This window comes from Patulibacter ginsengiterrae (assembly GCF_056269115.1).
In genome coordinates, this window is the sequence record NZ_JBWDOG010000023.1 from 1 (window position 1) to 56530 (window position 56530).

The 56530-nt window shown below is 72.8% G+C and carries 49 protein-coding genes, 1 tRNA gene, 1 other RNA gene and 1 pseudogene (1 of these 52 cut by a window edge); 16 read left to right on the plus strand and 36 right to left on the minus strand.

The genetic code is table 11. The features are described from left to right. Both dnaX and ACVUH9_RS20450 read right to left on the minus strand, forming a co-directional pair. Positions 1–1901, minus strand: a 1901-nt coding sequence (gene dnaX, locus ACVUH9_RS20445) for a DNA polymerase III subunit gamma/tau (RefSeq protein ID WP_475760350.1), incomplete at its 3' end; no start/stop codon positions are given. A 73-nt stretch (positions 1902–1974) separates the two neighbouring features. Then, positions 1975–2667, minus strand: coding sequence for a YceH family protein (locus tag ACVUH9_RS20450; RefSeq protein ID WP_475760352.1), 693 nt, complete (start codon positions 2665–2667; stop codon positions 1975–1977). Positions 2668–3166: 499 nt separating this feature from the next. Between ACVUH9_RS20450 and ACVUH9_RS20455 the strand changes: the two genes are divergently transcribed. Together ACVUH9_RS20455 and ACVUH9_RS20460 are read left to right on the plus strand one after the other, a co-directional pair. Beyond that, on the plus strand, positions 3167–4897 hold the full coding sequence (locus ACVUH9_RS20455; RefSeq protein WP_475760354.1) for a hypothetical protein: 1731 nt from the start codon (positions 3167–3169) through the stop codon (positions 4895–4897). Positions 4898–5162: 265 nt separating this feature from the next. Beyond that, the gene (locus tag ACVUH9_RS20460; protein ID WP_475760356.1) at positions 5163–5420 is read left to right on the plus strand and encodes a hypothetical protein; all 258 of its coding nucleotides are present in this window, start codon (positions 5163–5165) and stop codon (positions 5418–5420) included. On the opposite strand, the gene ACVUH9_RS20465 is transcribed toward ACVUH9_RS20460, so the two are convergent. Further along, positions 5374–5835, minus strand: coding sequence for an Lrp/AsnC family transcriptional regulator (locus tag ACVUH9_RS20465; RefSeq protein ID WP_475760440.1), 462 nt, complete (start codon positions 5833–5835; stop codon positions 5374–5376). The genes ACVUH9_RS20460 and ACVUH9_RS20465 overlap by 47 nt on opposite strands. A gap of 239 nt (positions 5836–6074) precedes the next feature. Between ACVUH9_RS20465 and ACVUH9_RS20470 the strand changes: the two genes are divergently transcribed. Genes ACVUH9_RS20470 through ACVUH9_RS20480 form a run of 3 tightly spaced genes read left to right on the plus strand, consistent with a single transcriptional unit; the run spans position 6075 to position 9680 of the window. Further along, the gene (locus ACVUH9_RS20470) at positions 6075–7202 is read left to right on the plus strand and encodes a thiamine pyrophosphate-dependent dehydrogenase E1 component subunit alpha (RefSeq protein WP_475760358.1); all 1128 of its coding nucleotides are present in this window, start codon (positions 6075–6077) and stop codon (positions 7200–7202) included. Next, positions 7199–8164: an alpha-ketoacid dehydrogenase subunit beta gene (locus ACVUH9_RS20475; RefSeq protein WP_475760360.1), complete on the plus strand. Its 966-nt coding sequence runs from the start codon at positions 7199–7201 to the stop codon at positions 8162–8164. Before ACVUH9_RS20470 ends, ACVUH9_RS20475 begins: the two co-directional genes overlap by 4 nt. Then, positions 8145–9680 carry a dihydrolipoamide acetyltransferase family protein gene (locus tag ACVUH9_RS20480; protein WP_475760362.1) on the plus strand — a complete coding sequence of 512 codons (1536 nt, stop codon included), beginning with the start codon at positions 8145–8147 and terminating at the stop codon, positions 9678–9680. The genes ACVUH9_RS20475 and ACVUH9_RS20480 overlap by 20 nt, the downstream gene beginning before the upstream one ends. Before the next feature lie 90 nt (positions 9681–9770). Here ACVUH9_RS20480 and ACVUH9_RS20485 read toward each other — a convergent pair whose 3' ends face one another. Beyond that, positions 9771–10292 carry a winged helix-turn-helix transcriptional regulator gene (locus ACVUH9_RS20485; RefSeq protein ID WP_475760364.1) on the minus strand — a complete coding sequence of 174 codons (522 nt, stop codon included), beginning with the start codon at positions 10290–10292 and terminating at the stop codon, positions 9771–9773. Positions 10293–10382: 90 nt separating this feature from the next. On the opposite strand from ACVUH9_RS20485, the gene ACVUH9_RS20490 reads away from it, so the two are divergent. Beyond that, the gene (locus tag ACVUH9_RS20490; protein ID WP_475760366.1) at positions 10383–11834 is read left to right on the plus strand and encodes an MFS transporter; all 1452 of its coding nucleotides are present in this window, start codon (positions 10383–10385) and stop codon (positions 11832–11834) included. On the opposite strand, the gene ACVUH9_RS20495 is transcribed toward ACVUH9_RS20490, so the two are convergent. The 5 genes from ACVUH9_RS20495 to ACVUH9_RS20515 form a co-directional block, all read right to left on the minus strand. Then, entirely contained in the window at positions 11831–12922 is a 1092-nt protein-coding gene (locus ACVUH9_RS20495) for an isocitrate/isopropylmalate dehydrogenase family protein (RefSeq protein WP_475760368.1), read from the minus strand. The two genes, ACVUH9_RS20490 and ACVUH9_RS20495, sit on opposite strands and share 4 nt — an antisense overlap. Beyond that, the gene (locus tag ACVUH9_RS20500) at positions 12919–14301 is read right to left on the minus strand and encodes an aldehyde dehydrogenase family protein (RefSeq protein WP_475760370.1); all 1383 of its coding nucleotides are present in this window, start codon (positions 14299–14301) and stop codon (positions 12919–12921) included. The genes ACVUH9_RS20495 and ACVUH9_RS20500 overlap by 4 nt, the downstream gene beginning before the upstream one ends. Before the next feature lie 76 nt (positions 14302–14377). Continuing rightward, positions 14378–15169, minus strand: a complete 792-nt coding sequence (locus tag ACVUH9_RS20505) for an SDR family oxidoreductase (RefSeq protein ID WP_475760372.1) — start codon at positions 15167–15169, stop codon at positions 14378–14380. 226 nt (positions 15170–15395) lie between these two features. Further along, positions 15396–16079 (minus strand): GntR family transcriptional regulator, encoded by a 684-nt coding sequence (locus tag ACVUH9_RS20510; RefSeq protein ID WP_475760374.1) that lies wholly within the window; start codon positions 16077–16079, stop codon positions 15396–15398. Continuing rightward, entirely contained in the window at positions 16076–17638 is a 1563-nt protein-coding gene (locus tag ACVUH9_RS20515; protein ID WP_475760376.1) for an amidase, read from the minus strand. Before ACVUH9_RS20515 ends, ACVUH9_RS20510 begins: the two co-directional genes overlap by 4 nt. Before the next feature lie 25 nt (positions 17639–17663). Here ACVUH9_RS20515 and ACVUH9_RS20520 point away from each other — a divergent pair, with 25 nt between their 5' ends. After that, the gene (locus tag ACVUH9_RS20520) at positions 17664–19100 is read left to right on the plus strand and encodes an aldehyde dehydrogenase family protein (RefSeq protein ID WP_475760377.1); all 1437 of its coding nucleotides are present in this window, start codon (positions 17664–17666) and stop codon (positions 19098–19100) included. A gap of 69 nt (positions 19101–19169) precedes the next feature. Here ACVUH9_RS20520 and ACVUH9_RS20525 read toward each other — a convergent pair whose 3' ends face one another. The 10 genes from ACVUH9_RS20525 to ACVUH9_RS20570 form a co-directional block, all read right to left on the minus strand. Beyond that, positions 19170–20696: a GMC family oxidoreductase gene (locus ACVUH9_RS20525; RefSeq protein ID WP_475760379.1), complete on the minus strand. Its 1527-nt coding sequence runs from the start codon at positions 20694–20696 to the stop codon at positions 19170–19172. 1 nt (position 20697) lies between these two features. Next, complete coding sequence (locus ACVUH9_RS20530) at positions 20698–21915, minus strand: M20 family metallopeptidase (RefSeq protein ID WP_475760381.1); 1218 nt, start codon at positions 21913–21915, stop codon at positions 20698–20700. Beyond that, positions 21912–23684 (minus strand): dipeptide ABC transporter ATP-binding protein, encoded by a 1773-nt coding sequence (locus ACVUH9_RS20535; protein ID WP_475760383.1) that lies wholly within the window; start codon positions 23682–23684, stop codon positions 21912–21914. Before ACVUH9_RS20535 ends, ACVUH9_RS20530 begins: the two co-directional genes overlap by 4 nt. Before the next feature lie 29 nt (positions 23685–23713). Beyond that, on the minus strand, positions 23714–24544 hold the full coding sequence (locus tag ACVUH9_RS20540) for an ABC transporter permease (RefSeq protein ID WP_475760442.1): 831 nt from the start codon (positions 24542–24544) through the stop codon (positions 23714–23716). A gap of 94 nt (positions 24545–24638) precedes the next feature. Continuing rightward, on the minus strand, positions 24639–25586 hold the full coding sequence (locus ACVUH9_RS20545; RefSeq protein ID WP_475760385.1) for an ABC transporter permease: 948 nt from the start codon (positions 25584–25586) through the stop codon (positions 24639–24641). A 34-nt stretch (positions 25587–25620) separates the two neighbouring features. Then, complete coding sequence (locus ACVUH9_RS20550) at positions 25621–27150, minus strand: ABC transporter substrate-binding protein (protein WP_475760388.1); 1530 nt, start codon at positions 27148–27150, stop codon at positions 25621–25623. A 549-nt stretch (positions 27151–27699) separates the two neighbouring features. Beyond that, the gene (locus ACVUH9_RS20555) at positions 27700–28404 is read right to left on the minus strand and encodes a GntR family transcriptional regulator (protein WP_475760390.1); all 705 of its coding nucleotides are present in this window, start codon (positions 28402–28404) and stop codon (positions 27700–27702) included. Positions 28405–28527: 123 nt separating this feature from the next. Beyond that, positions 28528–29274, minus strand: coding sequence for a glutathione S-transferase (locus tag ACVUH9_RS20560; RefSeq protein ID WP_475760392.1), 747 nt, complete (start codon positions 29272–29274; stop codon positions 28528–28530). A gap of 47 nt (positions 29275–29321) precedes the next feature. After that, positions 29322–29418, minus strand: an RNA gene (gene ffs / locus ACVUH9_RS20565) — signal recognition particle sRNA small type. A 93-nt stretch (positions 29419–29511) separates the two neighbouring features. Continuing rightward, positions 29512–29859: a hypothetical protein gene (locus ACVUH9_RS20570; RefSeq protein WP_475760394.1), complete on the minus strand. Its 348-nt coding sequence runs from the start codon at positions 29857–29859 to the stop codon at positions 29512–29514. 95 nt (positions 29860–29954) lie between these two features. Between ACVUH9_RS20570 and ACVUH9_RS20575 the strand changes: the two genes are divergently transcribed. Next, positions 29955–30028, plus strand: a tRNA-Val gene (locus ACVUH9_RS20575). 410 nt (positions 30029–30438) lie between these two features. Here ACVUH9_RS20575 and ACVUH9_RS20580 read toward each other — a convergent pair. The 3 genes from ACVUH9_RS20580 to ACVUH9_RS20590 all read right to left on the minus strand — a co-directional run bounded on the left by ACVUH9_RS20580 (position 30439) and on the right by ACVUH9_RS20590 (position 33335). Then, positions 30439–31026, minus strand: coding sequence for a hypothetical protein (locus ACVUH9_RS20580; RefSeq protein ID WP_475760395.1), 588 nt, complete (start codon positions 31024–31026; stop codon positions 30439–30441). 140 nt (positions 31027–31166) lie between these two features. Then, complete coding sequence (locus tag ACVUH9_RS20585; RefSeq protein ID WP_475760397.1) at positions 31167–32513, minus strand: amidase; 1347 nt, start codon at positions 32511–32513, stop codon at positions 31167–31169. A gap of 93 nt (positions 32514–32606) precedes the next feature. After that, a complete protein-coding gene (locus tag ACVUH9_RS20590; RefSeq protein WP_475760399.1) occupies positions 32607–33335 on the minus strand; it encodes an NAD(P)-dependent oxidoreductase in 729 nt (242 codons plus the stop codon). 98 nt (positions 33336–33433) lie between these two features. Between ACVUH9_RS20590 and ACVUH9_RS20595 the strand changes: the two genes are divergently transcribed. After that, on the plus strand, positions 33434–34108 hold the full coding sequence (locus tag ACVUH9_RS20595; RefSeq protein WP_475760401.1) for a TetR/AcrR family transcriptional regulator: 675 nt from the start codon (positions 33434–33436) through the stop codon (positions 34106–34108). A gap of 72 nt (positions 34109–34180) precedes the next feature. Here ACVUH9_RS20595 and ACVUH9_RS20600 read toward each other — a convergent pair whose 3' ends face one another. The 3 genes from ACVUH9_RS20600 to ACVUH9_RS20610 all read right to left on the minus strand — a co-directional run bounded on the left by ACVUH9_RS20600 (position 34181) and on the right by ACVUH9_RS20610 (position 35991). After that, complete coding sequence (locus tag ACVUH9_RS20600; protein ID WP_475760403.1) at positions 34181–34852, minus strand: DNA alkylation repair protein; 672 nt, start codon at positions 34850–34852, stop codon at positions 34181–34183. A 135-nt stretch (positions 34853–34987) separates the two neighbouring features. Then, positions 34988–35353, minus strand: coding sequence for a cupin domain-containing protein (locus ACVUH9_RS20605; RefSeq protein ID WP_475760405.1), 366 nt, complete (start codon positions 35351–35353; stop codon positions 34988–34990). A 164-nt stretch (positions 35354–35517) separates the two neighbouring features. Then, positions 35518–35991 carry a hypothetical protein gene (locus ACVUH9_RS20610; RefSeq protein WP_475760407.1) on the minus strand — a complete coding sequence of 158 codons (474 nt, stop codon included), beginning with the start codon at positions 35989–35991 and terminating at the stop codon, positions 35518–35520. A gap of 418 nt (positions 35992–36409) precedes the next feature. Here ACVUH9_RS20610 and ACVUH9_RS20615 point away from each other — a divergent pair, with 418 nt between their 5' ends. Further along, positions 36410–36685, plus strand: coding sequence for a hypothetical protein (locus ACVUH9_RS20615; protein ID WP_475760409.1), 276 nt, complete (start codon positions 36410–36412; stop codon positions 36683–36685). Between the two features lie 170 nt (positions 36686–36855). Here ACVUH9_RS20615 and ACVUH9_RS20620 read toward each other — a convergent pair whose 3' ends face one another. The 3 genes from ACVUH9_RS20620 to ACVUH9_RS20630 all read right to left on the minus strand — a co-directional run bounded on the left by ACVUH9_RS20620 (position 36856) and on the right by ACVUH9_RS20630 (position 44413). Next, complete coding sequence (locus tag ACVUH9_RS20620) at positions 36856–39855, minus strand: hypothetical protein (RefSeq protein WP_475760411.1); 3000 nt, start codon at positions 39853–39855, stop codon at positions 36856–36858. 504 nt (positions 39856–40359) lie between these two features. Beyond that, the gene (locus ACVUH9_RS20625; protein WP_475760413.1) at positions 40360–43248 is read right to left on the minus strand and encodes a hypothetical protein; all 2889 of its coding nucleotides are present in this window, start codon (positions 43246–43248) and stop codon (positions 40360–40362) included. 160 nt (positions 43249–43408) lie between these two features. Continuing rightward, on the minus strand, positions 43409–44413 hold the full coding sequence (locus ACVUH9_RS20630; RefSeq protein ID WP_475760415.1) for a GGDEF domain-containing response regulator: 1005 nt from the start codon (positions 44411–44413) through the stop codon (positions 43409–43411). 652 nt (positions 44414–45065) lie between these two features. Here ACVUH9_RS20630 and ACVUH9_RS20635 point away from each other — a divergent pair. Continuing rightward, positions 45066–45947, plus strand: coding sequence for a LysR family transcriptional regulator (locus ACVUH9_RS20635; RefSeq protein WP_475760417.1), 882 nt, complete (start codon positions 45066–45068; stop codon positions 45945–45947). Positions 45948–46019: 72 nt separating this feature from the next. On the opposite strand, the gene fabR is transcribed toward ACVUH9_RS20635, so the two are convergent. After that, the gene (gene fabR / locus ACVUH9_RS20640) at positions 46020–46667 is read right to left on the minus strand and encodes an HTH-type transcriptional repressor FabR (protein ID WP_475760419.1); all 648 of its coding nucleotides are present in this window, start codon (positions 46665–46667) and stop codon (positions 46020–46022) included. A 106-nt stretch (positions 46668–46773) separates the two neighbouring features. Here fabR and ACVUH9_RS20645 point away from each other — a divergent pair, with 106 nt between their 5' ends. The 5 genes from ACVUH9_RS20645 (at position 46774) to ACVUH9_RS20665 (ending at position 50880) form a co-directional block, all read left to right on the plus strand. Next, positions 46774–47967 carry a ferredoxin reductase gene (locus ACVUH9_RS20645; RefSeq protein ID WP_475760421.1) on the plus strand — a complete coding sequence of 398 codons (1194 nt, stop codon included), beginning with the start codon at positions 46774–46776 and terminating at the stop codon, positions 47965–47967. A 391-nt stretch (positions 47968–48358) separates the two neighbouring features. Further along, on the plus strand, positions 48359–49516 hold the full coding sequence (locus ACVUH9_RS20650) for a fatty acid desaturase family protein (protein WP_475760444.1): 1158 nt from the start codon (positions 48359–48361) through the stop codon (positions 49514–49516). Positions 49517–49740: 224 nt separating this feature from the next. Next, entirely contained in the window at positions 49741–49989 is a 249-nt protein-coding gene (locus ACVUH9_RS20655; protein ID WP_475760422.1) for a hypothetical protein, read from the plus strand. 47 nt (positions 49990–50036) lie between these two features. After that, positions 50037–50450: a hypothetical protein gene (locus ACVUH9_RS20660; RefSeq protein WP_475760423.1), complete on the plus strand. Its 414-nt coding sequence runs from the start codon at positions 50037–50039 to the stop codon at positions 50448–50450. A 31-nt stretch (positions 50451–50481) separates the two neighbouring features. Continuing rightward, positions 50482–50880, plus strand: a complete 399-nt coding sequence (locus ACVUH9_RS20665) for an NUDIX hydrolase (RefSeq protein ID WP_475760425.1) — start codon at positions 50482–50484, stop codon at positions 50878–50880. Between the two features lie 90 nt (positions 50881–50970). Here the strand turns inward: ACVUH9_RS20665 and ACVUH9_RS20670 are convergent, their stop codons facing one another. From ACVUH9_RS20670 to ACVUH9_RS20700, 7 genes and pseudogenes are all read right to left on the minus strand, one after another. Beyond that, positions 50971–51399 (minus strand): GatB/YqeY domain-containing protein, encoded by a 429-nt coding sequence (locus ACVUH9_RS20670; protein ID WP_475760427.1) that lies wholly within the window; start codon positions 51397–51399, stop codon positions 50971–50973. 162 nt (positions 51400–51561) lie between these two features. Beyond that, entirely contained in the window at positions 51562–51891 is a 330-nt protein-coding gene (locus tag ACVUH9_RS20675) for an antibiotic biosynthesis monooxygenase family protein (protein WP_475760429.1), read from the minus strand. A gap of 116 nt (positions 51892–52007) precedes the next feature. Beyond that, positions 52008–52805 (minus strand): hypothetical protein, encoded by a 798-nt coding sequence (locus tag ACVUH9_RS20680; protein WP_475760431.1) that lies wholly within the window; start codon positions 52803–52805, stop codon positions 52008–52010. A 39-nt stretch (positions 52806–52844) separates the two neighbouring features. Further along, entirely contained in the window at positions 52845–53684 is an 840-nt protein-coding gene (locus ACVUH9_RS20685) for a hypothetical protein (protein WP_475760433.1), read from the minus strand. Positions 53685–53700: 16 nt separating this feature from the next. Then, complete coding sequence (locus tag ACVUH9_RS20690) at positions 53701–54939, minus strand: ABC transporter permease (protein WP_475760435.1); 1239 nt, start codon at positions 54937–54939, stop codon at positions 53701–53703. A gap of 167 nt (positions 54940–55106) precedes the next feature. Then, a pseudogene (locus ACVUH9_RS20695) lies at positions 55107–55778 on the minus strand (ABC transporter ATP-binding protein); the annotation flags it as partial. A gap of 116 nt (positions 55779–55894) precedes the next feature. Next, positions 55895–56530, minus strand: partial view of a hypothetical protein gene (locus tag ACVUH9_RS20700; RefSeq protein WP_475760438.1) — the 3' end only. The gene runs 1161 nt beyond the window's last position; the window shows 636 of its 1797 coding nt (coding positions 1162–1797); its start codon lies off the right edge, out of view; the stop codon is at positions 55895–55897.

The following is a 56530-nucleotide window of genomic DNA, read 5'->3' on the forward strand; positions in this document are numbered from 1 at the left end:
GCCGGGGCCGGGGCCGCGGCCGGGGCCGGGGCCGGGGCCGGCGGAGCGGGCACCGCCGCCAGCGGGGCGGGCACGGGCGCGACCGGGGTCGTCCGAGCAGGGGCCGACGCAGGGGCCGCGAACGTCCCGGGCTCCGCCGGCGCGGCGGCGTCGCCGTTCGGTGTGAAGGCCGGTGCCTCCGACGCGGGCACGGACGTCCTGCCGTCGGACGCGAGGTCCGGGGCGGGCGACGGCGGCGCGAGGACGGCCGCGGACGGCCCGCCGTACGACGGCGACGTCTCGATGCTCGGCGGACCGGGCATCGGACCGGGGCCGGGGCTCGGCGGACCGGGGATCGGGGCGGGCGGACCCGGCATCGGGTCCGGGCCCGGGCTCGGCGGGCCCGGCGTCGGGCCGGGGCTCGGCGGCCACGGGGCCGGCGACGGCGGCACGGGATCCGGTCCGGGACCGGGGACCGGGCTCGGCGGCTGGGGTTCGGGCGTCGGCGGACCCGGCTGGGGATCCGGCGTCGGGGTCGGCGGAACCGGGTCGGGCGCGGGCGTCGGCGCGGGGAATCCGGCCGTCGGCGACGCGGGCGCCGGCGACGCCGGAGCGGGAGCACTCGTCGTCGCCGTGGGCGCGGCCGGTGCCGGGACCGATGCCGTCGCCGGAGGCGTCTGGGCCGGAGCAGCGGCCTGCGTCGGAGCAGCGGCCGGTGCCGGGACGACCGCTGCCGGAGCCTGCACCCCACCCTGTTCGAGCCGGGCGATCCGGGCGGCAAGCGCCTTCGCCTGCGGGTCGATCTGGGGCAGCGCGGCCCGGACCAGCAGCAGCTCGAGCTGGGTCCGTGGATCGGCGCCGTCGCGGACGGCCGAGAGCGCCGCGGCGACCAGGTCGAGGACCCGGATCACCGTCGCGCCGGGAAGCTGCTGGGCCTGCTCGACCGTTCGCACGTCGCGATCGGGACTGATCCGCAGCTCGTCGGGCAGGCCACCGGTCATCCGCACCAGCAGCAGCGCGCGGGCATGGCTCTCGATGTCGCGGGTGACCTGGACGAGGTCGCGGCCTTGGGCCGACAGCTCGGCGGCGACCGTGATCGCGGCGGCCGCGTCGCCGGCGGCGATCGCGTCGAGGGCCCGGAACAGCAGCTCGGCGTCGGCCACGCCGAGCACCGAGAGCACGTCGTCGGTGGTGATGTTCTCGCCGGCGTAGGTGACGAGCTGCTCGAGGGTCCCGAGCGCGTCGCGGAACGAGCCGGTCGCGTGGCGAGCGACGAGCGCGATCGCCTCCGGACCGACGCTGATCTGCTCCTGGTCGGCGACCCGGCCGAGGACCCGCGCCAGCTGCTCGGGGGTCGGACGGTGGAAGTCGAAGCGGTGGCAGCGGTCGACGACGGTCGGCAGGACCTTGTTCGCCTCGGTCGTCGCCAGCACGAAGATCGTCCGCGGCGGCGGCTCCTCGAGCGTCTTCAGGAAGGCGTTCCAGGCCGCCGACGAGAGCATGTGCGCCTCGTCGAGGATGTAGACCTTGTGGCGACCGCCGACGGGGGCGAAGGCGACCGAGTCGCGCAGGTCGCGGATGTCGTCGACCGAGTTGTTGGACGCGGCGTCCATCTCGACGACGTCGATCGAGGTCGCCTCGGCGATCGACCGGCACGGCTCGCAGCGACCGCAGGGAGCGACCGTCGGACCCGGCCGGCGCTCGGCCGGCGGCAGGCTCGGGTCACCCTGGCAGTTCAGGCAGGCGGCGAGGATCTTGGCCATCGACGTCTTGCCCGTACCGCGCGAACCGACGAACAGGTAGGCGTGGTGGACCTTGTCCTGCTCGATCGCGTTGCGGAGCGTGCGGACGACGTGCTCCTGCCCGACGACGTCGTCGAACGAGCGGGGTCGATGGCGGCGATAGAGAGACGGCGCGGACACCGGAGTCGAGTCTACGCGGGCGGCCGGCCGCGGCGGTGGTTCCTCTCCCGTGCCCCGGGGTGCTATCGGGCGCCTAGGCGCCCAGCTCTTCGCGGAGACCCGCCAGCTCGGCCCGCAGCGCGGCGATCTCCGCCTCCAGCCGCTCGACCCGGTCGTCCGCCTCGAGCCGCGCGACCCGGTCGGCGAGACCGTCGTCGGGCAGCGGGGCCGACGACGACGCACCGGCCACGTCGTGCCCGACCGCGGCTCCCACCGGCGGCCCGGCCACCGCCGTCCCGGACTCGAGCTCGTCGCCGCCCATGATCTGCTGGACCCGCCCCTCCTTCTGGCCCGGCCGCCGCTCCAGGCGGACGACCAAGCGGCGGGTCACGAGCCGGTCGATCGTGGTCTCCAGCTCGTCGGTGCTGGCGAACGGGTGCAACCGCTCGGTCCGCTGCCGCAGCTCCCCTGGCGTCTGCGGACCGCGCAGCATCAGGACGGCGAGCACGGCCTGCTCGTCGGGACGGATCTGCAGCGTGTCGCCGAGCAGGTGGCGGTACTTGGCCGCGCGGGTGCCGCCGGCGGCGCGCGTCCAGCGGCGACGGGCCAGCTCCTCCAGCGCCCCGCGGATCGTGGTGTCGTCGAAGTCGACGATCGGATCGCGGTTCGTCGACTGGTTGCAGCCCGCGCGCAACGCGTTGAGGGTCAGCGGGTACGTGTCGGGCGTCGTGCGCTGCTTCTCGAGCAGCACGCCGAGGACCCGAATCTGAGCGGCATCCGGCTTCACGCCCGCCAGCCTAGCGCGAGAAGACGATTCATCTTGCCGGTCGTCTCCCTTCCGGCCCGCCGCCCCCGATGACGCGCCCCGGATCGCCGCCGCCGACCGCGATCGCAGACCTCTCGGGCCGCCCGAAGGGCACCGACCGGGACACCAGTCGCACACTCGTCGGATCGTCCGAAGGGCCTCCAATCGGAACGGCAATCGCACACTCGTCGGATCGTCCGAAGGGCCTCCATTCGGAACGGCAATCGCACACTCGTCGGATCGTCCGAAGGGCCTCCAATCGGAACCGCAGTCGCACACTCTTCGGGTCGTCCGAAGAGTGTCCGACGGGTCTCCGCGAGCGGCGCGTCGACCGGCCCTCACCGGCCCGTGTCCCCGTCGACGCGACTCCCGTCGTCCCGCCCCGGCCGCGGCTCGGGTGCGCCGCCGCGGGGGCGCCGCCGACCGGATCGCCCGCGTTGGCCGACGGCGACGCGTGTCGCTCCGGTAGCGTCGCCCGGCGATGACGAGCGACCGCGGGCGCACCAGCGTGGGACGGATCGCGGCGCATCTCGCGGCCGCCTGCGGGATCGGCGTCCTGATCTGGTTGCTCTTCGGGGGCACCGCGTTCGTCAACTACGACAGCGCCTGGTCGCTGAACTGGATGCGGGACCTGCTCGCGGGCGGCCATCGCCCCGACCTGCAGCGGCTGTACTCGCCGACGCCGCATCCGCTCAGCGACCTGCTGTCCGGCCTCCTCGTCCCACTGAGCGATGCCGCCGGTGCCCACGGCGCCGTCGGGACCGGCGCCGAGACGGCGTTGGTCGTGCTCGCGCTGTTCTGGCTCGGCGCGCTCGGGGTCGTCACCTTCCGGCTCGGCGAGGCGTGGTTCGGTGTCGGGGCCGGGATCGTCGCCGCGGTGCTCGTCCTGACCCGCGAGCCGGTGCTCTCCTACGGCCTCCGGACCTACCTCGACCTTCCCTACGCCGTCTTCCTGCTGCTGGCACTGCTGTCCGAGACGCGGCGTGCCCGCAACGGCGCGCGCACGCTCGTGTGGCTCACGCTCGCCGGGCTGCTGCGGCCCGAGGCCTGGCTGCTGGCCGGGGCCTACGTGATCTACCTGGCGGTGGTCGACGTCCGCCGGCCCGCCCCCGCCCACGGGGCCCACGACGGGAGCCACGACGGGGGCTCGAGCAACGGTCGCGCGTTCGAGTCCGACCTGGCGCCGACGCCGCGCGAGCGGGTCGCCGTCTGGTGGGGCCGGCTCGACCGACGGCGCTTCGCGGGCCTGGTCGCGATCGCCGCGATCGCCCCGCTCGGCTGGCTCGTCGAGGGCCTGGTCCTGAGCGGGGACGCGCTCCAGGCGCTGACCGGCACCCAGCAGAACGCCGCCGACCTCGACCGCGTCACCGGACTCGGCTCGGCGATCACCGTGATGCCGCGACGGCTGGGCGAGATCGTGCGCGAGCCGGTGCTGCTGGCCGCGCTCGGCGGCGGCATCCTCTCGCTGCTGCTGCTGCGCCGCCGGGTCGTGCTCGGGGCGGCGGCCGGCGTCGCCGCCGCGCTCGGCTTCCTGGTCCTGGCCGCGACCGGCCTGCCGCTGCTGACCCGCTACCTCGTCTTCCCCGGCACGCTGCTGATCCTGTTCGCGGCCGGCGGCTTGCTCGGCTGGCGGCGGCTGGCGGCCGACGACCGCTGGCGGCGTCCGTGGCAGGCGTTCGCCGCGGTCTGCGTGCTGGCGTTCGTCGTCTTCCTGCCCGGTCAGGTCCACCGGCTCGACCGACTCCAGAGCGCGCTCGCGCTCCAGCAGCGGGTGATCGGCGACCTGCGCGTCGTGACCGGCGAGGCCGTGCGGCCGGCGTTGCGGGCGATGGAGTGCTCGCAGGCCGGCCCCTCGGTCTTCGTCGAGGAAGACGAGAACCTCCAGGCCGCCGTGCGGGAGGTCCATCCCGACGTCGCCCTCCCCAACCACCGCGCCGTGCCCCAGGTCCTGCTCTGGCTCGGGCACGACGGTGGACCGGACGGTGCCCTCCCCGAGGTCGCGGCGCTGAGCCCCGGCAGCGTGCCGGGCGTGACCCTGCTGCCGACCTCGACCGAGGTCGCGCGCGGCTTCATCCTCGACAAGGCCGACAAGGGCAAGGGCCTGCCGGCCCCGCCGCGTGGGAGCGTGCCGGCCGGGGCGCACGGCAGCTGGGCGGCGTTCGGCGACGACGCCCGCTGCGCCGCCGCGCTGCGGTCGCGGCTCGACCGCTGACCGCGGCCGCGAACCAGGTGCGCACCGATCGCCCGCGGCGGGCTCGCTCCGCTAGGCTGGCTCGCGATGGCGCTCCTCCGGACGACGCACCCGTCCGCCGCCCGCATCCGCGGGTGGTTCGGTGCTGCCGTCATCCGGTCGATTACCACCTGAGCCTGCGCGCGACCCGTCCCGCGCAGGCCCGTCGTCCCCGTGCGGACGACTGGTGGCGCGTGCAGGTGCGGCACGTCACGGGTCGATCGGTGCGGGGAATCCAAGGACCCCGATGCTGCACCATCTCGAGCTCACGCTCTCCCCCACCGACCCGACCGTGCTCGAGCGGATCCTCACGCTCTGCCGCTCCCGTCGGTGCGCCGTCACCGCTCTCCGCTTCGTCAGCGACGACGACCTCCAGCGGGCCTGGTTGACCGTCGACGCCGCGCCCCAGCGGGCGAGGCTGCTGACCGCCCGGATCGACAGCCTGATCGGCGTGCTGGCTACGGCGTCGGCCGCGTCGGCCGATCCGGTCGCGACCACACGCTGAGCACCATCAGGGTCTTGGTGCCCGTCACCTGCCCACTGCGCCGGAGCTGATCGACGGCGCGGCGCAGGTGCGCCATGTCCCGCACCCGCATGTGCACCAGCGCATCCGGATCGCCGGCGGTGGTGAAGATCTGGAGGACCTCGGGGAGGTTGCGGGCGGCATCCTCGATCTCCTCCATCCGCGAATTGCCCATCACGCGGATCTCGGTGAACGCCTCCAGCGTCCAACCGAGCTTCTCGTAGTCGATCAGGACCGTGTAGCCGGTGATCACCCCGAGCCGCTCCAGCCGATCGACCCGGCGTTTGGTCGCCGCCGAGGAGAGGCCGACCTCGGCCCCGAGCTGCGCCAGGGTCCGCCGCGAGTTGCGCAGGAGCAGGCCGAGGAGATCGTGGTCGGTCGAGTCCAGTTCGGGCAGCACGGTCACACCGGGAACCTAGCGAAGGAGCCCGAAGCGACGCAACGGATCACCGCGTTCTCGTGAAACCGCTGCGATCCGTTGCGCGTGTACTGCATTTCCCCGGCCTTCCCGTTGCGTGCGGCCCGTCACAGCGCTTGACTCACGGTACAGCCCCGGATCTTCAGTGCGGCAGGCCCGGATCCCGACCCGGATTCGCGGTCCCGCTCGCCGCTCCTCCCCCCACGAAGGACTTCGAGATGGCCACCGCAACCACCGCCCCCACCACCGCACGTCGCCCCCGGACCCGCGGCACCCGTGCCGCGAGCAGCACCGAGCCGGCCGACCTTCCCGAGCTTGCGTCGCCGGCGATGCCGGCCCTGACCACCGCCGACCGGACGGCGCTCTACCGGTTCCTCGTCCAGATGCGGGCGATCGAAGAGCGGGGCGTGACCCTCTACAAGCAGGGCAAGGTCCCCGGCTCGTTCTACGACGGCCGCGGCCAGGAGGCGATCAGCGTCGGCGCCGCGTTCGCGCTCGGCCCCGACGACGTGATCTGCTCGCCGCTGATCCGCGACCTCGGCGCGCACCTCGTCCGCGGGACCGACGTGACCGAGATCCTCCGCCACTACATGGGCCGCGAGAACGGCCTCAGCCGCGGGCGCGAGGGCAACGTCCACTTCGGCGACCGCTCGCGCGGGATCGTCGGGATGGTCTCGATGCTGCCCGACATGATGGTCGTCTCCGTCGGCCTGGCGATGGCCTTCCGGATGCGCCGCGAGCAGCGCGTCGCCCTCAGCTTCTTCGGCGACGGCGCGACCTCGCGCGGGGACTGGCACGAGGCGATGAACTGGGCCGGCCTCCGCCGCGAGCCGGTCGTCTTCGTCTGCGAGGCCAACGGGCTCGCCTACTCGACCCCGTCGGACCACCAGTTCGTGGTCCCGCCGGCCGAGCGCGCCGCCGCCTACGGCGTCGCCTCGACCGTCGTCGACGGCAACGACGTCGAGGCCGTCCACGCCGCGGTCCACGCCGCCCGCCAGCGGGCGCTGGCCGGCGACGGCGCGACCCTGATCGAGGCCCGCACGATGCGGATGCACGGGCACGGCGCCCACGACGACATGCGCTACGTCGACCCCGAGCTGGTCGCCAAGTGGGCCAAGCGCGATCCGCTCGACCGCTACGAGGCGATCGTCAGCGAGCAGGGCGTCGACACGACGGCCGTCCGCGACGCCGTCGCCGCCGAGCTGGAGCAGGCCGTGGCCGCCGCGCTGGCCAGCCCGCTGCCCGCCCTCGAGACCGCCACCTCCGACGTCTTCTGCACCGGCGAGCCGGCCGCGCTCGGCGCCGGCGACGCCCCCTGGAGCGCCTTCCACGAGGTGACCGCATGACCACGATGACCTACCTCCAGGCGATCTCCGACGGGCTGCGCGAGGAGATGCGCAACGACGAGCGGGTCTTCGTGCTCGGCGAGGACGTCGGCGCCTTCGGCGGCGCGTTCAAGGTCACGGCCGGCTTCATCGAGGAGTTCGGCGCCGACCGCGTGCAGGACACCCCGATCGCCGAGTCGGCGATCATCGGCAGCTCGGTCGGGGCGGCCCTCGCCGGGCTGCGACCGGTCGCGGAGATGCAGTTCTCCGACTTCGTCGCCTGCGGCTTCGACCAGCTGGTCAACGTCGCCGGCAAGATGCACTACCGGACCGGCCTCGCCGTGCCGCTGGTGCTGCGGCTGCCGACCGGCGGCGGCTTCGCGGGCGGGCCGTTCCACTCGCAGAACCCAGAGGCGTGGTTCATGCACGCCCCGGGCCTGAAGGTCGTCGCCCCGAGCACCCCGGCCGACGCCAAGGGGATGCTGACCACCGCCCTGCGCGACCCGAACCCGGTCTGCTTCCTCGAGCACAAGAACCTCTACCGGCGGATCAAGGGCGAGGTCCCCGAGGGCACGCACCTCGAGCCGTTCACGGCGCGGGTCGCCCGTGAGGGCGCCGAGCTGACGATCGTCGCCTACGGGCAGATGGTCCACGCCGCGCTGGCCGCCGCCGACCGGTTCGAGGACGGCCAGGTCGAGGTGCTCGACCTCCGTTCGCTGGTGCCCCTGGACGAGGACGCGATCCTCGCCAGCGTCCGCAAGACGAGCAAGGTCCTGATCATCGACGAGGCCAACGAGACCTGCGCCGCCGGCGCCCAGGTCGCCGCGCTGGTCGCCGACCAGGCCTTCTCCGACCTCGACGGGCCGGTCCGCCGGCTCGCCACTCCCGACGTGCCGATCCCCTTCAGCCCGACGTTGGAGCAGTCCGTCCTGCCCAACCCCGACCGGATCGCGGAGGCCGCTCGTGAGCTCCTCGCCTACTGACCTGGCGCCGGCGGGCGCCGGCACGACCGGCACGCTGGTCGACATCCTGATGCCGGCGATGGGCACCTCCGTCGTCGAGGGCACGATCGTCGACTGGCGGGTCGAGGTCGGCGGCACGATCGCCGCCGACGAGACGATCTGCGAGATCTCGACCGACAAGGTCGACAGCGAGTGCCCGGCACCCGCGAGCGGCGTGCTCGCCGAGATCCTGGTGCCGACCGGCGAGACCGTCGAGGTCGGGACCGTCCTCGGGCGGATCGCGACCGGGGACGGCGGATCGGCCACGGCCGGTGGGGCGCCTGCCGCCGGGGACGACGCCGTCGGCTCCGGCAGCGAGGCCGGCGCGAGCGACGGTGGCGCGGCGGCCGGCAGCGGTGCCGCCGGCACGACCACCGCAGCCGCCACGGCCGGCGACGGGCACGCCGCCCCGGCCCCGCCGAGCGACACCGGCAACGGCAACGGCAACGGAGCCGGTCCGTCGGCCAGCCGCCGCGAGATCCTGCGGTCCTCGTCGCCGGTTGCCGTCCGGATCGCCGAGGAGCACGGGCTCGACGTGACCCGCCTCAGCGGCAGCGGCCGCAACGGCCGCGTGACCAAGCGCGACGTGCTGCGAGCGGTCGAGGTCGGCGAGCAGGAGGCGGCGCGCGCCGGCGACGACGCGCCGATGCACATCGAGTCGCCCTACCGACACGACCCGGACCTGCTCGTCGCGGGCGCACCTGCCGCCGCAGCCGCCGGCCCCGCCCCGGCCGCCTCCCCCGGCCGGCCGGCCGCCGGGCCGACGCCCTCGGCCGGATCGCCGACGGCCGCGCCCGCCGCCCCGCCGACCGTCCCCGACGAGCTCGGCGGCGTCGCGACGCCGCTGACCCGGATGCGGACGAGCATCGGCACGGCGATGCGGCGGTCCCTGGACACCGCGGCGCACGCGACGACGATCGTCGAGTGCGACATGAGCCGGATCGAGCGGCGGCGCCGCGAGCTGGGCGTGACGGCCCTGCCGCTGCTCGCCCGCCACGCGATCGACACGCTCAAGCAGTTCCCCGCGCTGAACGCGACCTTCGACGGCGAGACCCTGCTCCGCTACGAGCGGGTCCACCTGGGGATCGCGGTCTCGCTCGGCGAGGACGGCCTGATCGTGCCGGTGATCCACGACGCGCAGGACCTGAGCCCGGAGGGCATCGCCCGCCGGATCAAGGACGTCGCCGTCCGCGCCCGCCAGAAGCAGCTGGCGCCCGACGAGGTCCGTGGCGGCACCTTCACGATCACCAACCCCGGCGCCTCGGGCGCGCTGATCGCGACCCCCGTGATCAACGTCCCGCAGGTGGCGATCCTCGACCTCGAGGCGATCGTCCGCCGCCCGGTCGTGGTCACCGACGCCGACGGCCAGGAGAGCATCGCGATCCGGCCGATGGTCAACCTCTGCATGAGCTGGGACCACCGCGTGCTCGACGGGGTCTACGCGGCGCAGTTCCTGACCGCGCTGCGGCAGCGGATCGAGGGCGGCTCCGGGGACTGAACGTCCGGGAGGCCACCGTCCGGTGGCCGTCGTCGGGCCGTACGGGCCCGGGCGCGGCGGGAGGCCGTGACCGGGCTCGCCGGCCGGCCTCTACTCGGCCGCCGGCCCGTTGGCCGCCGCCCGCTCGCGCTGGCGCCGCACCAGCAGATCGTCCTCGCGGGCCCCGGGACCGGGGAGCGCCGTGACGTCGTGGGCGTCGAGCGGCTCCCCGCAGTGGTCGCAGACGACGACCGGATGGGTGATCTCGCCGCAGCGCTCGTGGCGCAGCAGGATCGGGGGGCCGTCGGGCAGGCCGGTGTGCTTGTTCCCCCACTCCATCAGCGCCGCCACCAGCGGGTAGAGCTCGAGCCCGGCCGGGGTCAGCCGGTACTGGAAGCGCGTCCGGTTGGCGGTCTCCTCGTACGCTCGGCGGGCGAGGATCCCGTCGGCCTCCAGCCCCCGCAGGCGGTCGGTGAGGACGTTGCGGGCGATGCCGGTCATCCGCTGGTAGTCCTCGAAGGTCCGCGCCTCGAAGTAGGCGGCGCGCAGGATCGTGAAGACCCAGCGGTTGCCGAGGATCGCGCCGGCTCGGGAGATCGCGCAGTTGCTGGTGGCGAGCTCGTCGTGGCGCACGCACCAAGTCTAGCGCCGCATCAGTTGCGAATCGCAACCTAGAGGGGTACCGTGCGTTGCGATTCGCAACCCAACCTCACGGAGGGCGACATGAGTCGCCGCACCCTTGCGCTGTTCGCGATCTGCGGCGGCGCGTTCCTCGCGTTCCTCGACGCGACGATCGTCAACGTCTCCTTCCCCGACATCCGGCGCTCGTTCGACGGCGCGACCAACGCCCAGCTGAGCTGGATCCTCGACGGCTACTTCATCGTCTTCGCCGCCTTCCTGATCCCCGCCGGCGGGATCGCCGACCGGCTCGGCCGCCGCCGGATGTTCCTGCTCGGGACCGCCGCCTTCGTCCTCACCAGCGCGCTCTGCGCGATCGCCCCGACCTGGCAGACGCTGGTCGCGGCCCGGATCGCCCAGGGGCTCGCCGCCGCGGTCGTCGCGCCGGTCTCGCTGGCCCTGCTGCTGCCGCTGTTCCCGGTCGAGCGGCGGGCGGCCGGGATCGGCCTCTGGGGCGCCGCCGCCGCGCTGGCCGCCGCCTGCGGACCGCCGCTCGGCGGCGTCCTGATCGAGATCGCCGACTGGCGCTGGATCTTCCTCGTCAACCTCCCGCTCGGCGCGCTGGTGCTCGTCGCCGCCGCCCGCGGCCTCGACGAGAGCCGCGACGAGCACGCGACCGGCCTCCCCGATCTGCTCGCCTCGCTGCTCGCCGCCGCCGGGCTCGGCCTGCTGGCGCTGGCGATCATCGAGGGCGACGGCTGGGGCTGGGCCGCGCCGCGCACGCTCGCCGCGTTCGTGCTCGCCGCGCTGCTGCTCGCGCTCGTCGCCCGCCGCTGCGTCACCCACCCGCGGCCGTTGGTCGACCCGGCGCTGCTGCGGATCCCGTCGTTCCGCTGGGCGAACCTCGGGACGTTGCTGTTCGCGATGGCGTTCTTCTCGACGATCCTCGGCAACATCCTCTTCCTGACCGGGGTCTGGCGCTACTCGGTGCTCGACGCCGGCCTCGCGACCGTGCCCGGGCCGCTGCTGAGCGCGCTCGTCGCCGGCCCGGCCGGCAAGCTCGCCGACCGCTTCGGCCACCGTGCGGTGATCGTCCCGGGGACGATCGTCTACGCCCTCGGCCTGCTGATCCTGCGGGAGGCCGGGCTGACGCCCGACTACGTCGGCACCTGGCTCCCCGGGCAGGTGCTGACCGGGATCGGGATCGGCCTCGCGTTCCCGGCGCTCGGCGCCGCCGCGGCGGCGGACATCCCCGCCAGCCGGTTCGGGGTCGCGAGCGCGGTGACCAGCGCCTTCCGCCAGTTCGGGGCCGTGCTCGGGACGGCGATCCTGGTCGCGATCATCGGCGAGCCCCAGACGCTGGCGGCGGCCGACGTCGCCGCCGGCCACGCCTACGTCTTCGGGATCGTCGGCACGTTGCTGGCCGGCGCGACGGCGCTGGCGCTGCGCCGGCCGGCCGCGAACGCGGTCGTGGCGCCGGACGGCCCCCTGGCCGCAGCGGCCGGCCGCGAGCAGCGGGGCCCGATCCTCGTCGCCGAGGATCGGGGCGCCGACTAGGCCGGAACCGCGTCGGCCAGCGCGTCGGCGACCGCGGCGGCGGCCTCGACGGTCGTCGCCGTCCCGCCCAGGTCGCGGGTGCGGAGGCCGTCGCCGATCGCGTCGGCGACCGCCTGCTCGAGCGCCGCCGCCCCATTCGGGCAGCCGTTCTCGCGCAGCAGCATCGCGCCGGAGAGGACCGCCGCCAGCGGGTTCGCGATCCCCTGGCCGGCGATGTCGGGCGCCGAGCCGTGGACCGGCTCGAAGAACCCGGGCACGTCCTTGCCCGGGGCGACGTTGGCGCTCGGCGCCATCCCGAGGCCGCCGGCGAACGGCGCCCCGAGGTCGGAGAGGATGTCGCCGAAGAGGTTGCTGCAGAGCACCACCCCCATCGACTCGGGCCGCGCGACCATCCGCGTGGCCAGGGCGTCGACGTACATCTTCTCCAGCGGCACGTCGGCGAACTCGCTCTCGCCGAGGCCGAAGACGACCTCGTCCCAGAGCCCGTAGCCGTGGCGGGCGACGTTGCTCTTGGTCGCCAGGGTCAGCGTCTGGCCGCGCTCGGCGGCCAGCCGGAACCCGTAGCGCGCGATCCGCTCGATCGCCCGTCGCGAGTGGACGGAGACCTCGGTGGCGACCTCCTCCGGGGTTCCCTGGTGGACGCGACCGCCGATCCCCGAGTACTCGCCCTCGGTGTTCTCGCGGACGACCAGGAAGTCGACCTCGACGTCGTCGTCCGCCGGGGTCCGCAGGCCCTTCCAGCTGACCACCGGTCGCAGGTTGGCGTAGAGCTCGAGGCCCTTGCGCAGCGGCAGCACCAGCGACCAGACGGAGACGTCCGGGTCGACCTCGGGATGGCCGACCGCCCCGAACAGGATCGCGTCGTGGCGCCGGACGATCTCGAGCGCGTCCTCGGGCATCGCCGCGCCGGTCCGGAGCAGCCGGTCGCCGCCCCAGTCCAGCGCGGTCGCCTCGACGCTGGCGCCGTCGCGGCCGGCCGCCTCCACGATCACCGGCAGCGCGGCGTCGATCACCTCGGGGCCGATCCCGTCACCGCGCACGGCGGCGATCCGGATCGTCCGGGAGGCGCCCTGCTCGGCGCTGCTCACAGGGCCACGCACACGTTCTTGACCTGGGTGTAGGCGTACATCGCGTCCATTCCCTTCCCGCGGCCGTAGCCCGAGCGCTTCATCCCGCCGAAGGGGATCTCCACGCCGCCGGCGACGCCGTAGCTGTTGACGAAGACCTGACCGACCTGGATCGCGCCCGCGACGCGGTGGGCGCGCGAGAGGTCGCGGGTCCAGACGCCCGCGACCAGCCCGTAGGGCGAGTCGTTGGCCAGCTCGATCGCCTGCTCGTCGCTGGTGAACGGGGTCGCCGCGAGGACCGGCCCGAAGACCTCCTCGCGGAACAGCTCCATCGCCGGCGTGACGCCGGTGACGAGCGTCGCCTGGAGGTACCAGCCGTCCTCGAAGCCGGCGGGACGGGCGCCGCCGCGGGCGACCGTCGCGCCCTCGCCGCGGGCGGTCTCGAGCATCCCCAGCGCGCGGTCGAGCTGGCGCTCGGCGACGACCGGACCGAGGTCGGGATCGTCGCTGCCGGGGCCGATCCGGAGCGCCTCGAGCGCGTCGCCGACCCGCCCGACGACCTCGTCGTGGACGTCGGCGTGGACGAGCAGGCGGCTGCCGGCCGAGCAGCTCTGACCGGCGTTCTGGATCAGCGCCTTGACCACCGCGGGGACGACCCGGTCGAGGTCGGCGTCGGCGAAGACCACGTTCGGCGACTTGCCGCCCAGCTCCAGCTCGACCGGGACCAGCCGGTCGGCGCAGGCGTGGGCGACGGTCGAGCCGACCGCGGCCGAGCCGACGAAGGTCACGTGGGCGACGTCGGGGTGGGCGACCAGCGCGGCGCCGACCGCGCCGTGGCCGGTCGCGATCCCGACCATGCCCTCGGGGATGCCGGCCTCGACGGCCAGCTCAGCCCAGCGGATCGGCGTCTGCGAGGCCAGCTCCGACGGCTTGACGACGACGGCGTTGCCGCCGGCCAGGGCCGGGGCGGCGACCCGCGTGATCATCTGGAGCGGGTAGTTCCAGGGGATGATCTGCGCGCAGACGCCCCACGGCTCGCGCACGGTGTAGTCGATCACGTCGGGGCCGAGCGGGATCGAGCGACCCTCGAGCTTGTCGCAGGCACCGGCGTAGAACTCGAGGTAGCGGACGGTCACGGCGACGTCGCCGCGGGCCTGCGCGATCGGCTTGCCGGTGTCCCGGCACTCGAGCGCGGCCAGCTGCTCGCCGTCGCGCTCGACCAGCCGCGCCAGGCGCAGCAGCGCGGCGGCGCGGTTGACGGGGAACCGCCACTCGTGCGAGCTGCGCTGCGCGTCGCGGGCGGCGCGGACGACCGCGTCGACCTGCTCGGTGGTCATCTCGACGACCTCGGCGAACGGCTCGCGGGTCGCCGGGTCGATGGCGGGGAAGGTGGTGCTCATGAGGTCTGGTCCCCCGGCTGATCGGCGGTGGCGGTGGTGATGGCGTGGGCGCCGCGGGTGATCGTCCGTCGGCGGCTCACAGGTCCCGTCCCCCGTCCACGTTGAGCGCGATGCCGGTCACGAAGCGGGCGTCGTCGGAGGCGAGGTAGGCGACGGCCGCCGCCACGTCCTCGGCGTCGATCGCGCTGCCGAGCGGGATCGTCGCCGCCATCCGCTCCATCAGCACGTCCTCGTCGGCGAGCTTGAACTCCTGCAGCATCGGCGTCTTGACCGCGACCGGGTTGATCGCGTTGACGCGGATCTTGTCGGCGGCCAGCTCGAGCGCGAGCGCACGGGTCAGCCCGAGCACGCCCATCTTGGCGGCGGCGTAGGCGGAGAGGCCGGGCCGCGGGTGGACGGCCGAGGTCGAGGCGGTGACGACGATCGAGCCGCCGCCACGCTCGCGCATCGCCGGGGCGACCGCCTGGGCGCCGAGGAAGAACGCGGTCAGGTTGACGGCGATCAGCGCGTCCCACTCGCCGCGGGCGATCTCGGCCAGCGGCTTGGCGGCCTGGGCCATGCCGGCGTTGTTGTGGAAGACATCGACGCCGCCGAAGGCGGTCACGGTCTGCTCGACCAGCCGGGCGAGGTCGTCGCTCTCGGTCACGTCGGCCTGCACGGCCAGGGCATGCTCGCCGATCGTCGCGGCCGTCTCGCGGGCGGAGGCCGCGTCGCGGTCGGAGGCGACGACCCGCGCGCCCTCGCTGGCGAGCCGGTAGGCGGTCGCGCGGCCGATGCCGGAGCCGGCACCGGTGACGATCGCGACCCGACCCTCGAGCCGGCGGCAGGCGTCACGGGGGAACGGGGTGGTTTCAGTTTCGGTCGCCATCAGGTCCTTCGTCGTTCGAGGTGCGTGGTCGCCGCAGCCGTGCCGCCGGTTCGGGCCGGAGCCGGGTCGCCCGTGCTCGCGGAGCCGTCCGGCGGCTGTGTCGGTCCCACGCGTCCGACCGGATCCGTCTAGTTGGATCCTGGATACAAACTGTGGACGAGTATCACTCTTCGTCGCGCCCTCGTCAACCCCCGACCGGCGGAATGCGCCGAGCGTCGCGACAGTCCTAGCTCGCCGACGTCGCCGCCGACAGCCGTTCGATCGTCGTCCGGATGTGGCTGCGGGCCAGCCGCTCCGCCTCGACCGGGTCGTGGGCGGCGATCGCCTCGACGATCGCCTCGTGGTCGGCCACGGCGGCCTTGCCGCGCTCCTCGGGGACCAGCAGGGCCGGGGTGAAGACCTGGGAGGTCATGCGCACCAGCGGCAGCTCCGCCTGCACGAAGCGGTTGCCCGACAGCTCCATCACCATCATGTGGAACTCGACGTTGGCCAGCGTGTAAGCGCTCGCGTCCCACGGCTCGACCGTCGCCTGCTGGAGCACGATCTGTGCCCGCAGCCGGGCGATCCCGTCGGCGTCGGCGCGCTCCGCGGCGAGCCGGGCGGCGACGCCGTCGACCGCCTCCCGCAGGTTGAAGCCCTCGAGCAGCAGCCCCGGATCGACCTCGATCACGCGCACCCCGCGGCCCCGGTCGGTCTGCAGCAGGCCGTCGCGCTCGAGCACCCGCAGCGCCTCGCGCAGCGGCGTCCGGCTGATCTCCAGCTCCTCCGCGAGCTGCTCCTGCAGCAGCTTGGTGCCCGGCGGGTAGGCGCCGGCGTAGATCCGCTCGCGGAGGACCTGGGCGACCTCGTCGACCAGGCGGATCCGTCCGCGCCACCGCGGGCCCGACTCGGTGCCGGCCGGCGGGGTCACGCCGTGCCCCCGACCGGCGTCGCGGACGGGAGCGTGTGGCCCGCCTGCTCGAGCGCGTGAGCCGCCCGCAGCAGCGTGCCGTCGTCGTGCTTGCGCCCGACGAGCATCATCCCGACCGGCAGGCCGTCGAGCGGCCCGACCGGCACGCTCAGGGCCGGGTGGCCGGTGTGGTTGAAGGCGCAGGTGTTGGAGATCAGCGCCGGGTCGAGCGCCAGCTCGATCGCCGCCAGCGACTCCGGGTCGGGGGCGGGCAGCTCCGGCGCGGTGATCGCGGTCGTCGGCAGCACCAGCACGTCGTAGTCGGCGAGCGTCCGGTCGTAGGCCCGGCGCATCTCGACCGCGAGGTTCTGGGCCTTGGCGTAGTAGGCGCCGCCGTACTCGTCCCAGAGGTAGCCGCCGATCACCATCGCGTACTTGACGCTGGCGAACAGCTGGTCGGCCTGGCTCCGGCGGGCGCGCCCCATGCTCTCCGCCAGCGACGCGTCCATGAAGCCCTTGCCGGGCATGCCGACGCCGTTGCCGCCGACCATCGCCTCGGAGCCGCCCTGGAGCAGGATCGAGGTGTGGATGTCCATCGAGTAGCGGTGCTCGGGGACGGAGATCTCCTCGACCGTCGCGCCGAGCTCGGCGAACCGGAGGGCGGCGGCCCGGACGATCTCGTCGACGGCGGGATCGCCGATCCCCGGCTGTCCGAAGCCCTCGCGGACCAGCCCGACGCGGAGGCCGGCGAGGTCGGTGCCGGTCAGCCCCTCGCGGGTCCGCGGGGGCTCGACCTCCGTCCGCTGCCGCGGGTCGAGGCCGTCGTCGAAGCCGCCGATCGCGTCGAGCAGCAGCGCGACGTCCTCCGCCGTCCGACCGATCGGGCCGAGGTAGTCGATGCTGACGTCGATCGGGATGCACCCGGTGTAGGGGATCAGGCCGTAGGTCGGCTTCAGCCCGTAGACGCCGCAGAGCGAGGCGGGGATCCGGATCGATCCGCCCTGGTCGGCACCGATCCCGATGTCGACCGCCCCGCTGGCGACCAGCGCCGCCACGCCGCTGGAGGAGCCGCCGGCCGAGCGCCGGGGGTCGTGCGGGTTGCGGACCTGGCCACTGACGGCCGAGACGCTCGCCCCGGACAGGCACATGTCCTCGGTCGCGGCGATCCCGACGAGCTCGCCACCGGCGTCGAGCACGCGGGTGACGACGGTCGCGTCGAAGTCCGCGACGTGCCCTTGCAGCAGCGCCGATCCGGCGGTCATCGGCATCCCGGAGACGGGCACGATGTCCTTCAGCACGATCCGCTTGCCGTGCAGCGGGCCACTGGCGGCGCCGGGGATCGAGAACCGCCAGGCCCAGGCGTTGTAGGGGTCCTCGGCCGGCGTCGCCGCGCGGCCCGCGGTCCGCGGGTACGTGACGGGCAGGCGGGTGGTCGGGGCCGCGGCGTCGATCCGCTCGCAGGCGCGCAGCGCCCCGGCGCCGAGATCGCGGAGGAACTCGAGCTCCTCGTCGGCGAGCGTGAGGCCGTGACGATCGGCCACGCGGCGCAGGCGATCAACGGTCGGCCGGTAGAGCGTCATGGGTGGGTTGTATCCTGGACCCAGGATGCACGTCAAGCGCGAGTTCCCCCACGCCGACCGCACAGAGCTCTACATCGGCGGGCGGTGGACGCCATCCGCGGGCGGCGCGTCGCTCGACGTCGTCGACCCCGCGCGCGAGCAGACCGTCGCCACGATCCCCGACGGGACCGCCGCCGACGTCGAGCGCGCCGTCCGGGCCGCTGTCGAGGCCCGCGAGCCGTGGGCCGCCGTCCCGGTGGAGGAGCGTGCGCAGCTGCTCGAGCGGATCGGGGCCGGCCTGACCGAGCGGGCCGAGGAGATCGCCCAGACGATCACCGGCGAGATGGGCTCGCCGATCACGCTCAGCCGCACGCTCCAGGCCGTCCTGCCCGCCGGGACCTTCGCCCGTGCCGCCCAGACCCTGCGCGAGCACGAGCCCGAGCACGTCCTCGACCGGGCGCTGCTCGTCCACGAGCCGATCGGCGTGGTCGCCGCGATCACGCCCTGGAACTTCCCGCTCCACCAGGTCGCGCTGAAGGTCGCCTACGCGCTCGCCGCCGGCTGCCCGGTCGTGCTCAAGCCGTCGGAGGTCGCCCCGCTCGACGCGTTCGTGCTGGCCGAGGTCGCCCACGCCGTCGGCCTGCCGGCCGGCGTCCTCAACCTGGTGACCGGCACCGGTCCGACGGTCGGCGAGGCGCTGGCCGGCCACGGCGACGTCGACATGGTCAGCCTGACCGGCTCGACCCGCGCCGGTCGCGCCGTCCTCGGGGCCGCCGCCGGCACGATCAAGCGGGTCGCGCTCGAGCTCGGCGGCAAGTCGGCCAACCTGATCCTCGACGACGCCGACCTGCCCGCCGCGGTCCGTCACGGTGTCGCCAGCGCGTTCCTCAACACCGGCCAGCGCTGCGACGGCCTGACCCGCCTGCTCGTCCCGCGCACCCGCCTGGCCGAGGCCGAGGAGGTCGCCGCCGCCGCGGTCGCGACCTACGTCGTCGGCGATCCGCAGGACCCCGAGACCACCCTCGGTCCGCTCGCCAACGGCCGTCAGCGCGACCAGGTCGTCCGGATCGTCGACCAGGCCGTCCGCGACGGTGCCCGCCCGATCGTGCTCGACGAGCGCCCGCGCGAGGGCCCCGGCTTCTACGTCTCCCCCGCGGCGTTCTCGGTCGAGGATCAGCGCACGGCGATCGCCCGCGAGGAGATCTTCGGCCCGGTCGTCGTCCTGATCCCCCACGACGGCGACGACCATGCCGTCCGGATCGCCAACGACACCGAGTACGGACTCAACAACGGGGTCTGGTCGAGCGACCCGGAGCGGGCCGAGCGGGTCGCCCGCCGCCTCCGCTCCGGCCAGGTCGAGATCAACGGCGCCGCGCCGAACCCGCTCGCCCCGTTCGGCGGCTACAAGCAGTCCGGCCTCGGTCGCGAGGCGGGCAGCTACGGGCTCGCCGAGTTCTTCGAGGTCAAGGCGATCCAACGCTGAGCGGGCGGGCCGGGGAGGGACGGGCGTGGCCTCCCGCCGCGCCCGTCCCTCCCCGAGCCGCTCCCCGACTCAGTCCGCCAGCAGGAAGTCCGCGGCCCGCTCGCCGACCATCACGCACGGCGCGTGGGTGTTGGCCGACGGGACCGCGGGCATGATCGAGGCGTCGGCGACCCGCAGGCCCTCGACCCCCCGCACCCGCAGCCGCGGGTCGACGACGGCCAGGTCGTCGACGCCCATCCGGCAGCTGCCGGTCTGGTGGTGGTACGTGCCGACCGCGGAGCGGACGTACGCCCGCAGCTGCTCGTCGTCGTCGGCGACCGCCGGGCCCGGCGCGTGCTCCGCCGCCCGCCAGCCGTCGAGGTCCGGCTGGGCGCCGATCTCGCGCGTCATCCGGACCGCCTCGACCAGCACCTCGAGGTCCGCCGGATCCGACAGCACGCGCGGATCGATCGCGGGATGGTCGCGGGCGTCGGTCGTCCGCAGCCACAGCCGTCCCCGGCTGCGCGGGGTGATCAGGCCGGCCATGCAGCTGTAGCCGTCGGCCGGCGTCTCGTAGCCGTCGACGACGAACGGGAACAGGATCATCAGCGGCTGGATGTCCGGGCGGTCGAGCCCTGGGTCGCTCTTGGCGAAGTAGTGCACCTCCGCGCCCTGCGACGTGAACGACCCCAGCGGACGCGTCGACCGCCAGACGACCGGCACCAGCAGGTGGTCGTGGAGGTTCTCCCCCACGCCCGGGAGGTCGGCGACGACGTCGATCCCGAGCGCCCGCAGATCGTCGGCCGGACCGATCCCCGACAGCAGCAGCAGCTGCGGCGAGCCGATCGCGCCGCCGCTCAGGACGACGTCGCCCGAGGCGCGCGCGACCTGCTGCTCGTCGCTGCCCTCACGGGTGTACGCGACCCCGACGCAGCGGGTGCCCTCGAAGACCAGCCGCTGGACGCAGGCGCCCGTCAGGACGGTCAGGCGAGGATCGTCGAGGATCGGACCGACGTAGCCGTTCCAGCTGCTGACCCGCTCACCGTCCCGCGCGAAGTGCTCGGTGTAGGCGACGCCGAGCACCTGCTCGCCGTTGGTGTCCTCGTTCCGCGGCAACCCGGTGCGGACCGCCGCCTCGAGGAACGCGGTCGAGACCGGGTGCGGATCGTCGTTGCGGCTGATCGTCATCGGCCCGCCGGCCCCGTGCTGCGCGGACGGACCGGACGGGTGGTCCTCGGCCCGGAGGTAGGCGGCGAGCACGTCGTCCCAGCCCCAGCCCTCGCAGCCGTCGGCCGCCCAGGCGTCGTAGTCGGCCGGCACGCCGCGGGCGTAGATCATCGAGTTCAGCGAGCCGCTGCCGCCCGCCACGCGACCGCGTGGCCACGGCAGCCGGCGCCCGTCGGCGTGCTCCTGCGGCTCGGTCCGGTAGCCGTAGTCGACCGCGGTCTCCCACAGCCGGGCGTGGCCGCCGACGGCGCGGACGTCGGGGTGGTCGTCGAGCCCACCGGTCTCGAGCAGCAGCACCCGGCGCCCGGCGTCGACCAGCCGCCGGGCGACGACGGAGCCGGAGACCCCGGCGCCGACGACGATGTGGTCGAAGCTCGCGTCCTCGGTCATCTCAGTTGCCCTGCGACTCGAGGAACCGTCGCGCCGCCGCGGCGTAGACGCGGGCGTAGCGCCCGAGGTCGGCGACGTCGACGTACTCGTCGACCTGGTGGGCGATCCACTTGTCGCCGGGGCCGTAGACGACGTTCGGGATCCCGGCGTCGCGCCAGAGCACGGTGCCGTCGGTCGCGCCGGGCACCCCGCCGTAGACGGGGGTGACCCCGCAGACCTCGTGGTGGCCGGCCACGACGGCCGCGACGACGGGGTGCGCAGGATCGATCTCGACCGACGGCCGGTTGTCGATCACGTCGACCGCGACCGCGACGCCGAGCGGCGCCCCGGCCTCGCGGGCCAGCTCGCCGATCCGGCCGATCAGCGCGTCGTGGTCGACGCCCGGGATCGCCCGCACGTCGAGGTAGACCTCGGTCGTGGCGGGGATCACGTTGACCTGCTCGACGGTGCCGCCGCCGACGACCGTCGGGGTCAGGGTCACCGGGCCGAGGTGCTCGTGGGGCGGGTGCGACTCGAGCAGCTCCCGCTGGTACTCGGGCAGAGCGGCGATCAGGCCGGCGGCGGCGGTGATCGGGTTGCGGCCCTTCTGCGGCATCGCGCCGTGGGCCATCTTGCCCTGGAACTCGAGCCGGATCCGGATCGAGCCGCGCGCGGCGACGCAGACCTCGTCGCCCTCGGGCTCGCAGACGATGCAGGCGTCGACCGTCGCGGCCAGCTCGGTCTGCGCGAAGTGCTTGGCGCCGAGCATCATGCCCTCCTCGTCGCAGAGCACGATCAGCACGACCCGGCCGGGGAACGGCCCGGCGAGCTGGAGCCCACGGACGCCGTAGATCATCGACGCGACGCCGGCCTTCATATCGGCGGTCCCGCGACCGTAGAGGCGGCCGTCGCGGATCTCGCCACCGTACGGATCGACGCTCCACTCACCGCGGTCGCCCTCGGTGACGACATCGGTGTGACCCTCGAAGCCGAGCGTCGGCCCGGGGCCGCCCCCGCCCTCGATCACGGCGATCACGTTCGGGCGGCCGGGCACGACCTCGACGATCTGCGGCTCCCAGCCGAACGCGCGCATCTGGTCCGCGACCAGCGCGGCGGCGACGGACTCGTCGCTCCCGGTCTCCGGCTCGTGGACGCTGCGGATCCGGACCAGCTCCTGGGTGAAGGCGGTCAGGGCCTCGTCGTCGATCACGGTGCTCTCGGTGGACGTCGTCTCGGTCATTGATCCAGCACTTCCTCTTCGGCCCCTGCTCGGGCGCCGGCCTGCGCCGTCAGCACCCGCTCCAATGTCGGCGCGGCGGCCAGCAGCCGCTGCGTGTACTCCTCCTGCGGGTGGTCGTAGACCGTGTCGGTCGGACCGGTCTCCACGACGCTCCCGTTGCGCATGACGGCGACCGTGTCGCAGACGTGCCGGATCACCGACAGGTCGTGCGAGACGAAGATCAGCGTCAGGCCGTACTGCTCGACCAGGTCGGTGATCAGGTCGAGGATCTGGGCCCGGACGGACACGTCCAGCGCGCTGACCGCCTCGTCGGCGACCAGCACGCTCGGCCGGACCGACAGCGCCCGCGCGATCGAGATCCGCTGCCGCTGACCGCCGGAGAACTGGTGGGGGAAGCGCGCCGCCGCGTCCTTGGGCAGCCGCACCGCCTCCAGCAGCTCCTCGACGCGGGCGCGCCGCTCCGCCTCCGGGACGCCCTGGGCGACCAGCGGCTCGGCGACGATGTCGCGCACCCGCATCCGCGGGTTCAGCGAGCCCATCGGGTCCTGGAAGACGACCTGCAGCTCCCGCCGCAGGAACCGCAGGTGGCGCTCCTTGCGGCCGGCGATCTCGGTCCCCCCGAAGGTGATCGAGCCCTCCGTCGGGTGGTCGAGCCCGGAGATCAGGCGGATCAGCGTCGACTTGCCGGAGCCGGACTCGCCGACGATCCCGAACCGCTGGCCGGCGTGGATGTCGAGGTCGATCCCGCCGAGCGCCTTGATCGCGGTCGAGGCCTGGCGCAGCGAGGTCCGCGAGCGGTGGTACTCGCGGGTGACGCCGCGGACGCGGATCAGCGGACCGTCCTCGTCCGCCGTCGCCTCGGAAGCGACGGCCTGCTCGCCCGCAGCCGCCCGCTCGGCGTCCGCGGCGACCCGCACGCTGCTGGTGCCGGCGCCCTGCAACCGCGCGGTCCGGCCGCTCGCCTCCAGGTCGGAGGCGGCCAGCAGGCCCTGCGTGTACTCGTGGTCGGGATTGGTGAAGACCTTGTCGACCGGTCCCGACTCGACGATCTCGCCGTTGTGGAGGACCAGCACCCGCTCGCAGATGCTGGCGACGACGGCGAGGTCGTGCGTGATGAAGAGCAGGGCCGACTGGCGGGCGGCGACGCCCTCCCGGATCAGCTGGAGCATCTGCTCCTGGACGGTCACGTCGAGCGCGGTCGTCGGCTCGTCGCAGATCAGCACCGAAGGGTCGTTGGCCAGGGCCATCGCCAGCATCACGCGCTGGCGCTGACCGCCGCTGAGCTGGTGCGGATAGGCGCGGGCGGCCGCGCCGGGGTTCGGCAGACGCACCCGGTCGAGCATCTCGACGGCGCCGTCGGCCGCGGCCCGCTTGCTCGGCTGGGTCCCGTGCAGCAGCATCGTCTCGGCGACCTGGTGGCCGACCCGCATCAGCGGGTTCAGGGCCGTCATCGGCTCCTGGAAGACCATGCTCATCCGCTGGCCGCGGAGGCCGGCCATCCGCTTCTCGCTGGCGTCCAGCAGGTTGCCGTCGACGCCGCCGAGCCGGATCGAGCCGGTCGCCTCGAGGCCGTCCGGCAGCAGTCCCATCGCCGAGAGCACGGTCAGCGACTTGCCGGAGCCGGACTCGCCGATGATCCCCAGGCGCTCGCCGGAGCCGAGCGTGAAGCCGACGTCGTGCAGCAGCGTCTGGCGCGGCGTCGCGACCCGCAGGCCGCGGACCTCGAGCACCGCCGAGGCCGAGGAGGCCGCGTCAGCAGCCTGTCCCATGGGACCGGGGGTCGGGCGATCGGAAGCGTTCATCGGCGGCTGTCCAGTCGAGGATCGAAGCGGTCGCGGAGGCCGTCGCCGAGCATGTTGAAGCCGAGCACGGCGACCGCGATCGCCAGGCCGGGCCAGACCGACAGCAGCGGGGTGCTGCTGAGGGTCTCCTGCGACTCCTGCAGCATCCGGCCCCACGAGGGGTTCGGCGGCTTGGTCCCGAACCCGAGGAACGACAGCGCCGCCTCGGCCAGGACCGCGATGCCGAACGCGACCGAGGACTGCACGATCAGCAGCGGGGCGATGTTCGGCAGCACGTGGTGGCGGGCGATCGCCAACCGGCTGCGGCCGGCCGAGCGCGCGGCCAGCACGTACTCGCTGCTCATCACCTGCATCGTTCCCGAGCGCGCGATCCGGGCGAACGCCGGCACGGTCGCCAGGCCGATCGCGAGCATCGCGGTCAGGGTGCTGGCGCCGAAGACGGCGCCGAACATGATCGCCAGCAGCAGCGCCGGGAAGGCGAGCCAGAGGTCGTTGGCGCGCATGATCAGGTCGTCGGCCCAGCGCGACGACATCCCGGCCAGGATCCCGAGCGGGGTGCCGACCAGGGCGGCGACCCCGACCGCGACGACGCCGACGAAGAGCGTGGTCCGCGCGCCCCACATCAGCTGGCTGAAGACGTCGCGACCGAACTTGTCGGTCCCGAGCACGTGCGAGCCCGTGGGGCCGAGCAGGCGCGCGTTGGCGTCGATGTCGGTCGGGTCGTAGGGGGTCCAGACGAACGAGATCAGCGCGATCAGGACGATGAACCCGACGAGCACCATGCCCACGATCAGGCTCGGCGTCAGCGGCCGCTTCGTCTCGGTCATCCCGGGGATCTCGGCCCCATGCGGGCCCGCGAGCGGGCCGGCCATTCCGGTGCTCATCGGAGCCCCTCCAGGTCGATGCGGGTGATCGCGTGGGTCATGAGGACCTCCGCAGGCGCGGGTCGATCGCCGTGTAGAGCAGGTCGACGACGTAGTTGATGATCAGGACCGCCGCGACGAGCACCATCACGACGCCCTGCACGGTCAGCAGGTCGCGGTTGGAGACGCTGTCCAGCAGCAGGCTGCCGAGTCCGGGGATCACGTAGACGCGCTCGATCACGACTGCGCCGATCAGCAGCGCGGCGAGCTCGAGCCCGAGGATCGTGATCACGGGGATCGCCGCGTTGCGGAGCCCGTGGCGGACGAGCGCCTGCGACCGCGTCAGGCCCTTGGCGCGCGCGGTCCGCAGGAAGTCCTCCCCGAGCACCTCGAGCACCGACGAGCGGACGTAGCGGGTCAGGATCGCGCCCTCGACCAGGCCGAGCGAGATCGCCGGCAGCGCGAGCTGGCGGAGGAACTGCCCGAAGTCCTCGTCTGGCGGGGTCCAGCCGCTGGAGGGCAGCCACCCGAGCTTCACGGAGAACAGCGCCACCAGCAGGATCCCGGCGAGGAAGGCGGGGATCGCCGCCCCCACCTGGCTGGCGCCGGAGAGGAACAGGCCGCTGGTGTGCCGGTGGCGCGCGGCGGCCAGGCTGCCGAGCGGCAACGCCACCAGCAGCGAGACCAGCATCGACGCGAACACGAGGATCAGGGTGATCTGGATCCGGTCGCTGATCTGCGGGGTGATCGGCTCCTTCGTGACGTACGACGTCCCGAAGTCGCCGGTCGGCAGACCCGCCGCCCAGTCGGTGTACTGGGTGATCAGGGGTCGGTCGGTCCCGAACTCGGTCTTGATCTGCTGGACCGCCTCGGGGGTCGCGTTGGTGCCCAGGGACACCTCGGCGGCATCCCCGGGCAGCACCGCCATGAAGAGGAACACGAGGATCGACGCGACGACCAGGCTGATCACCAGCAGCCCGGTCCGTCGCAGCAACGTCATCGCCATCAGCCGTTCCCCCGTCCCTCTTCGGTGCGCACCGCTAGCTGTCCGAGCGCTTGATCGTCGTCAGGTCGAACGACTCGCTGATCCGGTTCTTCGGCAGCCCGGTGATGTCCGGCGCGGCGACCTCGATGCTCGGCATCACGTAGAGCCACTCGGCCGCGGCGTCCTCGGCGAGCTTGCGGGCGACCTGCTTCATGTCGGCGACCTGCTCCTCCTCGGTGCCGGCGTCGGCCTTCGCGAGCAGGTCCTGGACCTGCTTGTTGTCGTAGCCCCAGTAGTAGTCGGGGTTGCCGAAGGTGACGATGTCGCGCGGCTCGACGTGCTCGATCAGCGACATGTCGTAGTCGTGCTTGGTGAAGACCTCGGCCAGCCAGCGGGCGGGGAACTCCAGCACGTCGATGTTGGCCGTGATGCCGACCTTCGCCAGCTGCGACTTGACGACCTGGGCCGGCGCGATCGCGTAGGGCAGGTTCGGCACGCGGAAGCGGACGTTCAGCTTCGGCTTGCCGGCCGCGGCCAGCAGCTGCTTGGCCTTCTCCGGGTTGTACGGGGTGACGCCGGTCAGGTCCTCGTACCACGGGTCGGTCGGCGGCACCATGCTGCCGATGACCGGGCCGTAGCCGGCCCAGGCGGCCTTGACGACGGCCTTGCGGTCGATCGCGGACCGGACCGCCTGGCGGATCCGGACGTCCTTCATCGGCCCGCTGGCGTTGTTCAGCGCCATCGTGAGCTCGCCGTTGGTGGTGCCGACGCTGACCTGGAAGCGGTTCTTGTCGTCGAACTGGCCGAGCGAGTCAGGCGCCTGCACGTCGGCGATCACGTCGATCGCGTTGGACAGCATCGCGTTGTTGAGCGCGGTCGCGTCCTTGAAGTACTTGAGCGTGACGTCCTGCATCGCCGGCTTCGTGCCCCAGTAGTCGGGGTTGGGGCCGAGCACGATCGAGTCGCCGCGGACCCGGCGCTTGACGACGTACGGGCCGGTGCCGACGGGCTTGGTGGCCAGGTTGGAGACGCCGTCCTCGGCGTACATCGCGCCGATCCGCGTCGTCATCTGGAACAGCCAGTTGTTCGAGGGCCGCTTGAGGGTGACCTCGACCTTGGTCGGCGAGACGACCTTGACGTCCTTGACGACGTCCATGTAGCTCTTCAGCGAGATCTTCCACGCCGGGCTCTGGACGCGCTCGATGCTGAACTTGACCGCCTCGGCGTCGAACGGGGCGCCGTTGGAGAACTTGGCGCCCTCCTGGAGGTCGAACGTGTAGGTCTTGCGGTCCTTGCTGATGTCCCAGGACTTGGCGAGCAGCGGCTGGATCTTGCCGTTCTCGTCGAGCTTGACCAGGCCCTCGTAGACGTTGACCAGCATCGCCTCGGGGATCGCGGCCCCGTCGGTGGTGCTGAAGTCGAGCGTCTCGGGCTCGGCGTTGAAGCCGACCTTCAGGCTGGTGCTCGCGCCGCCTCCCCCGCCCGAACCGCCGGAGGAGCTGCTGGTGCCGCCGCAGGCGGCCAGCGAGAGGGCTAGGGCACCGACTGCCGCGGAGGCGGCGAATCGGCGGGAGAGACTAGGCACAGCTACACCTCTTGGTCGTGTGGCGGAGACGGTCCGCCGCCATGCGCCCGGCGTACCCGCCGACGCGGATGCCGGCGGACGCGATCTGCTCACCGGTCGCGCGACTGGCGCAAGCCCGAGAGCGTCTGCTCGCCGGGCAAGCAGCCGCTCGAGCGACGCGTTGAGTGGGGAACGGCACAGACGATTTGTATCCAGCACCCAGGATCCAGTCAAGGGCCAATCGTCAAAACCAGCCCGGACCGGCCGCCGAACCGGGCCGATCTACCGCTGCCGGCCCCGGCGCGCGGCACGGATCGCCAGTGAGAGCGGGCGTTCGGCCCGTGCCCGCCGCGGCGACGGGCGCTGGCGGCGAATTCGACCGATCGCGGCAGCAGATCGGCCGAACGAGGCCCGGCGGCGGCCGGCGGGTCGCCGTTTCGACGCTCCGCCCCGCTCTGCCGCCCGGCCGCGCACCGTGATCGCCCGCCGCGGACTATGCCGCTCCGGCGCCCCCGAGCACGACCCCATGCCCACCGGGGCCGCCCTGCGGCAGCAGGTCGTCCGCCGCCCTCACGGGCGGGCGACCTCTTCCTCGACGCGACGACCGTCAGTGCCCTGCAGCCGCTCGATCGTGACCCTGATGTGCCGGCGCGCGCAGTCCTCGGCGGCCGCCCCGTCACCGGCCTCGATCGCGGCGACGATCAGCTCGTGCTCGGCGACGGCGCCGCGGGCGCGGTCCTCCTTGACGAGCTTCTTGGGCGCGAAGACCTGCGCCGTCAGCGGCACCAGCGGCAGCTGGCCGGCGACGAAGTCGTTGGCGGCGATCTCGACGATCGCCGCGTGGAAGGCGATGTTGGCCTGGGTGTAGCTCCCGGGGTCGAAGCCGCCCGGACCGTCGAGCGCGTCGCGCTGCCGCTCGAGCAGCGCCCGCAGCTGGGCGACGTCCTCCTCGCCCGCCCGCTCGGCCGCGAGCCGCGCCGCGAGCCCGTCGAGGACCTCACGGACGGCGTAGGCGTCGAGCAGGGTCTGCGGGCTGACCGACACCACCCGCACGCCGCGGCCCGGCTCGCTGGTCAGCAGGCCCTCGCGCTCCAGCACCCGCAGTGCCTCCCGCAGGGGGGTCCGCGAGATCTGCAGGTCGGCGGCGAGCTGCTCTTGGCGGAGCGCCGCGCCGGGCTCGTAGGCACCGGCGTAGATCCGCTCGCGCAGGACCTCGGCCACTTCGTCGACCAGGCGGATGCGTCCCCGCCATTCGATCTGTCTCGCGTCTGTCACGACTCTCCCGTTCTGGTGCCCCCGCCCAGGACGCTGCATCCTGGATACACAAGCAGGTGCAGTATCGGGTCCCGATGGCCCGCTCGTCAAGCCCTTCCGGACGGACGAGCGGGCGGCCGTCGTTCAGCGCCCGGGGACCCAACCGGCCGGGAACGCCCCGGCCGGGACGTGACCGGCGTACTCCGGGAACCAGCGGCGGGCGATCGCCTCGCCCGGGCGACCGGTGATCAGCGGGTCGATGTCGCCGATCGTCAGCAGCACCCGCAGGGTCGCCCCGATCTGGAGGTCGGCCGCGGTCGGCTGCTCGCCGCCGATGATCCCCTCGGCCGCCAGCCGGTCGATGTGGTCGAGCTTGGCCGGCAGCCCCTCGAGGTCGTCGGCGATCTTGGCCGCCGTGATCCCGTGGTGGCGCCAGGTGCCGCGGATCATCTTGATCGCGAAGTCGGTGCCGGCACCGTCGAGCGGCCCGGCCCCGCCGAACGTGCCGAGCGCCTCGGGACGGAAGTGCATCGCGCCCCACGGCAGCCGCCGCCCGAGATCCTGGAGCTCGCGGTCGCCCCAGGCCTCGGCCTCGCGGACGGCATCGGAGATCGGCGCGGGGAACAGCGAGACCTCGGCCTCGGGCGCCAGCCGCTCGATCCGATCCATGATCGTCACCGAGCCGTGGACCGGCTCGTCGTCGATCAGCAGGCCCGGGACGGTCGTGCGGCCCGTGCCGTAGATCCGCTCCATCTCGGCGATGTGCCCGCCCATCGGCAGGTCGACGCGCTCGTAGGCGAGGCCCTTGGCCTCGAGCGCCGCGGCGACCGTCATACACGGGTGCGACGGGGCGAGACCGTGGAGGGTCAGGACAGGACTTGAGGCCGACATCGTCGGATCCTACGCGGAACGGCGGAATCAGCCCGTCGCCGACGACTCCGGGAGAGGCACCCGCGCGCCCACCGACTACCGCTTAAGGCTGCTTCCTTCCGGACCTGACCTGGTTCACGGGCCGGCGTCGCACGGGGACTCCCCCATCGATGCCGTCGACGACGGGCTCATCCCGCCGCTCACGCGTCTGCCGATCGTACCCGAGCGGCAGCCGCCGGGCGGACCGGCCGACGACTGCTAGTCGGTCGACATCATCTTGAAGACGGCCTTCAGCACGACCCCGAGACCGCAGAGGATCGAGACGAAGGTGATCAGCAGGATCACGGTCGAGCCGGTGATCGCGGTCGCGACCAGCAGCGCGACGACGACGAACATCGCCACGGTGATCTGGACCATGAACGAGTTGGCCGACGGGGCGTCCTCGGGATCGACCGCGACCGCGTGGTCGTTGTACCCACGGCCACCCTCGGGCGACTTGTTGCGGTCCTCGGCCTCGTCGCTGGGCAGGGCCGGCCCCTCGTCGGGCGTCGCGACGAGATCGGCCTGCTCGGCGTCCACGCTCGCCAGGGGAGTGGTGTCGTCCATGGGCATAGGATCACACGAATCGAGGCCATCCGCGGCCCCGACCCCTCGCGACCAGGCACCCGCGCGGCGGGACCGCTAATCTGTGCAGCCCCTCCGGGCGTATAGCTCAGTTGGTTAGAGCGCTCGCTTCACACGCGAGAGGTCACTGGTTCGAGTCCAGTTATGCCCATCGGTACGGAAGCCCTGCAAACGCGGGGCTTCCGTCGTTCTGGGGCGAGGGTCTTCAGCTGCCGGCTCGGGGCGAGAACCGGGTTCGTGGCCTGATCGTGGCCTGATGACACAGCCTCAGTAGCGCCTATGTCCATCTCTGATGGTTACGCGCCTAGGGCCTTTTTGCTTCGGCGAGCGCCGAAGCTGCGGGTCCTCCGGCGCCGCACGCGGACGGCGAAACCTCAGCCCGATTCGCGACGGAAGTTTGCGAGACCACCCCGGAGTCGAGCGCGTCGACCTCTGACGCAGACGCCCGACTCGAGGCTTCGTAGAACCCGCCCAGCCGCCGCTGCAATCGCCAGCCGCACCTCGAGAACGTGCGCCGCACTGGCAAGCACCTCGTCGCCCGCTCGTCGGCGGGCCCACCAACTACTCCACGCGCAGCCCCGAGCGGTGCACGATCCGGTCGAACGCGGGTCCGTCCGGGTTGCCGAGCTCGTGGACGAGTCGCCACGGATCGGTCTCCTGACGGGGGAAGTAGCGGTCCGCGAGGCCCTTCACGCGTGGCTGGCGCGACCGCGGGAACGGCAGGACGGCGTCGTCGATCCGTAGGCCGAGCAACCGATCGACGAGCGATCCAGCCCAGAGGACATCGAGCAGGATCCGCTCCGCGCGGACCTCCGTCAGGCGCCCGAGGTTGCCGAGCCACGGCTCGAAGTACTCCCGCTCGGACTCACGCATCCCCCAGGTGAGGATGAGGTCGACGTCCGAGCGCAGGACGGCGCGGTGGGTGTGACCGACCGGCGTCTCGCCCCCGACCACCGAGAGCCCATCCGTCGCGTGGGCGACTCCGGACGGTCGTGCGCCGCCAGCGCCTTGGGCATCGGGCACGCCGGCACCATGCGGGCGCCCCACCGCCATCCCTGCACCGAGGTCGAAGCCGGGACCCGGCGGCAGCACGCGCCAGTGGGGGGCGGAGCTCGCGGCGATCCGCTCGTGGAGCTCGCGGAGGGTCACGGGGCGTATCCGACGGCCATCGGGTCCTGATGCTAGCCCTCGCCCGGCCACCGTAGCTCGGTCAACCCCGCCCGTCCATGAGACGGTTCCAGACGCGCAGCGCCGATCGGGGCTCGTCGGAGTCCTCCTGCCTGCGTCGGTCAGACGGCCGCGACCGCCGCGGGGACGACAGCGCGACGCTGCGGCGCCGCTTCGAGCAGCGCCGCGACCGCGAGCGCGACGTCATCGCGCCACGGATGCGCGACGACCTGCACGGCGATCGGCAGGCCCTCGGGCGATACGCCGAAGGGCACCACCGCACACGGCGCACCGACGAGGCTGAAGGGCGTCGTGTAGCTGATCGCAGACCGCAACTCGACCGCGCGCATCTCGGCGCCGGCGGTCCCACCGTGGAGGGGCGCCGGGGCCGGGTAGACCGGGCAGAGGACGACGTCGTAGTCGGCCAGGAACCCGAGGACCTCGGAGCGGTAGGCGTCCCAGCGCCGCAACAGCCGATAGAGATCGAGGCTCGACATGCCGCCCTCGTACGAGGACCACACCTCGACCGTGAGCCCGTGGCCGTTGCCCGGCAGCAGCCGCTCGTAGAGCTGCGCCCCCGCATCGGCGAGCACGCCCGCCGCCGCCTGCACAGCGGCCACCGTCGCCGACGTTGGCGTCGCGATCTGATTGTTGGAGTGGACCGCGACGCGCAGGCCGGTCACGTCGACAACCGCCGGGTCGCCGAGCGCGACGGGCGGCACGCCACCGTCGCGGCCGTCGGGCCCGGCGAGCACACGCAGCATCGCGCCGAGGTCCTCGACCGTGCGAGCGATCGAGCCGATCTGCGTGCGCGGGTCGCTCATCGCGCCGATCGGGCCCTCGTCGTCGAACACGCCCGTGACCGGAAGCAGCGCCTGCGTGGGCTTCAGCGCACAGACGCCACAGAAGTGCGCCGGAATGCGGACGCTGCCGCCGGAGTCGGTACCGATCCCCCATGGCGAGCCGCCGGCCGCAACGATCGCCGCCTCACCGCCGCTGCTGCCCCCGGGCGTCCGGGCAAGGTCGTGCGGGTTGCTGGTACGACCGTAGAGGTCGTTGTCGGTCTCGACTCCGCTGCCCCAGGGCGGGCAGTTCGTCTTGCCGAGCAGGATCCCGCCGGCACGACGCATGCGCGCGACGACGGTTGCGTCGCGCGACGGAACGAGGCCCGCACGTTCAGGCACACCCGCGGCGGTGATCACCCCGGCGGTCTCGACGTTGTCCTTGACGGTGAAGGGGACGCCGTGGAACGGGCCCACCTCCTCGCCACGGGCCAGCGCCTCGTCCGCGGCGCGCGCCCGCTCGGAAGCGTCATCCGCCAGCTGGACCACAGCGTTGAGGTCCCCGTCGACCCCGGCGATCCGTGCCAGGTGCGCGTTGACGACCTCGCTCGCAGAGACCTCACCGCTCGCGATCATCGCGGCCAGCGACGTGGCAGACCTGACCGTCAGCTCGACATCGGCGCTCATGTTCCAGCAGTCTCCCCGAGCGCACCAGGAATTGACGCAGGGCTCCGCTCAAACGCGGGCACTGAGAGCCGCGGAGAACGAGTCCAGGTGAGGTCATGCCCCCGGCAGGCTCGCGGACCGACCACGGTCGACGTGCGCCAGCGCGCTCGCCGACCGACACCCCACGATCGCCGGCGCTTCGCGGACGAGCGCGTCGTCGGTCAGCGCCTCGGTCATGAACGACGCGAAGTCGACGCGCCGGGTCAGGTTGCTCGCGAGGACCGGGTCGCCGACGTGGTGGCTCCAGACCGGTAGGCCCTGGCTCTCCCCCTCCTCGAGGTCGCTGCCGCGGACGACGGTCCAGCGGCGATCGCTGGCGAAGATCCGCCGGCAGGCCTCCGCCTGGTCGTCGATCTCGACGGCCCGCACGAGCCGGCCCAGCCAGGTGGCGACCCGAAGCGCCGCCCGGAACCGTCGGGAGTAGTGGTCCTGGCCGTCGCGGGTGATGTGCCAGCCGCACGAGAAGATCAGGCGCGCGTCGGGCTCTGCGTAGTCGAGCACCGCCTCGGCCGTGCCCGACGAGTACTGCTGCACGCCCCAGGGCACCAGCACCGTCAGCACGCCGTCGCACCCGGCGACCGCCTTCCGGATCAGCTCCCGGTCGTTGGTCGGCCCGGGGACGATCGTGATCCGGTCCGCGTAGGCGGCGAGCTTCGGCACGCTGCGCTCGCGGCAGACCCCGACGACCTCGTAGCCCCGGTCCAACGCCTGCCGAACCAGGTACTGCCCGAGCTTCCCCGAGGCCCCGATCACGCAGACCCTTCGCATCTCGTCCCTGTTCATGCTGTCGCTCCCCGCTCCGATGTCGACTCGTACTTACGTTGTAAGTAACGCTATCCTTACTGCGTAAGTCCGTCAAGCGACAGTGAGAGGGAGCGCCGATGCCCGAGCCGCGCACCGGCCCGCGCGCCAAGCCGAAGCGGGAACCGCTCAGCCGGGAGCGGATCGTCGCTGCCGCGACGGCCCTGGCCGACGAGAAGGGCGAGGCCGGGGTCACGATGCGGGCGATCGCCGGCCGACTGGGCGTCGAGGCGATGTCGCTGTACAACCACGTGGCTGGCCGCGAGGGGATCCTCGACGGGATGGTCGACGCGGTCTTCGGCGAGATCGAGCTCCCGGCGGCGACCACGGACTGGAGGCAGGCCATGCGCGGTCGGGCCGCCTCGGCGCGGACCGTGCTGCACCGCCACCCCTGGGCGATCGGCCTGATGGACTCCCGCCGCCAGCCCGGCCCGGCGACCCTGCGCCACCACGATGCCGTCCTCGGCGCCCTGCGCGCGGGGGGCCTCTCCGTCGCGATGACCGCGCACGCCGTCTCGTTGATCGACAGCTACCTCTACGGGTTCGTCCTCCAGGAGCTGAGCCTGCCGTTCACGGACGGCAGCGGCGTCGAGGAGGTGGCCGGCGAGATCCTCGACGACCTACCGACCGACGCCTACCCGCACCTCGCGGAGCTGATCACCGAGCACGCCCTCCGGCCGGGCTACGACTACGCCGACGAGTTCGCGTTCGGCCTCTCCCTGATCCTCGACGGACTGCACCCCGACGAGGCCTAGGGCGACCGTCCGGAGACGCGCGTCGCCGTCGCCGGCCGCGCCCCGCGCCCCGCGCCCCGCGCCGATGAGGTCCTATGCCCCCTCCCGCCGCCGCACGATCTCGTTGATCCAGATCGGCGCGAACGGCGACGTGCAGTTCGGGGGCGTCGGGTAGTCCTCGAGCACCTTCAGGCGCTCGCCGATGGCGACGGCGCGGCCACGGCATTCGGGGTGCTCGATCCCGATCTGGGCGAGGCAGGTGTTCATCGCCCACTGGAGGCGATCGGGGGCGCCCTGCATCTCCGCTTCGATGAGGTCCAGCAGCCCGGACAGGTCGAGGCCCTCGGGCCGCTTCGCCACCCGGTCCGAGGTCAAGGCCCAGCCGGCGCTCGCGACCACCGGATCCGGATCGGCGAACCAGGCCCGCCGCAGCTCCTCCGCGTGCGGGCCCTTCTTGACCACGTAGCTCACGAGCCAGTCGTGCACCTTCGGGGTCCGCGCGTCCCGCAGCATGGCGTCCAGCTCGTCCCGCTCGAACGCCTTCGGGCGGCAGATCAGGATCGCCAGCAGTCTCGCCGCCGTGTCCTCTGTCGCCCACAGCTCGCGAGCCAGATCCTGCTGCGTCTTGAGGCGCTTGGCGACCGCGCGCAGCTTGGTGAGGTTGACCCCGTGATCGTCACCGTGCCGCTCGTTCACCGCGCGGATCCTCGGGTCCTCGAGCTCGGCCAACTCGGCCAGCACGTCCGCCACCGTCGCCTCGGTCACCGCCGCCTCCCGGTCCGCTCCCGCATCTGCGCAGCCTACGCGAGGATCCTCTCCCGCAAGACGCGCCACCGTGGACGTTGCGTTCTCGGTCGAGCGGTCGCGGACGGGCGGCTTCGGGCATGAGAGGCCGAAGCCTCAGCTTGCCGGCTTGGCGTATCCCTTCAACCCGCCGAAGTCCACCAGGACACAGGGCTCGTCGCCGATCGTCCAGGCGTCGTGGCCCGGCGGCATGTTGAACGCCTCGCCCGGGATGTACTCGTGCTCGGACCCGTCGTCCAACCGGACGTGCATCCGCCCCGAGACGACATACCCGACGTGCTCGACCTGGCAGCTGTCCGTGCCGGCCAAGGGCTTGACGTCGTTCGACCACTTCCACCCGGGTTCGAACGTTCCCTTGCCGACCGGCCCGCTCGCGAGGTTGACCAGTTCGACCCTGCCGTTGGCCTTGAACTCCCGCACCTCATCCGGGGAGTCAAAGCTCCTGCCTTCGAGTCCGCTCATGACGCGTCCTTTCGTAGGTCGGGTCCAGCTTCCCATCTGCTCCGGGCCCGGGTCAAACCGAGGTCGCGTCGTCGGTCAGCGCCTCGGCCGTGAACAGCACGACGTCGACGCACCGGGTCAGGTTGCCCACGCCGATCGGGGCGTCGACGGCTCCACGGCAACAGTCAGCGCGTACGCGTCGCGTTCGAGCGTCCGCTCTTCTCGAAGCACCCCATCAGCGTCGAGCTGTCCATGTACCCCATCGGGCGTTCGGGCGCGGTGATCGCCGTCAGTGGCGCGAACACCAGCGGCACCAGACCGCCATGGGCGTTGCAGCCGTCGTCCCACGTGAGCGTCACCGGCGCCGCGGCAGCCAGCCCGGCGGTGACCGCCAACCACCCGACGAGCAGCCACCGCGGGCGACCGGTCCGCCCAGGCCGCACCACGCGTGCGAGTCCGTAGCCCGCTCCGACGACGGCCATCGTCAACGCGACCAGGAACGCCGCGCCGACCGCGAGCGACCGCCACCCATCTTCGAGCTCACCGCGCTGCGCATTGACCACGGTCGCGACCACGAACACCGCCAGCAGCGCAACCCCGATCACCACCGCCCACCGCCCGGTACGAGACGGCGTCGCCGCTTGCGCCTCGCCAGTCATGACCCCACGCTACCCGCCCACCGCGGGCATCGGGGCCCGTCATGGCCCTGCTTGCAACTCCGTGACGGCCCGGTCGACCCACTCCGTCAGAAGGGCCCGCTCACCGCGCGCGTGGCCCATCCGTCGAATCGACGCTGGCCAAAGGTTCGGGGCGAGCGGGAGCCGGGCCGCATCCGCGTCGTCCCGCCCACGGCGCCTTCCCCCCGCCATCCCGCTCTCCGCCGTCCGGGAACCACCTGGACGGATCGCCAACGCCCGCAAGCCGAACGTTCGGTCGCCCCCTCCGAGCCCCGACCACGATCAGGCCGAACGGCGATTCCTAGGGTTGTTGGCCTCATTCCGGCTCGACTAGGTTGGCCACGGCGGCACCCCCGCCGCGTCCCTGCCTCCCCCGCGACACCAGAAGGCCGAGCCCTCCGTGAACGAGACCAGCGCCCCCGTCCCCCCGACCTCCGACGACGACACGATCCCGCAGTCGGCGGTGCTGTGGCTGCTGATCGACAGCTATCCCGCCCGGGTCAGCGTCGCCGAGATCCAGGCCCAGCTGATCGCCAACCCACCCGGGACGGCCGCCGAGCGGACCGAGATCGCCCGCGCGATCACCGGGCTGGTCGAGGCCGGCCTGGTCGCGCTCGACGAGGAGCTGGCGATGGCGACCCGCGCCGCCTTCCGGACCAGCCAGCTGCTGCTCTGACCGGCCCGGTGCGGCCCAGGGCGGCGCGGCCCAGGGTGACCCCGACCCGCGCGGCCGGCCTGGGTTGCCTCGTCCCGGAACGACGAAGGCCCCGGGATCCGGGGCCTTCACCGTCCTCGTCGTGGCCGGCCGGTCGTTCGACGAACGCCCGGCCGACCGCTGCCTACGCTCTACCGCAACCTGACCGTCCGGGCCGAGCTGGTCGTCGCACGGCGCTTCGCATCACCGGCGTAGGCGGCGGTCACCTTCGCCGAACGGCCGCTGGCGCAGCCCTTCGTCAGCCGGACCGACGTCGACCAGCGGCCGCGCTTGGGCGTCGCCGAGGCCTTCAGGCGCGTCTTGCCGCAGACCACCGAGACCTTGACCTGCTTCTTCGCGGCCTTGACGATCGTGCCGGAGACCTTCAGGGTCCCGCCCGAGCGCTTCGGCTTGGCGACCCGCAACCGCGGGCTCGCACCGCAGGCGCGGCCGATCGTCAGCTTCTTCGTCGTCGTCGCCTCGTTGTGCGACGACATCACGACGTCGCCCTTCAGCGCCGAACCCGCGCAGAGGTTCTTGTTCGCGGCGATGATCCCCTTCTTGCCACCGCTGATCTTGAGCGTGAACTTGGTGATCGGCGCGTCCGGGATCCCCGGGAACGTCGTCACCAGGCGGTTGTCGACCACCGCCGTGGTGGCCCGCAGGTAGATCGTCGCCTCGCCGCGCAGCGGCACGAAGAGGGTCGGCAGCGTGGCGATCACGCGACCGGTCTTCGGGTCCTTGCGCTCGCCCTTGACGAAGTAGGCCGGTCCGGAGAGCGGCTTGCTCAGGATCGGCGTCTCGGCCTTCGCGGAGCCGACGATCGACGCCTTCGGGCACTTGTCCGCCAGCGCGGCCGCCGTCTCGCAGAGCCCGCCCGCGTTGTCCGCGGCCAACGCCACCGACTTCGGCAGGGTCACCGTCGTGCCCTTGATGCCGGCCTCACCCTCCTTCTGGGTCAGGACCGCCGTCACGCTCGGGTGCTTGAACTGCTTCATCTGCGAGCGGATCCCGAAGCTGAGCTCGAGGCCCGGCTTGAACGCCAGCGACTTGCAGCCCGAGAACGCCAGGCCCGCCGAGCCGTTCGCCGTCGCGCCCTCGCTGGAGCTGAGCTCGGTGGTCGCGACGCCCGTCCCGCACGAGGTCGGGTTGCGCATGAAGCCGGCGCGGTTGATCGAGAGCGCCAGCGCGCGGATCCGCAACGGGATCCCCTCGATGATCTGCGGCAGCGGATCGCTGACGACGGTCACGCGGGCGTCGTTCGGGTCGATCTTGATCGCCTGGCGGACGACCACGTTGCCGAGGTCGTACGGGCCGGCGACGACGCGGATGATCGCCACCATCCCGAACGGCGCGCCCTTGTAGCCGCCGGTGAAGTAGACCGGGCCGGAGAGCGAGTACGGATCGGAGCCGGGACCGGCGTTCGTCGTCGCGACCCCGAGCTGGCTCGAGGCCGGGCACGCCTGCTGCGCGATCTGCGCCTCGGAGCACTGCGGGACGCCCTTGAGCTTGGCGATCAGGCCCGGCGGCAGGGTCACGTTCATCGCGCCGAGGTACTGGTTGCCGTCGGCCCGCTCGAAGCCGGCCGTGAACGGGGCCGAGGCGCCCGCCTTGCCGGAGCCGATCGTGGCGTTGAAGCCCGGCGCGAACGGGAAGCCGTCGCAGCCGGTGACCGCGATCGAGGACTGGGCCGCGACCGCCGCGGTCCCGGACCAGGGGCCGTAGGTCGTCGAGCCGCTCGCGTCGCCGCACTTCTGCGGGCTGGCGATGATCGCCCGCGGACCGCCGTCGAAGTGGAGGTCGAAGTCGGAGAACGGCAGCTGCGGTGCGTCGTCGAAGACGGTCGTCAGCTGGCCCGTGACCGGATCCGGTCGGACCGAGCCGGCGAGCCGGACGACGACGCCGGGGGCCTCCGCGGAGACCAACAGCCGGTAGCGGTTGCCGGGCTGCTGCTCGCCGAGGTAGACCGAGCCGGTCAGGTCGTTCGCCAGCAGCGGCGTCTTGATCGTCGTCGAGCCGACCTTCGAGCCGGCGGGGCAGGCGATCGGATCGCTGGTGCCCTTGCCGAACTGGGCGTCGGTGCAGGTCGCGAGGCCATTGGCCGCCGACGGGCTGATCGAGAAGCCGACCGGCAGCGTGGCCTCGACCCGCTTCACGTGCGACGTCGCGCGCACGCCGGAGTCCTGGGGCTGCGGGACCCGCAGGCCGACGTCGAGCGCGGTCGGGCTGTCGCGGGTGACCGAGCTCGGACCGTAGGTCGTCGTCGGCGCGAACGGCACCTGGTCGCAGCTGTCGACGCCGACGGGCGTGGTGTAGTCCCGGGACCGCCGATCGCCGGCGTAGGACTCGGTCTCGAGGGTCGAGGTCTGCACGCCGGCGCAGGTGGTCGGGTTGCTCAGGAAGGCGGTGGTCTTGTCGCTGACGACCGCATTGCCGCCCTTGTCCGGGAGGATCAGGGTCGCGATCGGCACGTTCGGCAGATCCGTCTCCGAGCGCGTGCGCTCCCCGTTGTGCTCGTTGGCCCCGGGGACGCCCCAGAAGACCAACCGCGCCTGGACCAACGGGATCGCCGTCGGCAGGTCGGAGATGGTGAAGAAGAGGCCGTTGTCGCTGGCCCGCATGCCGCCGATGATGCTGACCGGGGTGATCGTCTCGTGCCCTTGGAGCAGGGTGAAGCCCGGAGCGGTCGACGGGTTGACCGCGAAGCGGGCGATCTGGTTGCCGCTCAGCGTCATGTTGTAGAGCGGGAGCCGCACGTCGACGGTCTGGCGGGTCGGCTGCAGCAGCAACGCCAGCGTCGGGATGGTGGCGCGGACGCGCATCCGCTGGACGCCGACCTGCGAGGCCGGCGGACAGGCGTTGGCCGCCAACTGGGCGTCGGTGCACTGCGGCACGGCTCGCGGGTTGGGGATCAGGCCCGGCGGAATGCTGACCTTGAGGTTCTTCGTGGTGCCCTGGGGCTCGCCGTTGCCGTCTGCGGCCATGTCGAAGCCGACGACGCCGAACGGCGGGCGCCCTCCGGCGGTCTGGAAGTAGGCGTCGTAGTTGTCCGCGTTCGTCAGCGGACCGGCCTTGAACTCGTCGATCTCGTAGGCGTGGGCTGGTGCGGCGTGCGCCAGTGCCGCAAGCATCAGCAGCACCCCGAAGCTCACGGCGATCAGGGCCTCTCGGGCCGTCGACCTCCGCGTTCGGCGGGCATCGTGAAACGACAATTGCGCCATACGTCCTCTTTCCTCGTACCTTGGGGGCCCGAGCAGGCTACGCCGCAGTAGCCGCTGTGTCCAGCGACAACCAACGCCAGGATCGTCAGTCTGGGACTGGCGATCGCGGCTCCGGAGCGCCGTGGCAGGCCGTATCTCCAGGTGCACAGCGGGTTTGCGGCGGCTCGATCAATCGTCTACCCGCCGTGACAATGCGTCAAACGAGTGCTAGGGCGAGCGGCACGACAGGCGACGTTCGGCACCCCGCTCGTCGACAAGACGCTCGCGCGGGGCTCGGCGACGCACGGCACGGAGGTCCGCGAGGCCTCATCTCGACGTTGGCGAGACCACCCGCGCGTCGTGCGTGATCGCGAACGACAGCGGCCCCGGGAGGAGCTCCCGGGGCCGCGGTCGTCACTGCTTGGTGGTGGGGCGACCGAGGTCGCCCCGACCGCCCTACTTCTTGCTCGTCTTCTTGGTGCTGCAGGCCTTGCTGATCGTCGGCTTGGCGACCGGGGCCGCCTTGCCGTTCTGCCCGGCGAACCGGGCGCTGCCCTTCAGCGTGCCCGCGCTGCAGAGGTTGCGGGTCGTCGCGATGATCCCGTGCTTGCCGCCGTCGATGTTCAACGTGAACTTCGTGACCGGCGCGTCCGGGACCTCCTGCAGGTTGGTCACCAGCCGGTCGTGGCTGACGGCCGTCTGCGCCCGCAGGTAGATCGTCGTCTCGCCGCGCAGCGGCATGAACAGCGTCGGCAGGGTCTTGATCTCACGGCCCGTCTTGGGGTCCTTGCGGACGCCCTTGACGAAGTAGACCGGACCCTTCAGCGCCTTGTTCAGGATCGGCGTCTCGGCCGTGGCCGAGCCGACGATCGAGGCCTTCGGGCACTTGTCCTTCAGTGCGTCGGCGGTCTCGCAGAGACCCTGGGCGTTCTCCGCGGCCAGTGCGACGGCCTTCGGCAGGGCCACGCTGGTGCCCTTGATGCCGGCCTCGCCCTCCTTCTGGGTGACGATCGCCGTCATCCGCGGGTGCTTGAACTTGCCCATCTGCGACTTGTTCTTGAGCGCCAGGCTGATCTTCGGCGCGAAGCCGAGGTCCTTGCAGCGATCGAACGTCAGCGTGCTCGTCGGGTGCGCCACGGCGCCCTCGGCCGAGGTCAGCGTCGTCGCGAGCTGGTCCTTGCTGCACGAGGTCGGGTTGCGCATGAAGCCGGCGCGATCGACCACGAGGTTCAGCTGGCGGAGGCGGAGGACGATGCCCTCCTTGATCTGCGGCAGCGGATCGCTGTCCACGGTCACCTGGGCCGTGTTCGGGTCGATCCGCAGCGCCTGCCGGACGACCACGTTGCCGAGGTCGTACGGACCGGCGACGACGTGGATGATCGCGACGGTGCCGAACGAGCCGCCCTTGTAGCCGCCGGTCAGGTAGACCGGACCGGAGAGGGCGTACGGCGAGCTACCGGGACCGGCGGTGACCGAGGTCGTGCCGATCCGCGAAGCGGCGGGGCAGGCCTCCGCGGCGACCTGCGCCTCGGAGCACTGCGTGACGCCCTTGATCTTGGCGAGCATGCCCTTCGGCAGGGTCGCGCTGAGGCCGCTCAGGTACTGGTTGGTGTCGGCACGCGAGAAGCCGACGGTGAGCGGCGAGTAGGCACCGGCCTGGCCGGTCGTCAGCGAGACGCCGAAGCCGGGCGAGAACGGGAACCCGTCGCAGCCGGAGACCGTCAGCGTGGGCGCCGAGGTCGAGACCGCGCCGCCGGACCACGGGACCATGCTGCTGGAACCGGTCGCCAGACCGCAGGTCTGCGGGGTGGCGATGATCGCCTTCGAGCCGCCGTCGAAGTCCAGCTTGAACTGGGAGAACGGCAGCTGCGGGTTGTCGTCGAAGACGGCGGTGACCTGGCCGGTGACGGGATCGGGGGTGACCGTGCCCTTCAGCCGGATGCTCACGCCGTAGCCGTCGGCGTTGACGAACAGCCGGTAGCGGTTGCCCGCCTGGGGCTGCCCGACGTAGACCGCGCCCTCGAGCGGATCGGCCAGGGCCGGGCTCTTGATCGACACGAGGCCGATCTTCGAGGCGGCGGGGCAGGCGATCGGGTCGAAGGTGCCCTTCGCGAACTGCGCGTCGGTGCAGGCCTCGAGGCCGTTGGCGGCCGACGGGCTGATCGTCATGCCGGGCGGCAGCTGGACCGTGACCTTCTTCACGTGCGCCGTGGCGAGCGTGTTGATGTCGTCCGTCTGCGGCACGTCGAGCGTGACGCCGAGCGGCGACGGTGCGTCGTTCTGGACCACGCTGGGCCCGAACGTCGTGGTCTGGCTGAACGGCACCTGGTCGCAGCCCTCCAGGCCGGGGGTGCCGGCACCCACGAGGTAGGTATCCGTGTCGCGGTCACCCTGGTAGGAGTCGAGCGTCAGCTTCGCCTCCTGCGGGCCATTGCACGTGGTCGGGCTGTTGAGGAACGCGGCCGTGGTGTTCGTGATGCCCGTCGCGCCGGTGGCGGGGCGCGCGCTTATCTGGTGTGGAAGCGGGAGTGGGGTACCCGGCGGGTACGGCGGCGACGGCAGGATCGGCTGAACGTCGGAGGCCGTGAGGGCCAGCTGCGCCCGTCCACGATCGACGTCATGGCTCGCGGCACCGGGGGCGCCCCAGAACGTCAGGGTCGAGCCGGTCAGGAGCGGCGTCAGCGGTGCCGCCGGCGTCGGCGTCGAGACGTTGTTGATCGTGAAGTAGAGGCCGTTGTCATCCGGGCGCATCGCGCCCTCGATGTCCACCGTATGACCGGTGGCCCCGGGCGCCTGGGTCGGGTTGAACGAGAAGCGAGCAAGCTGCCCCTCGTTCACCTCCATGTTGTAGAGCCCGATCGTCACGCGTAGCGTGCCCTTCGTACCCACTGGAACAGGGACCGCCGCCGGCAGGAAGCTGCGCAACCGCAGGACGACCGTGCCAATCTGCGACGCCGGCGGGCAGGTGTTCGCCTCGAGGTTTGCCTGGTCGCACTTCGGGACCGCCTCAGGGTTGGGCACCAAGCCCGGGGGCGTGTCGACGCGGATCGTCTTCGTCGCACCGCCCTGCTCCGTGACCGGGCTAACCGCGGGGCTGCTGTTCGGCGTGATCTTCGTGTCGAAGCTGATGATCCCCTGGTAGGGGTGGCCTCCGGCCTGGTTCTCGAAGGTGGTGCCGTTGGCCTCGAGGATGTTGGCCGAGAAGTTGTCGATCTCGTAGGCGCGGGCGGCCGAGGCCGCGGTGAGTGCAAGGACCAGCGCGAGCGTGAAGCTCAGCGCCATCAGGACGGTTCGTGACGCTGATCTCCGCGAATTACGGACGTCGGTGACGAACAGGGGGTTCATCCGGGGCTCTCTCTTCTCGAAACTAAAGTGTACCTAAATGCCACTTCGGCGAGATGAGCGTACGCCCCTCGCGGGGCGCTTGTCTACCAGTCCCTCAACGGTCGTCCGATTGCATTCGCAACAATGCGCGAATCGCCCGTCCAGGACAGGCGATCGTTCCTTAAAGCGAATCGACCAAATCGTCTTGATGGTCCCAGCGCTCGTCGACCGCGACGTACGATCCGCGGTGGCGCTTGGCGACACCTTTCATCTCTGCGGCGATGTCGGCCACAGCCTTCGTCGACCGCGGATGCGCCGTCGTCCAGATGGCCACTCCGATCGAGATCGAGAGCAGCGGGAACCGCGGCGGCCCGTCGAGCCGGCTCGGCAGGATCATGTGCCCGCGCTCGACGTCCTCCCGATCGTGGAAGTCAGGGACGACCGCGTCGAACTGCTGGACGATCTCGTCCGCCATCGCGTGAGCGTGCTCGACAGGGGTCAGGACCCCGAAGTCGTCGCCGCCGATATGCCCGAGCACCGTCCGAGCCGCATCGACGTGGTCGGCGGCCCGACTGATGATCGCCGCAACCGTCCCGATGACCTCGTCACCGCGGACATAGCCGTAGTGATCGTTGAAGGCCTTGAAGTTGTCGATATCGACGTGCAGCAGGGCGAACTGGACCTCTGCGTCAAGCCGCTGCTGGACCGCACGGGTCAAGAGCACGTTGCCCGGAAGCCCGGTCAGGGGACTCACGCCGCCGAGCAGGATCCGCCGGCGGGTCGCGACCAGAATCCGCGCCTGCAGCTCGTCGGGAGAGAACGGCTTGGCCACGTAGTCGTCGGCGCCGGCCGTGAGCAGTTCCAGGACCGTTTCCGACCGTTTGTCGGCCGTGACGCAGATGACCGGGATCAAGGCCGTCCGATGATCGGACTGGAGCCGCGCGAGTACCTCCAGGCCGGACATCGGTGTCATGTGCGCGTCGAGCAGGACCACGTGCGGCCGAGTCGCCGCGGCTTGGGCCAGCAGATCGGCCCCGTCACGGGCGACCCGGCAGTCGAACCCCCGCATGGAGAGGACCCGCGTCGTCATTCGCAGACCGAACGGGTCGTCGTCAGCGATCAACACGCGGGTGGCTTCTGGCCGCACCGCGGTGACCGCCACCCCGAGGACGGGCGGCTGACTCATGCTCCTCAACGCCGTACCCGAGCAGCTGCGCCCTCGTGGTTGGTTGCCGTCATACCCCTGGCTATCGGCTGACGGCTGTCGACCCTTGAGGATCCGAACTCGACGCTTCGTCGTAGTCCGCCACCGTTCCGGGCCTCCGGAAGTGCGCGCCTCAGACCTGACCTCAGCCCGCCGCCCCCAAACCGCACAGCGGCCGGAATCGCCCTGGTGGAGCGCCCGTCCGTGCCGCAGGAGCCCCACCCCCTGGTGCGCACAGCGGCCCGAAGCGGCGCGACTTCCCTTGAGCCGTCGGACACTCTTCGGGCAGCCCGAAGAGTGGCCAAGCGGTCGCGGCGGACGGCCCGATTCGTGCGCCCCGGATCGGCACGCCCGGATCCCCGATGAGGAACTGATCTGGGGCCCAAGCGCCGGCGATTTCCGGAACGACACGAAGGCGGTCTGACGCCCCCCGTCGCCGCCCGCGCACGCCCGAGAACGGGAAAACGGCTGGAATCGAGGTGAACCCGATTGACGGCTGACCGGCTTGGGAGAGGCGGGCTGGGGCCTGCCGCCGGCGTACAGCCACCGGCGTCTTGCGGCGGATCGGTATCGAGTTCGTGCCGATCCAGTTCACTTCGAAACACCCGGGTAGGCCGGCGCTAGGGTCGGTCGCGTGGTGGAGCTCCGACAGTTCGAGGCGCTGGTCGCCGTGGCGGACGAGCGCCATCTCGGCCGCGCTGCCACGCGACTCGGGATCGCTGCCTCGTCGCTGAGCGAGCGGCTGAGTCGCCTGGAACGGAGCACCGGCCTGAAGCTGGTCGAGCGGTCGACCAAGCGGGTCGGACTGACGACGGCGGGGGCCGGCGTGCTCGACGCCGCTCGTGCGGTGGTCGACGCCTGGCTGGCGGCGCGCGGACGAATGGCCGAGGTCAAGGGACAACGAGCCGGCGTCGTTCGGATCGCGGTCGTGAACGAGGCGGGTACCTGCGCCCGGGAGGTGGCGGCAGCCGTCGAGCAGCGACTGCCGGGCTTCACGGTCGAGACCACTGCCATGTCCTCACGTGAGGCAAAGCGGGCGCTCTACTACCGCGAGATCGAGGCCTCGATCATCGCCGGGCTCCCGCATCCACCGAACTGCCGCTGGAACCAAGCCGAACGCCCGACCCGTGCGCGATTCGTCGGCCGTCCCCGAGTGCGCGACCTGGTCCTCCAGTGGCGGGCGTCCTGGTCCGGCTCCGCTGCAGTGACCTTCGCGGAGATCGCTCACCGCCGAGAGCGCGACGCGATCCGGGCCGCACACCCCCGCGTCGACCCGTGGCTGCTCGCTCAGGAGTTCCTGCGAGGCCCGGCGGCCGCCGCACCGAGCCGGGAGCCTGGGCTGCCGCCGTTCGGCGCGTCCGATGGGGGCCAGTCGGGGCTGGACGGCGGCGCGGGCGCCGGGTCGCTCGGCGAGAGAGTGGAGGAGGCCGACGCGCTCGAGATCGATTTCGACGAGCGCGGCTGCGTGCCCCTCCGGGCGTGTCCGCCGCCGGCCGGAAGCCGCTCGCCGCCGTAAGGCTCTGGGTGCCGGCCTCGGGTGCGCGGGGCTCCGCGGCGCGTGGGGCTCCGGGCGGCTACGCGGTGGTGGTCAGGCGGGCTCGGGCTCGTGCCACTGCGTGGCGCCCATCAGGATCAGACGGAGCTGGTTCTCCGTCGCCTGCTCGATCTCGCGCTCCGCCGACGCCGGGGCATCGAGCAGGGTCTCGGCCGTCGCCACCATCATCGTGACGATGAGCTGCGCCACCATCTCCAGCGTCTCCGGCGAGAGCTCCTCCAGGACGGGGTAGCCGGCGAGGTCCACGGCCAGCTCGTCCGAGAACAACCGGATCTCGTGGCGGATCGCGTGCCGCAGGCTCGCCATCCCCCCGGAGCGCTCACGGGCGATGAAGCGGTAGTGCGGCTGGTGCTCGCGGACATGGCGGACCAGGATCGTCGCGGAGGTCCGGATCTCGCTCCCCGGGGTCGCGCCCCCCGCTCGCCCGGCCCGGATCATCTCCCGCAGCGACCGGAACGACTCGTCGACGAGGACCAGGCCCAGCTCCTCCATGCTCTCGAAGTGCCGGTAGAAGCCCGTCGGCGTGATCCCCGCCGACTTCGCCACCTCGCGCAGGCTGATCGCCCCGAAGCTGTGGTCCTCCAGCTGGGTCAGGGCCGCGTCGAGCAGCGCCTGACGCGTGCGGCGCTTCCGCTCCTGGCGGGGGATCGGCGGCTCGATCGGGTCTCCCCCACCGCTCACGGGAGCCGCCGCTCCGGCCAGACCGGATCCGGTGTGTGCGATGTCACGGACTGATCGGGGCGAAGCACTTGACCGATCACGCTAACGATTCTACCTTTGTGCACAGTTGTTCACCCAACTGCTCCCGCCGATGACCCCCTCCGCCAGCCTGCCCACCGCCGCCCCGTCGGACGCCGTCACCGGCACCCCTTCGGCCGGTCGCCGCCGCCGCGGAGGGCTCGCCGACCGGCTGCTCGGCTCGCCGCTGGCCGACGCGCTCGCCGGCCCGCACAACGTCGACCACTACCTCGAGCTGCTCCGTCCCGTGTGGGCGGTCAAGCAGATCCGCGGCGAGATCGTCGACGTTCGCCACCAGAACGGCGACAGCGTCACGCTGACCCTGCGCCCGACCGGCACCTGGCCCGGCTTCCTCGCCGGCCAGCACGTCGAGCTGACCGTCGAGATCAACGGCGTCCGTCACCGCCGCTGCTACTCGCCGTCGGCCTCCGCCGACGAGCGCACCCGGACGATCGAGCTGACCGTCCGGACGCATCCCGACGGGATCGTCTCCCAGTACCTCAAGCAGCACGCGCGCGTCGGCATGTTCGTCGGCCTGTCGGTGCCACAGGGCGAGGAGTTCGTCCTGCCCGCGCAGCGGCCCGGCCGGATCGTGCTGATCAGCGGCGGCAGCGGGATCACCCCCGTGCTCTCGATGCTGCGGACCCTGACCGACGAGGGCTACCGCGGCCAGATCAGCTTCCTCCACTACGCCCGCGGCGCCTCCGAGCTGCTCTACGCCCCCGATCTCCACCAGATCGCCGAGCGCCACCCCAACGTCACGCTGCTCCGCGCGTACACGCGCGGCGAGGGCGGCGAGCTGTCCGGCCACTTCTCCCCCGAGCACCTCGAGCGCGCGCTGCCGGACGACCGCGACGCCGCCGCCTTCGTCTGCGGCCCCGGGTCGCTCGTCGAGGCGGTCCGCGAGCAGTGGAAGGCCGACGGCCGCAGCACGCCGCTGGCCTACGAGCACTTCGCTCCGCCGGTCCTGCCCGACCTCGACCCCGACCAGCTCGGCTCGGTCACGTTCAGCCAGACCGGCGCGACCGTCGAGGCGACCAGCCGGCCGCTGCTGGAGCAGGCCGAAGACGCCGGCCTGACCCCCGTCCACGGCTGCCGGATGGGCATCTGCCTGACCTGCAAGTGCCGGATGACCGAGGGTCGCGTGCGCAACACCCTGACCGGCGAGATCGAGGGCGTCCCCGGCGAGGAGATCCGCCTCTGCGTCTCGGCCCCCGTCGGCGACGTCGTCCTGGATCTGTGATCCCCGTGCTCCTCGACCTGGACCCCTGACCAGCCTCCACCTGCTGCGAGCTCGCGTCCCGTCCGCCGCGTTCTCGCCCCGCCCTTCCGGCACCACGCCGCACCCACTTCCTGCGACCCCGCGCCCTTCGCGACCGCATCCCTTCCCCTCCCGATCGAACGAGGAACGTCCCATGAGCACCCCGACCGCTGCACCCGCATCCGCCCCCGACGAGCTCGACGACGACACCATCGCCGTCCCGAAGTCGGACAAGCCGCTCTCGCCCCGCGCGCCGACCGCCCCCAACGGCGATCCGCGTGACCTCTCCGGCATCGACACGTCGGCGATCCCCGGCCCGCTGAGCGCCGTCCCCCACCTCAGCCAGGACGCGCTCGACGCGTTCGGCCGCGAGATGGAGGCCCTCCGCGCCAAGCACATGGCCGACCTCGGCGAGCGCGACGCGGTCTACATCCGCAAGGTGATCAAGGCCCAGCGCCGGTTGGAGATCGCCGGCCGCGTCCTGCTCGAGGTCGGCTTCATCCCGCCGTTCTGGCTCGCCGGCGTCACCGCGCTCTCGCTGTCGAAGATCCTCGACAACATGGAGATCGGCCACAACGTCATGCACGGTCAGTACGACTGGATGCAGGACGAGGAGCTGAACGGCAGGACCTTCGAGTGGGACACCGCCTGCCCCGCCGACCAGTGGCGCCACAGCCACAACTACATGCACCACACCCACACGAACATCGTGGGCAAGGATCGCGACATCGGCTACGGCATCCTGCGGATCAGCGACGACCAGCCGTGGGAGCCGTACTACCTCGGCAACCCGGTCTACGCGACGTTCCTGGCGCTGCTGTTCGAGTACGGCGTGGCGCTCCACGACCTCGAGACCGAGGAGATCCGCCACGGCCGCTGGGACCTGAAGGCGCGGATCCCGATGATGCAGGCGATCTGGGGCAAGGTCCGCCGGCAGGCGGCCAAGGACTACCTGCTGTTCCCCGCGCTGGCGGGCCCGTTCTTCCCGGTCGTCCTGGCCGGCAACTTCTCGGCCAACATCGTCCGCAACCTGTGGACGTTCTCGATCATCTTCTGCGGGCACTTCCCCGACGGGGTCGAGGAGTTCACCGTCGAGGAGACCGAGAACGAGACCCGCGGCGGCTGGTACGTCCGGCAGCTGCTCGGCTCGTCGAACCTGACCGGCGGCAAGCTCTTCCACGTGCTCTCGGGCAACCTCAGCTTCCAGATCGAGCACCACCTCTTCCCGGACATCCCGGCCCACCGCTACTCCGAGATCTCGGTCGAGGTCCGCGAGGCCTGCGAGCGCTACGGGCTGGAGTACAACGGCGGCCCGCTGCCGTACCAGCTGTTCACCGTCTTCCGCAAGATCGTGAAGCTGTCGGTCCCGACCGCCGAGGAGGCGACCGCCTACGCCGACGGCTCCGCCCCCGGGCGCGCGGTCCTGACCGCCGCTCGCACCGCCGGAGCCGTCGGCCGGACCGCCGGCAGCGTCGGTCGGTCGCTGTTCGGTGCCGCCCGCGGGCTGCGGCCGCGCTCGACCGCCGCGTAGGGCGTACCTCGGGGCCGCCGACCGGCGGCCCCGACCGAGGACAGGATGCCCCGCCGGCGCGGATGGCCGCGCGCCACCGCCCGGCCCACCGCCCTCCCGCCCGGCCCGGCCGGGACCCCGGCGACGCCCCTGCCGAACGACACCCTGCCCGGCCCCTCCACCACCGTCCTGGGCATACCCCGCCAACGGCCACCTTCGGCGGCCCCACCTACTACCCTCACCACATGCCTGGACCACTCGAGACGCACAAGGACGTCGTGCAGGAAGCCGTGGAGTCCGGCGCGACCCACGTCGGCCGGATCGCGACGATCGTGACCGGGGCCGTTCGCGACGTCGCCCGCGAGCTGGGCTCCTGGGCCACCGACGTCTTCGAGATGCGCGAGGCCTCGGCCCGGGCCCGGGCCGAGCACGCCGCGGAGGTCGAGGAGGCCACGGCCCGCGCCGCCGCCCGCACGACCCCCGACGAGGACTGACGGCCGGGTCCGCCCCGCCGGCCCGGTTCCCGCCCTCGCCCGCGTCGATGAGCGCCACGACGACGACCAAGCGCCTGCGGATCGGCTTCTCCGATCACGCGCTCGAGCGGTTCTGCGAGCGCGGTGGGGTCCCGGTCCGCCCACGCGAAGTCCTCGACCGGGCCCTGCGCGAGCTGATCGTGCACGACGGGCGGGTCGTGCACGAGCGCCCACCGTGGGCCACGTCGCGCCGCGACGCCGAGCTCTTCGTCCAGATCGGCCGCTGGCTGCTGATCGTGCTCGTCGACGACGATCGGCGCCCCGAGGGCGCCTACACCGCCGTGACGATCCTCGGCCGCGAGGGGTTCGCCAGCTGGTCACGGGCCTACGACCAACGGCTGGTCAGCGTCCGTCCGCCACGCTGGGCGCGGCCGCGCGTCCCCTGGCGGCAGCGGATCGGCCGCTGGCTGCGGCGCCGCTGATCGCGGCGGCACCCCGGTAGATTCGGCCGCCATGACTCCCCGTGAGGTCCAGGCAGCCGGTGGCGTGATCGTGCGCGACGGCCGGATCGCCGTCGTCCACCGTTCGTACCGCGAGGACTGGTCGCTGCCGAAGGGCAAGCTCGAGGAGGGCGAGTCGTTCGAGGACGCTGCCCGCCGTGAGCTGGTTGAGGAGACCGGGTTCGTCTGCCGGCTCGGCGACGAGCTGCCCGAGGTCCGCTACGAGGACCACAAGGGCCGGCCGAAGCTCGTGCGCTACTGGCTGATGACGGTCGAGTCCGGCGAGTTCGCGGTCAACGACGAGGTCGACGAGCTGCGCTGGCTGGCGCCCGACGAGGCGATCGCCCTGCTGACCTACCCGGCCGACCAGCAGCTGGTGCGGGAGACGGTCGCCCGCGGCGCCGTCGGCTGAGCGACGCCACGACGCCGATCGGGGGCCGCCTCCCGCGGCCCCGCGGCCGTGACGCCGGCCGCGCGAGGCGGCCGGTGACTCCCGGGTCGCCTACGCCAGCGCCTCGCGCACCAGCGCGGAGACGCGCTTGCCGTCGGCACGGCCACCGGTCGCCGCCATCACCGCCTGCATCACGCGCCCCATGTCCTTCGGGGAGCTGGCGCCGGTCTCGCTGATCGCGGCCTGGACGGCGGCGGCCAGCTCCTCCTCGCTGAGGTCCTGCGGCAGGTAGCCGCTGATCAGCTCGGCCTCGAACCGCTCCGACTCGGCCAGCTCGGGGCGTTCGGCGTCGGCGTAGGCGGTGGCCGACTCCTCGCGCCGCTTGCGCTCGCGGCGGAGGACGGCCAGCTCGTCGCCCTTGCCCTCCTTCGCGTCCTTCTGGAGCTCGGACAGCACCAGCCGCAGCGCGCCGACCCGGGGCTTGTCGCCCGCCTTCATCGCGACCTTGATGTCGGCCTGGACCTGCTCGCTGATGCTCATGCCCCAACCGTAGGGCACCGGCCCGCATCGCCACCAGGGCAACGGACGGACGGCACCTGCCGTTGGCGCGACCGGCGCCTTCCGCGAGGCGACCGGAGCAGCCGCTCGGCGCCGGCGAGGGCGAGGACCCGCGGGCCCTGCCGCCCTCGCCGACGACGACCGTCAGTCCGCCTTGGGCCCCGCCGCGATGACGACCTCGAAGCCGAGCACGCTCGAACCGTGGGCGACGGGCTTCTGGGCGCCCTTGTCGTCGGCGGCCTGGGCGTGGCCGCGGCCGAACGCCTGGCTCTTGACCCAGCCCTGGAAGGCCTCTTCGCTCTCCCAGCGGGTGTAGACGAAGTAGCGCGTCTCGCCGTCGACCGGACGCAGCAGCTCGAAGCCGAGGAAGCCGGGCTGCTTCTCCACTTCGCCGGCGCGCTTGGCGAACCGCTCCTCCAGCTCCGGCCCGCGGGCGGGATCGACTTCGATGGCGTTGATCTTGACGACGGCCACGTGGTGCTCCTCGATGGGGATGCCTGGAACGGCGGCGGGATCGGTACGCGGCCGGCAGCCACGGCGGTCGTCCCGCTGCCGGCCCCCAGTCTTCCACCGAGCGTCGCTCGGCGACCTCAGCTCTTCGTGCCCGGGGTCGTGGTCGTCGGCGCCGAGCGGCTGCGGTCGGGCCGCAGCTCGGTCTGGCAGGCGGAGCTCGCCTTCTGGAACGTCGCGTCCTGCTGGTCGACCTTCTTGGCGTCGAAGATCGGCCCCTTGCCCGAGAAGTTCGGGTCCGGCAGATCGAAGCCGTGCTTGCGCACGCAGGCGACGTAGGCCGTGATCGACTTGCGGTACGCCGCGTCGTCGACGTCGGGGCGCTGCCCGCGACCGCGGCCGTTCCCGTCGGCCCGGCCCTGCCCCATCCGGCCGCCGCCGCACTTCTCCATCGCCGCCGTCAGCTTCTTGCGGTCCGCCTCCGAGAGCTGGCGACCGCCGGGGCCGCCGCCCGCGCCGCCGGGCAGTCCGCCGTCGGGGCGCCCCTGTCCGTCGCCGCCCGCGGGCGGTCCGCCCGGTCCGCCGCCGGCCGGGGGCGCGCCGTCCTGGCCCTGCTGCCCGCCGGGCGGGGTCGGCGGTGCGCCGTCGGTGCCGGTCGGCGGTGCCCCGCCGTACCCGCCACCGGGGCCGCCGGTCCCGGCCGGACGCTCGGGCAGGGTGACGCCCTCCTTCTTCAGGCACGCCTGGAGGGCGGTCCGATCGGCATCGCTCGATCCGCGCGCGCCGTAGCCGGACGAGCCGGTCGCGTTCGCCGCGTTGGTCGTCTTGGCCGGGTCGTCGTCGCCGCCGCAGGCGGTCAGCCCGAAGGCGGCGGTGGCGAGCAGGAGCGGGGTGATCGCCCGGAGCGATCGGTCCCACCGGGGTGACTGGGTGATCATGTGCGTCCTCCGTTGGTCAGGTCGAGAGCGAGCCGCGGCTCAGCCCTCACCGAAGAGTTGGTCGACGTCGCTGCCGCCGGAGTCGTCGGAGCCGGCCTTCCCCGCCGCAGAGCCGGACGACGCGGAGCGATCGGCGCCGGATGCCCCAGCGGCTCCGGGCGCTCCGGCCCGGAAGCCGCCGAGGTCGAGCGTGAGCCCGCTGGCCATCGCCTGGACCGCGGTCGCCGTGACGCCGCCGTCGGAGCGGGTCGTGCCCGTGACCACCACCGAATCGCCGGGCCGGACCTGCTTCGCGGTCGTCTTCGCCAGCCGCTGGACGGTCGCGCGAGCGCCGACGCGGACCTCGATCGTCGTCCCGTCCGCGCCGGCCACGTAGAGCGTCGAGCCCTTGACGTTGACGACCGCGCCGACGGTCGTCCCGCTGGCCGACGCCGCCGCTCCCGCCGCGGCCGACCCGCTGCCGCTCGTGCCCGCAGCCGCACCGGCCCCGCCGGCCGCAGCGCTGTCACCAGCGGCGGCCCCACGGGCCGTGCCGGCCGCAGCGGTCGCGCCCTGCCCACCAGGGGGCGCCCCGCCGGCCGCGCCGGCCCGGCCCCCACCGGCCCCGCGCATCGCCGCGATCCCGCCGCCGGGACCGTCGTCGGCACCCGCGCTCTTCTGGACCTGGACCCCGCCGATGAAGCCGACGCCGGCCACGACCACGCCCGCGAGCACGAGCGAGGCCGGCGTCAGCAGCTTGCGGCGGGGCCGCCGGGGCGTCACCGCCGCGGCCGGATCGCCGTCCCAGCGCTCGTCCTCCCAGTCGGCGTCCTCGGGCAGCACGTACTCGGCGGTCGGGGGCACGTCGACGGGCGTCGCCGTCTGCGGAACATCGGTCACGGGGTCCTCCTGGGAGTTACTCAAAGCGCAGGGCCTCGATCGGGCGGAGGCGCGCGGCGCGCCCCGCGGGGTAGGTGCCGAAGAACAGGCCGGCCAGGACCGAGGCCCCGAAGGCGAGGGCGACCGACGACGCCGAGGCGACCGGCGTCACGCCGGCGATCTCGAACCGGGCGACGCCGAGCCCGGCGAGCACGCCGAGCACGCCCCCGAGCATCGAGACGAGCACCGCCTCGGCCAGGAACTGGGTGAGGATGTCGCCGCGGCGGGCGCCGATCGCCTTGCGGATCCCGATCTCCCGGGTCCGCTCGGTGACGCTCACGAGCATGATGTTCATCACGCCGATCCCGCCGACCAGCAGCGAGATCGCCGCGACCGCGCCGAGCAGGGTCGTGAAGACGCTGGTGGTGGAGCTCGACGCCGCCAGGATCGAGCCCTGGTTGATGACGGTGAACCCCGAGCTGCCTCCGCCGCCCGCGGCCCCCGCGGCGGCGCTGGCCGCGTCGACGTCGTGGCGCCGGTTCAGGATCTCGGTGACCTCGGCCTGGGCCGCGTCGAGCGAGCCCTCGTCCCGCGCCTGGACGGTGATCGAGCTGACCGCCCCGTAGCCCGCCAGCGAGTCCTGGGCGGCGGTGATCGGCGTCAGCACGACGTCGTCGGAGTCGGTCGCGCCGCTCGCCCCCTTCGGGGCCGTCACGCCGACCACCTGGAAGCCGATCCCGTTGATCTTGACCGTCGATCCGACCCCGATGCCGAGGTTCTCGACCACCGTCGGCCCGATCACCGCCACCCGCTCGCGGGCGCGGTTCTGGGCCGTGGTGAACATCTCGCCCTGGGCGATCCGGTAGTTGCTGGCCGCGGCGTAGCCGGGCAGGGTCCCGACCACCGTCGACGGCTGGTAGCTGGTGCTGCCGGCGACGAGCGTGGCCGACGAGACGTTGACCACCGGCGACGCGCTCGCCACGTGCGGCGCCAGCTCGCGGTCCTCGAGCGCGGCGGCGTCGGCGGTCGTCAGCGCGCTGCTGCTGGTCGCCGCCGCTCCGGGACCGCCGCGGGCGCCCTGGCCCATCACCAGCAGGACGTTGGTCCCGAGCGCCTGGATCTGGGCCTGGACGGCCTGCTGCGAGCCATTGCCGACCGCGACCAGGACGATCACCGAGGCGACGCCGATCACCATCCCGAGCATCGTCAGGCCGGAGCGCAGCTTGTTGGCGACGATCCCGCCGAGCGCGATCCGGAGCGTCTCGCGCGGGTTCACGTGGGCTCCTCGGTTCGGCCGGCTGCGGGCGCCGCGATCGACCGTCCGGCGGCCGAGAACGGCGGAACCTCATGCTCGTTCGAAACCTGAGGGTTCGGCCCGTTCCCCTGCCTGGGAGCCTGATCGGTTCGGTGCGGCCCGCGTCTGACGGTGCCGGCCGGCAGATTGCGGGCGTCGGACAGGATCCGGCCGTCGCCGAGCCGGACGACGCGGTCCGCCCGGTCGGCGACCTCGTCCTCGTGGGTGATCAGCACGACGGTCCGGCCCTCGGCGTTGAGCTCGGCGAAGATCTCGAGCACGTCGTCGGTCGAACGCGAGTCGAGGTTGCCGGTCGGCTCGTCGGCGAGGATCAGCGACGGATCGGTGACGATCGCCCGCGCGACCGCGACCCGTTGCTGCTGGCCGCCCGACAGCTCGGAGGGCAGATGGTCGAGGCGCTGGCCCATCCCGACCGCCCGCAGTGCGGCGGCGGCACGCTCCCGGCGCGCCGCCCGCGGCATCCCGGCGTAGGCCAGGGGCAGCTCGACGTTGCTGATCGCGCTCGTCCGCGGGACCAGGTTGAAGGCCTGGAAGACGAAGCCGATCTTGCGGTTGCGCAGGTCCGAGAGGCCGTCCTCGTCGATCTCGGCCGTGTCGACCCCGTCGAGCAGGTAGCGACCGGAGCTGGGCGCGTCGAGGCAGCCGAGCAGGTGCATCAGCGTGCTCTTGCCGCTGCCGGAGGTGCCCATGATCGCGACGTGCTCGGCCCGTTCGATCCGCAGGCTGACGTCGTCGAGCGCCCGAACCTCCAGCTCCGGGGTCGGCCGGTAGACGCGCGAGACCCGCTGCACGTCGATCACCGGCGGGCGGCGGCGCGCACGGCCCCGCTGGTCGCCGACGACCGCGGGGCGGTCGTTCGCGGCCGCGGGACGGTCGCTCCGAGCGCGGGCGCGGGCCCCGGCGGTCCTGGCCCGCATCAGCGGACCCCGCCGGCCATGCCGGGCGGTCCGCCCGCGGCCATGCCCCCGCCGGGGAAGCCGCCGGAGCGGCCTGAGCCACCGCCGATCCCGCCGGCCGCGCCCCCGCCGAGCCGTCCGGTCCCCCCGGAGCCGCCGGCCTGCCCGGCCGCCGCGCCGCCGCTCGTGCTCGTCGCCAACGCCGGCAGGACTACCTGGTCGCCGGCCTCGATCCCGCTCAGGACCTGGGTGGTGCTGTCGCCGACGACGCCGGTGGTGACGGCGATCGGCACGTCCTTGCCGCCCTTGCGGACGGTCATCGTGCGGCCCGCCAGCGCCTGGCTGGGGACGCTGATCCCCTTGGCCTGGTCGATCACGACCTCGGCCGACGCGCTCATCCCGGGCCGGATCCCCGCGGCGGACTGGGTCACCGCCAGGGTCACCGGGTAGCTGACGACGCCGCTGCTGGAGGTCGCCGTCGTGCCGATCGCCGTGACCTTGGCGGCCAGCTTGGTGCCGTCGAGCGCGGTCACGGTGACCGTCGCCGCCTGGCCGACCTGCAGGTCGCCGATGTCGGACTCGCTGAAGGAGACCTCCAGGTCGAGGCGACTGAGCTGCATCAGCGTGGCGAAGCCGGTCGAGGTCGACGCACCGGT

What these genes read in the sequence shown, in the direction of transcription:
- ACVUH9_RS20520 (WP_475760377.1), top strand. Translation starts at nt 17,664, where the DNA reads ATGCACGTCAAGCGCGAGTTCCCCCACGCCGACCGCACAGAGCTCTAC.
- ACVUH9_RS20540 (WP_475760442.1), bottom strand. Translation starts at nt 24,544, where the DNA reads ATGACCGAGACGAAGCGGCCGCTGACGCCGAGCCTGATCGTGGGCATG.
- ACVUH9_RS20570 (WP_475760394.1), bottom strand. Translation starts at nt 29,859, where the DNA reads ATGGACGACACCACTCCCCTGGCGAGCGTGGACGCCGAGCAGGCCGAT.
- ACVUH9_RS20680 (WP_475760431.1), bottom strand. Translation starts at nt 52,805, where the DNA reads ATGATCACCCAGTCACCCCGGTGGGACCGATCGCTCCGGGCGATCACC.
- ACVUH9_RS20605 (WP_475760405.1), bottom strand. Translation starts at nt 35,353, where the DNA reads ATGAGCGGACTCGAAGGCAGGAGCTTTGACTCCCCGGATGAGGTGCGG.
- ACVUH9_RS20625 (WP_475760413.1), bottom strand. Translation starts at nt 43,248, where the DNA reads ATGAACCCCCTGTTCGTCACCGACGTCCGTAATTCGCGGAGATCAGCG.
- ACVUH9_RS20505 (WP_475760372.1), bottom strand. Translation starts at nt 15,169, where the DNA reads ATGGCGACCGAAACTGAAACCACCCCGTTCCCCCGTGACGCCTGCCGC.
- ACVUH9_RS20455 (WP_475760354.1), top strand. Translation starts at nt 3,167, where the DNA reads ATGACGAGCGACCGCGGGCGCACCAGCGTGGGACGGATCGCGGCGCAT.
- ACVUH9_RS20525 (WP_475760379.1), bottom strand. Translation starts at nt 20,696, where the DNA reads ATGACCGAGGACGCGAGCTTCGACCACATCGTCGTCGGCGCCGGGGTC.
- ACVUH9_RS20470 (WP_475760358.1), top strand. Translation starts at nt 6,075, where the DNA reads ATGGCCACCGCAACCACCGCCCCCACCACCGCACGTCGCCCCCGGACC.
- ACVUH9_RS20670 (WP_475760427.1), bottom strand. Translation starts at nt 51,399, where the DNA reads ATGAGCATCAGCGAGCAGGTCCAGGCCGACATCAAGGTCGCGATGAAG.
- ACVUH9_RS20560 (WP_475760392.1), bottom strand. Translation starts at nt 29,274, where the DNA reads ATGTCGGCCTCAAGTCCTGTCCTGACCCTCCACGGTCTCGCCCCGTCG.
- ACVUH9_RS20610 (WP_475760407.1), bottom strand. Translation starts at nt 35,991, where the DNA reads ATGACTGGCGAGGCGCAAGCGGCGACGCCGTCTCGTACCGGGCGGTGG.
- ACVUH9_RS20535 (WP_475760383.1), bottom strand. Translation starts at nt 23,684, where the DNA reads ATGGGACAGGCTGCTGACGCGGCCTCCTCGGCCTCGGCGGTGCTCGAG.
- ACVUH9_RS20500 (WP_475760370.1), bottom strand. Translation starts at nt 14,301, where the DNA reads ATGAGCACCACCTTCCCCGCCATCGACCCGGCGACCCGCGAGCCGTTC.
- ACVUH9_RS20630 (WP_475760415.1), bottom strand. Translation starts at nt 44,413, where the DNA reads ATGAGTCAGCCGCCCGTCCTCGGGGTGGCGGTCACCGCGGTGCGGCCA.
- ACVUH9_RS20515 (WP_475760376.1), bottom strand. Translation starts at nt 17,638, where the DNA reads ATGACGCTCTACCGGCCGACCGTTGATCGCCTGCGCCGCGTGGCCGAT.
- ACVUH9_RS20665 (WP_475760425.1), top strand. Translation starts at nt 50,482, where the DNA reads ATGACTCCCCGTGAGGTCCAGGCAGCCGGTGGCGTGATCGTGCGCGAC.
- ACVUH9_RS20590 (WP_475760399.1), bottom strand. Translation starts at nt 33,335, where the DNA reads ATGAACAGGGACGAGATGCGAAGGGTCTGCGTGATCGGGGCCTCGGGG.
- ACVUH9_RS20460 (WP_475760356.1), top strand. Translation starts at nt 5,163, where the DNA reads ATGCTGCACCATCTCGAGCTCACGCTCTCCCCCACCGACCCGACCGTG.
- ACVUH9_RS20490 (WP_475760366.1), top strand. Translation starts at nt 10,383, where the DNA reads ATGAGTCGCCGCACCCTTGCGCTGTTCGCGATCTGCGGCGGCGCGTTC.
- ACVUH9_RS20545 (WP_475760385.1), bottom strand. Translation starts at nt 25,586, where the DNA reads ATGGCGATGACGTTGCTGCGACGGACCGGGCTGCTGGTGATCAGCCTG.
- ACVUH9_RS20475 (WP_475760360.1), top strand. Translation starts at nt 7,199, where the DNA reads ATGACCACGATGACCTACCTCCAGGCGATCTCCGACGGGCTGCGCGAG.
- ACVUH9_RS20655 (WP_475760422.1), top strand. Translation starts at nt 49,741, where the DNA reads ATGCCTGGACCACTCGAGACGCACAAGGACGTCGTGCAGGAAGCCGTG.
- ACVUH9_RS20660 (WP_475760423.1), top strand. Translation starts at nt 50,037, where the DNA reads ATGAGCGCCACGACGACGACCAAGCGCCTGCGGATCGGCTTCTCCGAT.
- ACVUH9_RS20595 (WP_475760401.1), top strand. Translation starts at nt 33,434, where the DNA reads ATGCCCGAGCCGCGCACCGGCCCGCGCGCCAAGCCGAAGCGGGAACCG.
- ACVUH9_RS20530 (WP_475760381.1), bottom strand. Translation starts at nt 21,915, where the DNA reads ATGACCGAGACGACGTCCACCGAGAGCACCGTGATCGACGACGAGGCC.
- ACVUH9_RS20650 (WP_475760444.1), top strand. Translation starts at nt 48,359, where the DNA reads ATGGAGGCCCTCCGCGCCAAGCACATGGCCGACCTCGGCGAGCGCGAC.
- ACVUH9_RS20585 (WP_475760397.1), bottom strand. Translation starts at nt 32,513, where the DNA reads ATGAGCGCCGATGTCGAGCTGACGGTCAGGTCTGCCACGTCGCTGGCC.